The sequence below is a fragment of the Pseudomonas sp. FG86 genome, assembly GCF_057808775.1.
Genome location: NZ_JBMDIS010000031.1, coordinates 1 through 56,959 on the forward strand (window position 1 = coordinate 1; position 56,959 = coordinate 56,959).

Annotated in this window: 50 protein-coding genes and 1 pseudogene (1 of these 51 cut by a window edge); 24 read left to right on the forward strand and 27 right to left on the reverse strand. The window is 61.4% G+C overall.

The window, feature by feature from the left end; genetic code table 11:
* Positions 1-284: 284 nt before the first annotated feature.
* The 4 genes and pseudogenes from ACODSV_RS19680 to ACODSV_RS19695 all read left to right on the forward strand — a co-directional run.
* Positions 285-644, forward strand: coding sequence for a response regulator (locus tag ACODSV_RS19680; RefSeq protein WP_024075189.1), 360 nt, complete (start codon positions 285-287; stop codon positions 642-644).
* Positions 644-1,255 carry a chemotaxis protein CheC gene (locus ACODSV_RS19685; RefSeq protein ID WP_024075190.1) on the forward strand — a complete coding sequence of 204 codons (612 nt, stop codon included), beginning with the start codon at positions 644-646 and terminating at the stop codon, positions 1,253-1,255. The genes ACODSV_RS19680 and ACODSV_RS19685 overlap by 1 nt, the downstream gene beginning before the upstream one ends.
* A gap of 11 nt (positions 1,256-1,266) precedes the next feature.
* Positions 1,267-2,595: an ATP-binding protein gene (locus ACODSV_RS19690; RefSeq protein ID WP_024075191.1), complete on the forward strand. Its 1,329-nt coding sequence runs from the start codon at positions 1,267-1,269 to the stop codon at positions 2,593-2,595.
* 2 nt (positions 2,596-2,597) lie between these two features.
* Positions 2,598-3,014, forward strand: a pseudogene (locus ACODSV_RS19695) (response regulator); the annotation flags it as partial.
* 85 nt (positions 3,015-3,099) lie between these two features.
* Here the strand turns inward: ACODSV_RS19695 and ACODSV_RS19700 are convergent.
* Complete coding sequence (locus ACODSV_RS19700; protein WP_489046161.1) at positions 3,100-4,350, reverse strand: ribonucleotide-diphosphate reductase subunit beta; 1,251 nt, start codon at positions 4,348-4,350, stop codon at positions 3,100-3,102.
* Between the two features lie 298 nt (positions 4,351-4,648).
* Between ACODSV_RS19700 and ACODSV_RS19705 the strand changes: the two genes are divergently transcribed.
* Positions 4,649-5,275, forward strand: coding sequence for a helix-turn-helix transcriptional regulator (locus tag ACODSV_RS19705; protein ID WP_024075194.1), 627 nt, complete (start codon positions 4,649-4,651; stop codon positions 5,273-5,275).
* Here the strand turns inward: ACODSV_RS19705 and ACODSV_RS19710 are convergent.
* Both ACODSV_RS19710 and ACODSV_RS19715 read right to left on the reverse strand, forming a co-directional pair.
* Positions 5,263-5,643 (reverse strand): RidA family protein, encoded by a 381-nt coding sequence (locus tag ACODSV_RS19710; RefSeq protein ID WP_024075195.1) that lies wholly within the window; start codon positions 5,641-5,643, stop codon positions 5,263-5,265. The genes ACODSV_RS19705 and ACODSV_RS19710 overlap by 13 nt on opposite strands.
* On the reverse strand, positions 5,640-6,605 hold the full coding sequence (locus ACODSV_RS19715; RefSeq protein ID WP_150055332.1) for a threo-3-hydroxy-L-aspartate ammonia-lyase: 966 nt from the start codon (positions 6,603-6,605) through the stop codon (positions 5,640-5,642). The genes ACODSV_RS19710 and ACODSV_RS19715 overlap by 4 nt, the downstream gene beginning before the upstream one ends.
* A gap of 266 nt (positions 6,606-6,871) precedes the next feature.
* On the opposite strand from ACODSV_RS19715, the gene ACODSV_RS19720 reads away from it, so the two are divergent.
* Together ACODSV_RS19720 and ACODSV_RS19725 are read left to right on the forward strand one after the other, a co-directional pair.
* Positions 6,872-7,390 (forward strand): sigma-70 family RNA polymerase sigma factor, encoded by a 519-nt coding sequence (locus ACODSV_RS19720; protein WP_102623861.1) that lies wholly within the window; start codon positions 6,872-6,874, stop codon positions 7,388-7,390.
* Entirely contained in the window at positions 7,387-8,304 is a 918-nt protein-coding gene (locus tag ACODSV_RS19725; RefSeq protein WP_150055331.1) for a FecR domain-containing protein, read from the forward strand. Before ACODSV_RS19720 ends, ACODSV_RS19725 begins: the two co-directional genes overlap by 4 nt.
* Here ACODSV_RS19725 and ACODSV_RS19730 read toward each other — a convergent pair.
* From ACODSV_RS19730 to ACODSV_RS19740, 3 genes are read right to left on the reverse strand one after another with little or no spacing between them, the layout of a single operon-like run.
* On the reverse strand, positions 8,301-9,011 hold the full coding sequence (locus tag ACODSV_RS19730) for an ABC transporter ATP-binding protein (protein ID WP_150055330.1): 711 nt from the start codon (positions 9,009-9,011) through the stop codon (positions 8,301-8,303). The genes ACODSV_RS19725 and ACODSV_RS19730 overlap by 4 nt on opposite strands.
* Positions 9,012-9,013: 2 nt before the next feature.
* Entirely contained in the window at positions 9,014-9,841 is an 828-nt protein-coding gene (locus ACODSV_RS19735) for an ABC transporter permease (protein ID WP_150055329.1), read from the reverse strand.
* Positions 9,842-9,851: 10 nt separating this feature from the next.
* Positions 9,852-10,808 carry an aliphatic sulfonate ABC transporter substrate-binding protein gene (locus tag ACODSV_RS19740; RefSeq protein WP_102623858.1) on the reverse strand — a complete coding sequence of 319 codons (957 nt, stop codon included), beginning with the start codon at positions 10,806-10,808 and terminating at the stop codon, positions 9,852-9,854.
* 317 nt (positions 10,809-11,125) lie between these two features.
* On the opposite strand from ACODSV_RS19740, the gene ACODSV_RS19745 reads away from it, so the two are divergent.
* Complete coding sequence (locus ACODSV_RS19745; RefSeq protein ID WP_003173733.1) at positions 11,126-11,341, forward strand: TOBE domain-containing protein; 216 nt, start codon at positions 11,126-11,128, stop codon at positions 11,339-11,341.
* Positions 11,342-11,412: 71 nt separating this feature from the next.
* On the opposite strand, the gene ACODSV_RS19750 is transcribed toward ACODSV_RS19745, so the two are convergent.
* The 7 genes from ACODSV_RS19750 to ACODSV_RS19780 form a co-directional block, all read right to left on the reverse strand.
* On the reverse strand, positions 11,413-15,960 hold the full coding sequence (locus ACODSV_RS19750) for a dermonecrotic toxin domain-containing protein (RefSeq protein WP_150055328.1): 4,548 nt from the start codon (positions 15,958-15,960) through the stop codon (positions 11,413-11,415).
* Between the two features lie 101 nt (positions 15,961-16,061).
* A complete protein-coding gene (locus tag ACODSV_RS19755; RefSeq protein WP_069075928.1) occupies positions 16,062-17,207 on the reverse strand; it encodes a MalY/PatB family protein in 1,146 nt (381 codons plus the stop codon).
* 153 nt (positions 17,208-17,360) lie between these two features.
* Positions 17,361-18,671 carry an MFS transporter gene (locus ACODSV_RS19760; RefSeq protein ID WP_024075204.1) on the reverse strand — a complete coding sequence of 437 codons (1,311 nt, stop codon included), beginning with the start codon at positions 18,669-18,671 and terminating at the stop codon, positions 17,361-17,363.
* A gap of 282 nt (positions 18,672-18,953) precedes the next feature.
* Positions 18,954-19,586: an N-carbamoylsarcosine amidohydrolase gene (locus ACODSV_RS19765; RefSeq protein WP_102623856.1), complete on the reverse strand. Its 633-nt coding sequence runs from the start codon at positions 19,584-19,586 to the stop codon at positions 18,954-18,956.
* Between the two features lie 87 nt (positions 19,587-19,673).
* The gene (locus ACODSV_RS19770) at positions 19,674-20,426 is read right to left on the reverse strand and encodes a maleate cis-trans isomerase family protein (protein WP_024075206.1); all 753 of its coding nucleotides are present in this window, start codon (positions 20,424-20,426) and stop codon (positions 19,674-19,676) included.
* Between the two features lie 10 nt (positions 20,427-20,436).
* On the reverse strand, positions 20,437-21,237 hold the full coding sequence (locus ACODSV_RS19775) for an alpha/beta fold hydrolase (protein WP_150055327.1): 801 nt from the start codon (positions 21,235-21,237) through the stop codon (positions 20,437-20,439).
* The gene (locus ACODSV_RS19780) at positions 21,234-22,367 is read right to left on the reverse strand and encodes an FAD-dependent monooxygenase (RefSeq protein ID WP_024075208.1); all 1,134 of its coding nucleotides are present in this window, start codon (positions 22,365-22,367) and stop codon (positions 21,234-21,236) included. Before ACODSV_RS19780 ends, ACODSV_RS19775 begins: the two co-directional genes overlap by 4 nt.
* A 308-nt stretch (positions 22,368-22,675) precedes the next feature.
* Between ACODSV_RS19780 and ACODSV_RS19785 the strand changes: the two genes are divergently transcribed.
* The 4 genes from ACODSV_RS19785 to ACODSV_RS19800 all read left to right on the forward strand — a co-directional run bounded on the left by ACODSV_RS19785 (position 22,676) and on the right by ACODSV_RS19800 (position 28,835).
* Positions 22,676-23,728, forward strand: a complete 1,053-nt coding sequence (locus ACODSV_RS19785; RefSeq protein WP_024075209.1) for a 2,5-dihydroxypyridine 5,6-dioxygenase — start codon at positions 22,676-22,678, stop codon at positions 23,726-23,728.
* Positions 23,729-23,857: 129 nt separating this feature from the next.
* Positions 23,858-24,292 carry a MarR family winged helix-turn-helix transcriptional regulator gene (locus tag ACODSV_RS19790; RefSeq protein WP_081329278.1) on the forward strand — a complete coding sequence of 145 codons (435 nt, stop codon included), beginning with the start codon at positions 23,858-23,860 and terminating at the stop codon, positions 24,290-24,292.
* 533 nt (positions 24,293-24,825) lie between these two features.
* The gene (locus tag ACODSV_RS19795; RefSeq protein WP_024075211.1) at positions 24,826-25,311 is read left to right on the forward strand and encodes a (2Fe-2S)-binding protein; all 486 of its coding nucleotides are present in this window, start codon (positions 24,826-24,828) and stop codon (positions 25,309-25,311) included.
* Positions 25,312-25,313: 2 nt separating this feature from the next.
* Positions 25,314-28,835: a molybdopterin cofactor-binding domain-containing protein gene (locus ACODSV_RS19800; RefSeq protein WP_150056293.1), complete on the forward strand. Its 3,522-nt coding sequence runs from the start codon at positions 25,314-25,316 to the stop codon at positions 28,833-28,835.
* A gap of 45 nt (positions 28,836-28,880) precedes the next feature.
* Here ACODSV_RS19800 and ACODSV_RS19805 read toward each other — a convergent pair whose 3' ends face one another.
* On the reverse strand, positions 28,881-29,528 hold the full coding sequence (locus tag ACODSV_RS19805; protein WP_069075925.1) for a TetR/AcrR family transcriptional regulator: 648 nt from the start codon (positions 29,526-29,528) through the stop codon (positions 28,881-28,883).
* Positions 29,529-29,688: 160 nt separating this feature from the next.
* On the opposite strand from ACODSV_RS19805, the gene ggt reads away from it, so the two are divergent.
* Positions 29,689-31,413 carry a gamma-glutamyltransferase gene (ggt, locus tag ACODSV_RS19810; protein ID WP_150056292.1) on the forward strand — a complete coding sequence of 575 codons (1,725 nt, stop codon included), beginning with the start codon at positions 29,689-29,691 and terminating at the stop codon, positions 31,411-31,413.
* 37 nt (positions 31,414-31,450) lie between these two features.
* Here ggt and ACODSV_RS19815 read toward each other — a convergent pair whose 3' ends face one another.
* From ACODSV_RS19815 to ACODSV_RS19825, 3 genes are all read right to left on the reverse strand, one after another.
* Entirely contained in the window at positions 31,451-31,969 is a 519-nt protein-coding gene (locus ACODSV_RS19815) for an AAA family ATPase (protein ID WP_069075924.1), read from the reverse strand.
* On the reverse strand, positions 31,966-32,529 hold the full coding sequence (gene pnuC, locus ACODSV_RS19820; protein ID WP_024075216.1) for a nicotinamide riboside transporter PnuC: 564 nt from the start codon (positions 32,527-32,529) through the stop codon (positions 31,966-31,968). The genes ACODSV_RS19815 and pnuC overlap by 4 nt, the downstream gene beginning before the upstream one ends.
* A gap of 132 nt (positions 32,530-32,661) precedes the next feature.
* The gene (locus ACODSV_RS19825; RefSeq protein WP_024075217.1) at positions 32,662-34,296 is read right to left on the reverse strand and encodes a methyl-accepting chemotaxis protein; all 1,635 of its coding nucleotides are present in this window, start codon (positions 34,294-34,296) and stop codon (positions 32,662-32,664) included.
* Between the two features lie 230 nt (positions 34,297-34,526).
* Here ACODSV_RS19825 and ACODSV_RS19830 point away from each other — a divergent pair, with 230 nt between their 5' ends.
* Positions 34,527-35,357, forward strand: coding sequence for an undecaprenyl-diphosphate phosphatase (locus ACODSV_RS19830; protein ID WP_150056038.1), 831 nt, complete (start codon positions 34,527-34,529; stop codon positions 35,355-35,357).
* Positions 35,354-35,737, forward strand: a complete 384-nt coding sequence (locus tag ACODSV_RS19835) for a DUF1294 domain-containing protein (protein ID WP_150056037.1) — start codon at positions 35,354-35,356, stop codon at positions 35,735-35,737. The genes ACODSV_RS19830 and ACODSV_RS19835 overlap by 4 nt, the downstream gene beginning before the upstream one ends.
* Here ACODSV_RS19835 and ACODSV_RS19840 read toward each other — a convergent pair.
* Both ACODSV_RS19840 and ACODSV_RS19845 read right to left on the reverse strand, forming a co-directional pair.
* Positions 35,726-36,082, reverse strand: a complete 357-nt coding sequence (locus ACODSV_RS19840) for an MmcQ/YjbR family DNA-binding protein (protein WP_150056036.1) — start codon at positions 36,080-36,082, stop codon at positions 35,726-35,728. The two genes, ACODSV_RS19835 and ACODSV_RS19840, sit on opposite strands and share 12 nt — an antisense overlap.
* Positions 36,079-36,987, reverse strand: a complete 909-nt coding sequence (locus ACODSV_RS19845; protein ID WP_150056035.1) for a LysR substrate-binding domain-containing protein — start codon at positions 36,985-36,987, stop codon at positions 36,079-36,081. Before ACODSV_RS19845 ends, ACODSV_RS19840 begins: the two co-directional genes overlap by 4 nt.
* 124 nt (positions 36,988-37,111) lie before the next feature.
* Between ACODSV_RS19845 and ACODSV_RS19850 the strand changes: the two genes are divergently transcribed.
* Positions 37,112-37,723: an FMN-dependent NADH-azoreductase gene (locus ACODSV_RS19850; RefSeq protein ID WP_150056034.1), complete on the forward strand. Its 612-nt coding sequence runs from the start codon at positions 37,112-37,114 to the stop codon at positions 37,721-37,723.
* Between the two features lie 241 nt (positions 37,724-37,964).
* Positions 37,965-39,002: an alpha/beta hydrolase family protein gene (locus ACODSV_RS19855; protein ID WP_150056033.1), complete on the forward strand. Its 1,038-nt coding sequence runs from the start codon at positions 37,965-37,967 to the stop codon at positions 39,000-39,002.
* Here the strand turns inward: ACODSV_RS19855 and ACODSV_RS19860 are convergent.
* The 3 genes from ACODSV_RS19860 to ACODSV_RS19870 form a co-directional block, all read right to left on the reverse strand.
* Positions 38,996-40,171, reverse strand: coding sequence for an MFS transporter (locus ACODSV_RS19860; RefSeq protein ID WP_069075923.1), 1,176 nt, complete (start codon positions 40,169-40,171; stop codon positions 38,996-38,998). The genes ACODSV_RS19855 and ACODSV_RS19860 overlap by 7 nt on opposite strands.
* 355 nt (positions 40,172-40,526) lie before the next feature.
* Positions 40,527-42,113, reverse strand: a complete 1,587-nt coding sequence (locus tag ACODSV_RS19865) for an ABC-F family ATPase (protein ID WP_024075225.1) — start codon at positions 42,111-42,113, stop codon at positions 40,527-40,529.
* Between the two features lie 142 nt (positions 42,114-42,255).
* Positions 42,256-43,494, reverse strand: a complete 1,239-nt coding sequence (locus tag ACODSV_RS19870; RefSeq protein ID WP_150055544.1) for an MFS transporter — start codon at positions 43,492-43,494, stop codon at positions 42,256-42,258.
* A 155-nt stretch (positions 43,495-43,649) separates the two neighbouring features.
* Here ACODSV_RS19870 and ACODSV_RS19875 point away from each other — a divergent pair, with 155 nt between their 5' ends.
* Positions 43,650-44,462, forward strand: coding sequence for a class I SAM-dependent methyltransferase (locus ACODSV_RS19875; RefSeq protein WP_024075298.1), 813 nt, complete (start codon positions 43,650-43,652; stop codon positions 44,460-44,462).
* 138 nt (positions 44,463-44,600) lie between these two features.
* Here ACODSV_RS19875 and ACODSV_RS19880 read toward each other — a convergent pair whose 3' ends face one another.
* Positions 44,601-44,987, reverse strand: a complete 387-nt coding sequence (locus tag ACODSV_RS19880; protein WP_150055543.1) for a TIGR03067 domain-containing protein — start codon at positions 44,985-44,987, stop codon at positions 44,601-44,603.
* 377 nt (positions 44,988-45,364) lie between these two features.
* On the opposite strand from ACODSV_RS19880, the gene ACODSV_RS19885 reads away from it, so the two are divergent.
* On the forward strand, positions 45,365-46,693 hold the full coding sequence (locus ACODSV_RS19885; protein WP_150055542.1) for a Wzz/FepE/Etk N-terminal domain-containing protein: 1,329 nt from the start codon (positions 45,365-45,367) through the stop codon (positions 46,691-46,693).
* Between the two features lie 196 nt (positions 46,694-46,889).
* On the forward strand, positions 46,890-47,789 hold the full coding sequence (gene lpxO, locus ACODSV_RS19890; protein ID WP_024075301.1) for a lipid A hydroxylase LpxO: 900 nt from the start codon (positions 46,890-46,892) through the stop codon (positions 47,787-47,789).
* A 17-nt stretch (positions 47,790-47,806) separates the two neighbouring features.
* On the opposite strand, the gene ligD is transcribed toward lpxO, so the two are convergent.
* Together ligD and ku are read right to left on the reverse strand one after the other, a co-directional pair.
* Positions 47,807-50,311, reverse strand: a complete 2,505-nt coding sequence (gene ligD / locus ACODSV_RS19895; protein ID WP_150055541.1) for a DNA ligase D — start codon at positions 50,309-50,311, stop codon at positions 47,807-47,809.
* A gap of 26 nt (positions 50,312-50,337) precedes the next feature.
* Positions 50,338-51,189: a non-homologous end joining protein Ku gene (ku, locus tag ACODSV_RS19900; RefSeq protein WP_024075303.1), complete on the reverse strand. Its 852-nt coding sequence runs from the start codon at positions 51,187-51,189 to the stop codon at positions 50,338-50,340.
* Positions 51,190-51,372: 183 nt separating this feature from the next.
* Here ku and ACODSV_RS19905 point away from each other — a divergent pair, with 183 nt between their 5' ends.
* Positions 51,373-51,690, forward strand: a complete 318-nt coding sequence (locus ACODSV_RS19905) for a hypothetical protein (RefSeq protein WP_024075304.1) — start codon at positions 51,373-51,375, stop codon at positions 51,688-51,690.
* 22 nt (positions 51,691-51,712) lie between these two features.
* A complete protein-coding gene (locus ACODSV_RS19910) occupies positions 51,713-52,870 on the forward strand; it encodes a PQQ-dependent sugar dehydrogenase (protein WP_150055540.1) in 1,158 nt (385 codons plus the stop codon).
* Between the two features lie 201 nt (positions 52,871-53,071).
* On the opposite strand, the gene ACODSV_RS19915 is transcribed toward ACODSV_RS19910, so the two are convergent.
* Together ACODSV_RS19915 and ACODSV_RS19920 are read right to left on the reverse strand one after the other, a co-directional pair.
* On the reverse strand, positions 53,072-53,551 hold the full coding sequence (locus tag ACODSV_RS19915; protein ID WP_150055539.1) for a nuclear transport factor 2 family protein: 480 nt from the start codon (positions 53,549-53,551) through the stop codon (positions 53,072-53,074).
* 42 nt (positions 53,552-53,593) lie between these two features.
* Entirely contained in the window at positions 53,594-54,157 is a 564-nt protein-coding gene (locus ACODSV_RS19920; RefSeq protein ID WP_024075307.1) for a TetR/AcrR family transcriptional regulator, read from the reverse strand.
* Positions 54,158-54,281: 124 nt separating this feature from the next.
* On the opposite strand from ACODSV_RS19920, the gene pssA reads away from it, so the two are divergent.
* Both pssA and ACODSV_RS19930 read left to right on the forward strand, forming a co-directional pair.
* A complete protein-coding gene (pssA, locus tag ACODSV_RS19925; protein WP_150055538.1) occupies positions 54,282-55,625 on the forward strand; it encodes a CDP-diacylglycerol--serine O-phosphatidyltransferase in 1,344 nt (447 codons plus the stop codon).
* A gap of 96 nt (positions 55,626-55,721) precedes the next feature.
* Positions 55,722-56,959 carry the beginning of a hypothetical protein gene (locus ACODSV_RS19930; RefSeq protein WP_150055537.1) on the forward strand. The gene runs 2,155 nt beyond the window's last position, so only the first 1,238 of its 3,393 coding nucleotides appear in the window; its start codon is at positions 55,722-55,724; its stop codon lies beyond the right edge, outside the window.

Here is a 56,959-nt window from a genome sequence, read left to right on the forward strand (position 1 = left end):
GCGGCCCCATTACAGGCGATGTGTTTTTAACTGACACACCGCAGTGCCCTGGTTTTGGGGGCCGCTGCGCAGCCCAACGCGGGGCAAGCCCGCTCGCCACTATAAGGTGGACGTCCCAGATCACTGATCGCCGACGCTATATCGCAAAACACTCACGCAATATCAGGATTTCCTGATGGCTCTTTGCTATTTGTCACGCTAGAGTGCTTGAAAGAATAAAAGAAATCGTAGTTTCTTCGGCCGCGACTGAAGCCGTAGGACACTTCATAAATGTGGAGTGCACCATGAAAGTTCTAATCGCCGATGACTCATCCATGTCCCGCAAGTTGGTCTTGCGTGCCCTGCCAGAATCACTGACCGAAGATGTCCGCCAAGCCTGTAACGGCTCCGAGGTGATGGAGGCCTATCACGCGGGCTTGGTCGATTTGCTTTTTCTCGACCTCACCATGCCCGTCATGGACGGTTTCCAGACCCTGGAGGCGCTCAAGCGCGAAGACGCCAATGTGGTGGTCGTCGTGATCAGCGCAGACATCCAGCCCCGGGCCAGGCAACTCGTATTCAACCTGGGCGCTGCTGCCTTCGTGGCCAAGCCTGTTACGGCTGAAGCTCTACTCGAAGCTTTACACCTCATAGGAGTGCTTTGATGGAAACCTTGGCCGAGCTCACCGAAGACCAACGCGATGCCCTGCAGGAACTGATGAATATCGCCATGGGGCAGGCGGCCGAGCGACTGGCCCTGCTGACCAATACCATGGTCACGCTTTCGGTTCCTTTTATTCACCCGCTGATCCGGGAACAGAATAACCTGGCGATTCCGGAGCATCTGCGCCGAAGCTTCATGATCGTCACCCGCCAGTCTTTCCTCGGGGAGTTACGCGGAGAAGTGTTCGTGTGCTTTGGCTGCATGGGGGCAGATGAACTGGCCGAACTGCTGGGCTACAAGGGCGGCGGTCTGGACCAGCAGGACGAGCTGATGCTCGATGTCACCAACATTCTGACCGGCGCCTGCATCAGTGGCCTGGCAAAACAGGTGGCGACTCAAGTGAGCTATGACGCGCCATCCATTCTCGTCCACAGGGATCAGGAAGCGAACGCACTGGATGAGTTGAACCTGAATGAACACCTTGCGATGGTGTTGGAAATCCGCTTCGAGGTTGAGGCTCATCAATTCTCCTGCGACTTGCTGATCTGCATCACTGAACGTACAGCAGGCGTTGTCGTTCGGGCCATTGATCGTTTGCTGGACGAGCTTTGAAGGGACCTCTCATGACAGACAGCAAGGCAATCTCCCGGGAAACCCTTGAGTCGATGCTCACGGCCATCAACATGGGTGTGCTGCTCGTCGATAAGGACTGCAAAGTGCTGTTCTCGAACCACTTCATGTCCATCAACAGCGGCCGCAGCGCCGAAGAACTTGTTGGCCGTACGCTGTTCGAAGCCTTTCCTGAGCTCCCGGAGGTCTGGACCCGGCAGAAGATCAACAGCGTCCTCACTCTGCAAAACTTTGCTTTCACTTCGTGGCAGCAACGGCCGCACCTGTTCAATTTCGAAAGCACCCGGCCCATCAGTGGACTGGTTCGGCACATGTACCAGAATTGCACTTTCTTCCCGGTGCAAGACGCCGATGGCAGCAGCCTGGGCGTGGGCTTAGCCATCAGTGATACGACCGACACCGCTGCCCGTCAACTCGAGCTGACGCACCTGAACAAGCTGCTGGAAGAGGAAAAGGGCGCCCAGGCGCTGCTGATCGCGCGGCTCGAAGATGCGCAGGCGCAGTTGCTGCAGTCCGAGAAGATGGCGGCGATAGGGCAACTGGCTGCGGGGGTGGCCCACGAGATCAATAACCCGATCGGCTTTGTCTGCTCCAACGTCAACAGCCTGCGTCGTTACCTCGTGGACATTTTCGCGCTGCTCGAGGCTTATGAGCAGGCGAGTGACGAAAGCCATGCCGATGCTCATCCCGAGCTGGCGGCGATGCGTGACAAGGTGGATTACGACTTCATGCGTCAGGACATCGACGAGCTGCTTGTGGAATCGGTCGACGGTCTCGACCGGGTCACTCGCATCGTCAAGGACCTGCGCGAGTTCTCCCATGTCGACAGTTATGAATGGCAGTTGGCCGATCTGCACAAAGGGCTCGATAGCACCCTTAACGTTATCTGGAACGAGATCAAGTTCAAGGCCCAGGTGATCAAGTGCTACGGCGATATCGAGCCTATTGAATGCATGGGCTCACAGATCAATCAGGTCTTTCTGAACTTGCTCATCAACGCAAGCCATGCTGTGGGTGCCGACGGCCAAATCACCATCAGGAGTGGCAGGGAGGACGGCGGTGTGTTCGTTGAGATCGCCGACAACGGCCATGGTATCCCCCTTGAGATCCAGAACCGGATATTCGAACCGTTCTTCACCACCAAGCCGGTGGGCATGGGCTCGGGCCTGGGCCTGTCGTTGTCGTATAGCATCATCGTCAAGCACCATGGACGGCTCACCGTCGAGAGTGAGCCGGGTAGGGGAAGTTGCTTCCGGGCGTGGTTACCATTACGCCAGCCCCAGGTGCAGGCCCTCGCTACTTCTGCCGCCGAAGGACGCTGATCATGAACGCCCCCACTTCCTGTGTAAAACGCTACACCGTCATGCTGGTGGATGATGAAGAAAGTATCCTCAACAGCCTCCGGCGCCTGTTGCGTGGCAAACCTTATGACTTGCTGTTGGCGACTAATGGCGCGCAGGCACTGAGTCTTTTCGAACAGCACTCTATCGACTTGATCGTTTGCGATGCGCGCATGCCGTTGATGGACGGTCCGACGCTGCTCCGCGAGGTGTATAGGCGCAATCCAGAATGCGTGAATATCCTGCTGACCGGCTATGCCGACATGAGCATGATTACTCAGGCAATCAGCGATGGGTACGTTTACCGCTATATCAGCAAACCCTGGAATGATGACGAGCTGCAGCGCACGCTCGACCAGGCTCTCGAGATGCAGAATGCGCTTCGTAACCGCGACAGCCTGGCGTGAAATGTCGCACCACTGGAGTACGACATTTCACGGTTCTTGACAGCGTTTCCGTCAAGTTGAACATGGCCCAGGGTAGGGCTTAGTCCCAGCTCAGCGCGCCGCCGGTCTGGTACTCGATTACCCGGGTCTCAAAGAAATTCTTCTCTTTCTTCAAGTCCATGATCTCGCTCATCCACGGGAACGGATTGGTCGTGCCTGGATACTCTTCCTTCAAGCCAATCTGCGACAGGCGACGGTTAGCGATGAACTTGAGGTAATCCTCCATCATCGCCGCGTTCATACCCAGCACACCGCGCGGCATGGTATCGCGCGCATATTCGATCTCCAGCTGCGTCCCTTGCAGGATCATCTGGGTCGCTTCTTCCTTCATCTCGGCATCCCACAAATGTGGGTTTTCGATTTTGATCTGGTTGATCACATCGATACCGAAGTTCAGGTGCATCGACTCGTCGCGCAGGATGTATTGGAACTGTTCGGCGACGCCGGTCATTTTGTTGCGGCGGCCCATGGACAGGATCTGGGTGAAGCCGCAGTAGAAGAAGATGCCTTCCAGCACGCAGTAGTAGGCGACCAGGTTGCGCAGCAGTTCCTTGTCGGTGTCGACGGTGCCGGTTTCGAACTTCGGATCGGAGATCGAACGGGTGTACTTCAGGCCCCAGGCGGCTTTTTTCGCCACCGATGGGATCTCGTGGTACATGTTGAAGATCTCGCCTTCATCCATGGCCAACGATTCGATGCAGTACTGGTAGGCGTGGGTGTGGATCGCTTCTTCGAAGGCCTGGCGCAGGATGTACTGGCGGCACTCCGGGTTGGTGATCAGGCGGTACACGGCCAGGACCAGGTTGTTGGCAACCAGGGAGTCGGCGGTGGAGAAGAAGCCCAGGTTGCGCATGACGATGCGGCGCTCGTCGTCGGTCAGGCCTTCGGGGTTTTTCCACAGGGCGATGTCGGCGGTCATGTTGACCTCTTGCGGCATCCAGTGGTTGGCGCAGCCGTCGAGGTACTTCTGCCAGGCCCAATCGTACTTGAAGGGCACGAGTTGGTTGAGGTCGGCGCGGCAGTTGATCATGCGTTTTTCGTCAACGGCGACGCGGGCGGAGGCGCCTTCGAGTTCGGCGAGGCCTTCGGCGATGTCGAGTTTGTCCAGGGCCGCCTTGGCGCGCACGATGGCGGCGGAGTCACTGGCGGTGACGGCGCGGGCTTCGATGGCGGCAGCGGCGCCGGCACCGTCGAGGCGGTCCATGTTGGCTTCGGTGGCGTGGCCGGCGTTGGCGCCCTTGATCACCGCTGCACCGGTGTCCTCGTTGTCGACTTCATCCCAACTCAGCATCGAAATACTCCTTCCTGGTCTGTTCTGACGGCATGTGAACCCGTCCAAAAATAGGTGATTTGCAGGCTACTAGGCATTGAAATACTGCGCGTAGTGTGGTCGATAAATACCGATGCTGCACACTATGTAGTGGTCTGTTTTGTTTGTGGGCACACTATATGGGGTGTGGTCCCAGTGGTCAACGGACAAGATGTGCGGTTTTCGGTCGCTGCCCGGTGCCCATTGGATGTCGCGGGCTGTGAAGTGAAGGGCAGGGTGCAAATTGACGCCCTGTCCAGGACTGGATATGTTGTCTTGCATGAAAAAGACCTCTCTCCAAGACACCACCCTGATCAGCCAGCTCGAACAGATTGCCGAAGGCTTGAGCAAAACCTTCAGCCCGTTCTGCGAAGTGGTGCTGCACGACTTGCGCGACCCGCAGCACGCGATCCTGGCCATTCATAACAACCTCTCCGGGCGTGCCCCCGGTGACCCGGCCACCGAGTTGGGGTTGGCACGTATCGCCGACCCGGACTACCCGCAGGTCATTGCCAATTACCAGAACCAGTTCGCCGATGGGCGCCAGGTCAAAAGCACGTCGATCGGCATCAAGGACGCTCGCGGCCAGTACGTCGCCGCCCTGTGCCTGAATGTTGACCTCACGTTGTTTCGTGGTTTGCAGGGCCTGCTGGAGCAGTTCGGTTCGGTCAGTGGCGACAAGCTCGGCGAGTCTCTCGATCCCTCCGGCGCCGATGCGATCCGTGCACGCATCGACCAGTTCGCCGCCCGCCTGGCAACCACGCCGCGCGCGTTGAAGACCGCAGATCGACGCGTGTTGATGCAGGAGTTGAAAGACTCGGGTTGCCTCGACATTCGCCGTGCCATGGAAACCGTGGCCTCGCACCTGGGTGTGTCGCGCGCGGCGGTCTATACCTACGCCAAGTAGCGCGCCAACGCTTCGATCTCGACCTGATAGCCGTGGTGCAATTGAGGTACCGGCACCACGGCGCGGGCAGGGCGGTGCTCGCCCAATGCGGCGGCGTAGAGCTGGTCGAATTCAGCCCAGTGCTGAACCCCGACCACATATACCGTGACTTTCACCAGGTCCTGTGGCGAGCCGCCCGCTGCCTTCAAGATGGCCAACAGGTTCTCCAGCGCCACCTGGGCCTGTGCGGCGAACGACGCCTCGGGGTGATGGCGCCCATCGGCGCTCACCGGCAGTTGCCCGGAGATATACAGGGTGCCGGCGTGACCGATCGCCTGGGCGTAATGGCCGGCCGGTTTGGCCGCACTCGATGTCTGGATGATCTTCATGGCGCCTCGCGGAGCAGGGCGGCGTATCGCTCGATATCCACGTTGCCGCCGGTGACGATAATGCCCACGCGCTGGCCCTTGAACCGCTTGCCCAGTTGGCGCAACGCCGCCAGGCCCAGGCAGCCGGTGGGCTCCACCACCATCTTCATGCGCTGCATGAAGAACTTCATTTCTGCCACCAGTTGCGTGTCGGTGACGGTAAGAATGTCGTCCACCTTGTCGCGGATGATTGGGAAGGTGCAGTTGCCCAGGTGCTGGGTCTGGGCACCGTCGGCGATGGTCGCGGGGGTGTCGATATGCACGATGCTGCCGCTGCGAAACGAGCGTTGGCCGTCATTCCCGGTCTCGGGCTCGACACCGTAGAGCAGGCAATCGGGTGCCAGGGCGCGGGTACTCAGGGCGGTGCCCGAGAGCATGCCGCCACCGCCCAGGCCCACGAACAACGCATCCAGCGGGCCGGTGAATTCCAGCAACTCCTTGGCCGCGGTGCCTTGGCCTGCGAGTACATCAGGATGGTCATAGGGCGGGATCAGGGTCAGGCCGTGCTCTGCGGCCAGGGTGCGGCCGATCTGCTCGCGGTCCTCGCTGAAACGGTCATACAGCACCACACTGGCGCCATAGCCCCGAGTGGCCGCGACCTTGGCGGCGGGCGCATCGGTAGGCATCACGAGGGTCGCTGGTATGCCGAGCAGGCCTGCCGCCAAGGCAATGCCCTGGGCATGGTTACCCGAAGAAAACGCCACCACCCCGGCCTTGCGCTGCTGCGGGTCAAACTGCGAAAGGGCATTGAACGCGCCGCGAAACTTGAACGAGCCACCCCGTTGCAGGTTCTCGCACTTGATGAAGACCTGGGCGCCGGTCTCGGCGTCGAGGGTGCGTGAGGTGAATACCGGGGTGCGATGGGCGAAGCCTTCCAGGCGTTCAGCGGCGGCGATGACGTCTTGGTAAGTGGACGTGAGCATGAGACGGGCCTTGTTGGAGTGTCTGGATAAAATATCCATAACAAGACAAAGAGTAAAGTTTCGATTGTGCGCACCGGCGTGTTCGCGCTCGGGCTTCCCTGATCTTTAGAGGGGCGGCATGGCGCACAGGGCGCCAAAACGTGACTTGCCGCGCCAGAACGCTGTAACGCTCTAAACCCAATGTTGAAAAGATCATGGTGTCACGGCAGGATATTAAATAGAATGAATCTCATTTGAGACTCAATCGCGCCGTGCAGGTGGTTGCCATGAATGATGCTGTTGTCCCGACGCACGCCCCCGAACTGACCCTGTCGAGCCTGTACCGTGACCATCGCGGCTGGCTGGAAAGCTGGCTGCGGCGGCGCTTGGGCAATGCCTGGGATGCAGCGGACCTGAGTCAGGACACCTTTTTGCGGGTGCTCGCCAGTGCCCAGCCGATTGCGCAGATGCAGGAGCCACGGGCGTATCTGGTGACGGTGGGCAAGCGCCTGCTGGTCAATTTTCATCAGCGGCGCAGCCTGGAACAGGCTTACCTGAACGCCCTGGCGAACCTGCCCGAAGCCTGTGTGCCGTCGCCCGAGCAGCGCTGGCTGGTGCTGGAAACCTTGCAAGCCCTGGATGAACTGCTCGACGGCTTGCCGGTGCTGGTGCGCCGCGCGTTTCTCTGGAGTCAGCTCGAAGGCTTGGGGTATCGCGAGATCGCCGAGCGGCTGGAGGTGTCGGAGCGCACGGTGAAGCGCTACATGGCGCAGGCGTATGAGCATTGCCTGTTGGTGGACCTGTGAGCCGAGATATTGCGCGCGCCGCTGCCCAGTGGCTGGCGCTGCTGGAATCTGGCGCCGCCACCGAGCGCGATCACGTCGCGCTGCAGCACTGGCGTGACAGCCACCCGCAGCATGAACAGACCTGGCAAAAAGCCCAATCCCTGCGCCAGCGCTTCAGTGAGTTGCCCCAGGCATTGGCGATGGCCAGCCTCGACCGCCCGCAACCGGGGCGGCGCGCGTTGCTCAAGCGTGCGTTGGGCGTGGCGGCGCTGCTGCCGACCGCCTGGTTGATCAGCCGCCAGTTGCCTATCGAGGTCTGGCGTGCCGACCTGCACACCGCCACCGGCGAGCGCAAGCGCCTGTCCCTGGCCGACGGCGCCAGCCTGCAGCTCAATACCGCCACCGCGGTGGACGTGGACCTGGCGCAACGGCGTATCACCTTGGTGGAAGGGGAACTGGCCTTGAACGTGCCCGGCGCGGCCGCCCTCACGCTGGATACAGGCTACGGGCAACTGCGGGTCAGCCAGGCCGAGGTGTGTGTGCGGCAACTGACCGCTGGCTGCCGGGTGTCGGTCCTGAAGGGCGCGGTGCAGGTGCGCGACTTGAGCGGCAGGTTGGCGACGTTGCCGGGTGGCCAGCAGGCGCCGTTGAACGCTGGCGGACTGGGTGCATGGGCGCCGTTTGACGTGCTGCAATTGGGATGGCGCGACGGTGTACTGACCGCCCAGAACCAGGCGCTGGGGGACTTTTTGCGCGAACTGGCACGTTATCGGCCAGGTGTGTTGCGCTGGGATCCGAGCCTGGAGGCGTTGCGGGTCACGGGGAGTTTTCGCCTGGATGACACCGACCGCGTCCTCAACCTGCTGGCCTCGACCCTGGGGCTTGAGGTGCAGGCGCGGACACGGTATTGGGTAATGTTGCGCAAGAACGCCTAGATCACATGAGCGCGCTGCAGGTGCGTCAGCGACAACGCCTTGAGCTGCGCCAACAACGGATCACGCCGGTCCCTTGGGTGCGGCAAGTCCACCGCCAGTTCCTGGCGAATGCTGCTCGGCCGGTTGTCCATCACCAATACCCGATCACTCAGGTAGAGCGCTTCATCCACATCATGGGTCACCAGCAACAAAGCAATGGCATGGTGCGCAGCCAGTTGCAGCAACAGGTCTTGCAGCTTCATGCGGGTAAACGCATCCACCGCGCTGAACGGCTCATCCAGCAAGAGCACCTGCGGTCGCGAATACAAGCCGCGTGCGATCGCCACCCGTTGCGCCATGCCCCCGGACAGTGCCTTGGGCAGCGCCTGGGCAAAGCCCGTGAGGCCGACTTCCTCGATCAACTGCGTCACCCAGGCCCGGTCGTAGTGCTGGTCGTCGCGCAAGCCGATGTTCTGTTCCACCGTGAGCCAGGGCATCAGCCGGGGTTCCTGGAACACAAACGCCACTTCACCTTCAGGGCTGCGCAACTCGCCCTGGAAGTCGGTTTCCAGCCCGGCGACGATGCGCAGCAAGGTACTTTTGCCGCAACCGCTGGGGCCGAGCAGGCTCACGGCTTCACGCGGCTGCAGGGCCAGGTGCACATCTCTCAAGACCGTGGTGCTGGCGAAGTTTTTACGCGCCACGCGAATATCCAATAAAGGTTGCATGCCTATCGCTCCGTGCCTTGGCCGTTGAAGGTGTCACGCCAGGCCAGGCAGCGTTTCTCCAGGGTGGCGAGCAAGCCATCGCTGACCTTGCCCAACAGCGCCAATACGATGATCGCTGCGAGCACGATGTCTGGCCGTGAGGTTTCCCGCCCATCGCTGAGCAGGTAACCCAGGCCCTTGGTGGCTGCGATCAACTCGGCTGCCACCAGGAACATCCACGCCAGGCTCAAGCCGCTGCGCAACCCGGTGAACAGACCGGGCAGGGCGGCAGGCAACAGGATGCGACGTACCAGGCGCCGTCGGCTGAACCCATACATTTGCCCGACCTCCACCAGCTTGCGGTCGATATCGCGTATTGCCGCGACGCCATTGAGGTACACCGGGAAAAACGCGCCGATCGCGATCAGCACGATTTTCGAGGTTTCATCGATGCCCAGCCACAGCAGCAACAGCGGCACCCAGGCCAGGCTGGGGATCGAGCGCAAGCCGGCGAAGGTCGGTTCCAGATAGGCTTCGGCCTCACGGCTCAACCCGACCCAGGCGGCGAATACCAGCGCCAGGCTGGCGCCGATGGCAAACCCGAGCAACACCCGGCCGAGGCTGGCGCTGATGTGTTTCCACAGTGCGCCTTCGGCCAGGTCCGTCAGGGTCACGGCAATCTCGCTGGGCGCCGGCATCTGGTAGGACGGCAGCCAACCCACGCGTACCACCGCCTCCAGCACCAGTAGGATCAGCGCCGGCAACACCAGGCCCTTGAGCCGCCTTGGCCAGGCACTGCGGTTGATCGCCACGGGCGTGGCCAGGGGGAGTGCTTGGGTTTTGCTGGTCATCACGGGTTCCTCAGTGGCCGAACGAGGTGTCGATCAACTGGTCGATCACCTCGTCCACATTCACGCCTTTGCGCACCAACGCTTCGGACACCAGGATCGGTGCGGCAGCCTTGGACGACAGCACATCCTTGCTGCTCAAGAACGGCGTGCTCAGATCCGTACGCGACAGTTGCAGCTTGGCCACTTCCAACGGCAGGCCGGACTCGTCGGCGAGCAGCTTGGCGAACTCCTCCGGGTGCTTCACCGCCCAATCCCGGGCCTTTTCATAAGCGCCGAGCACTTTGGTGATGGTCTGCGGATGCTCCTTGGCGAACTTCTCGGTCACGCTGACGACGCCGTAACTGTTGAACGCCTTGTTGCGGTACAGCAGGCGCGAACCGGCCTGGATTTCGCTGGCGGCCATGTGCGGGTCGAGACCGGCCCAGGCGTCCACGTCACCTTTCTCCAGGGCCGTGCGGCCGTCGGGGTGCTGCAGGTGCACCAGCTCCACATCGTCCTTCTTCAACCCGGCTTGTTGCAGGCTGCGCAGCGTGAACAGGTAAGGGTCGGTGCCTTTGGTGGCGGCGATTTTCTTGCCCTTGAGGTCGGTGACGCTCTTGAATGGCGAGTCCTTGCGCACCACCAGGGCGGTCCATTCGGCGCGACTGTAGACGTACACCGATTTGATCGGGCTGCCGTTGGCCCGGCTCAATACCGCCGACAGGCTGGCGGAGGAGGCAAAGTCCACGCCGCCGCTGTTGAGGTATTCCAGGGACCGGTTGCTGCCCTGGCTCAATACCCAGCCCACCTTGGAGTGCGGCAAGGCTTGTTCCAGCCAGCCGAAATGCTTGAGCACCAGGCTGACGGGCGAATAGTAGGCATAGTCCAGGTTGACTTCGACAGGGTCGGCTTCGGCGGCCTGGGCCAGGGGTTGCAGGCACAGAACCAGCGCGCAGGCGCCGAGTAAGCGTTGAGTGAAGGGTTTCATGGAACAGCTCCGGCAAGGCGTTGAGAGAAGGCTTTTCTTATATTCATAAAAATGAAATGGCATGTTCCATCATGCTTTTCAGGAATATGCAGTCTCTGTGCCATCTCGTTTGCACGCGTATTTACGGGGCTTCGAAGGGCCAAGGCTGTTGTGAGAGGGGCAAACTGTTGATCAAGTGTCGGTGGTGCAACAGCTTGAATATATCCAAATAGAATAAATAAAGAGTTATATATTCCTTTTAATGTCTTTGCGGTTGGCGCATTTTGAGGGTCTGCGCATTCGTGCGGATTGACCCAACAGCCAAAAGGAAAGCCGACATGACCATTAAAGCGATCAACGTGCGCAACCAGTTCAAGGGCGTAATCAAGGAAATTCTGCTCGGGGAGGTGGTCTCTGAAATTGACGTGCAAACCGCGTCCGGGATTGTCACCTCAGTCATCACCACTCGCTCGGTGCGGGACCTGGAATTGAAGGTCGGCAGTGAAGTGATCGCGTTTGTGAAGTCGACCGAAGTGTCCATCGCCAAGCTTTGAGCGACTGCACCGGTGACGGTAGCCGGCGGTGCTGGCCACCATCGCCGGTGAAAGGCGTGTGGCTGAACCTTTCAATCGATGCGGTCGAAGATGGCGCGCAGCTCTTCGGGGGGCAGTACCCCCTTGCCGGTGCCTTCGATCAGCTCGAAGGTGCCATCGGCGTTGACAGTAATACCCGCTGAGCTGGCAATCGTCACCGTGACCCCCGGCCGCTCCTTGAGCAACGCGTTGAGCGGCTGCTGCCCATTGAGCGTTTGTCCGATAACCGTGGCCAACCCCTGAGTGGATTGGGTGTTGACCCCGCCGACCAGTATCACGCGCCCCCCCTTGTTCAATGACGCCAACAGGTTGTCCAGCAGTTGCTGGGCGTTGCCATCGCGCAGGCCCAGTTCCAGGTTGCTGCCGGTCAGGTGCATCAGCGTACGGGTCTGGTAGGTGCTGCCATTCCAGTCGCTGAGTACCGCCAGCGCCGAGCAGTCGCTCAGGCTGCGGGTCGACAGGGGGGCGTGGTTATTGCTGAGGGTGGTCGATTCGCCCATGGCCACGTGGACAGGGGCGGCCGATTGCAATGATGGCGGGCGTACTGCCGGGACCTTCGCGTTCCGGGGGCGCGACAGCTCGTAAGGGCGCTTCGGTTGCTTGACCAGGGTGTCGATCCAGTCCGGGTCGAGGGGGCTCATATTGGCTTGGCCGCCTTGACGAATCTTCAAGCCGGCGGCGTCCCATTTGGCCATGGTGGCCTGCAGTTGCTGCGTGTACTCAGACGCAGGGCAGGCGATGTCCGCCCAGGGGTCGACGACCCAGGCATCGGCCCAGGCTGGTCCGGCGAAGTCGGTTGTCGCGCTGACCGGGCCGGGTGGGCCGCCGATCACGGTGAACGCGTGCGCGTCGCCCGCGCGCCATTCTGCCGCCTTGCCGCCACTCTTGCCGATGATGTCCCTGGACAGCAGCGCCATTTCGCCGCAGTTGCCGGCACCGGTCTTCATGATCAGGTCGGGGCCGTTCGGTGCGCGCAAGTCGGCGGTACGGCGCAGCCAGTTGAGCGTCATGTCAGCCGCATCCGCCCGGGCCAGGTCATTCGCCGAACGCAGCTGGTTGCCAGGGCCGAGCCCGGTGGCCTTGAGCGCTTGCTGGACCTGGGCCTTGGCGTTCTCGGCGTAAAACCGGTTCTGCCGGGCGGCGGGCCAGCGGGCAAAGTCCGCCGGTTTTTCCAGCGCTGAAACCTGCTGTGGCCGCAGTGCAACGTCAGGCGGGGTGATGGCTTTGGCCCGCTGCAGCTGGTAGACCACTTCCCGCTGCTGCTCATCGGTCAACGCTTTGCACAGCTGTTTGAGTTCATCCACATCGGCTTTTGCATAGCCCGCCGCTTCGAGCTGCGGGTACACGCCCTTGAGCTTGGGCAGTGCGATGAAATCGGCATCCAGGGCCTGGGGGCTGTGGTTCAAGCCCAGGAACTGTCGGTAGCCTTGCACCAGGTCCAATTCGGTGGGGCTGCACTTTTTGAACGTGATATCGCCGGTCTGTTTTTTGTCCAGCGGGGCATAGTAGAACTCGGCGGTGTCCGCTTCCACGACCAGGTAGGGCTGGGTACCGCTGGTGACGACCACGGCCCTCAGTTGACGCTGGTCGTCAACGGCTTCGCTGATCTTGTTCAGCTTGACCACCCGCGTCTGTTCCGCGAGTGGCCCCAAGGTGTTGCCTGGATAGAACCCAAAGCCCGGGTCGGCCACGAGCTTGCCGCGGACCTGGCGTTTATAGGTGATGCGCTTGGCGTCGTTGACCGGCACCAGTTGTGAGCCGATGTCGGTTTCAAGCATTTTATGCAGGCGTTTTTCGTGGATCACCCAGCGGTCCTTGCTGAACAAACTGGGCTTGGAGGGGAACAGCCGCACATGCTCCAGGGCCTGCAGCTGTGCCTTGGGCTCGGGCAGGTCGTTAAGGATTTTGGCGAAGCATTCGTCGTTGGCGCCGCGCCGGACACGCCGCCCCGCCGCGGGGGCCGGGCAAATCGCCTCGAAATCGTCCAGGGGCTGGGCAGGCTCCTGCGCTTGGAGGTCGGTCAGCTCCCCAGGCCGGGAGTCTCGATAGCGATAGATCCTGTCACCGTCGACCAGGTCGTAGCCGTTGGTTCGGGGCAGGGTGTAGGCATTCGGCGTCAGGGCGTGGTCAATCACCTGGGCGCGCTGGCCGTCTGAAAACACTTCGTTGCGCAGCGGGAGGACGGCGGGGCGTTCGCGCTGCAGCTCAAACGGGTCGCTGGCCACCGGGGCCGTGCCGCCCGCGACAGCGAACAGCGTATTGAGCACACCGTCCAGCGCCGCGGATGCGCCCTGCCTGCGTTCCGCCTGGGTATCGCCGGAATAGGCTTTCTCTGCGCCCAACGCCGTTTCTGCAAGACCGGTGGCGGCGGCGATGCCCACGACCACCGGCTCGCCAATCACCGCCAGCTTGGTCACCAGGCCCGCCGCTGCGGTCACATCGTTCAGCCAGGTATCACGGGTCACCTCGCTGTTGGATTTGATCGCGATGTCCGTATCGCTGGTCATGCGTTTGCGGGCCGCGTCCGTCATGGCGCTGAATACATCGCCCTGAATGCGCACATTGGCTTGATCGATCACGGTGCCTTCGAGATTGTCCCAGTACCCGCTGCCCAGGTACTTCAAGGCGCGGTCCACGCCTTTGTTCGATTGATCGTCGCCGGTGAAAAACGTCTTCAAGCCTGTCCAGAAACCGTTGTCGTTGTCCTGCCGATCCCTGAGCGAAAAATGTGATGCCAGCGCCTTGAGCTTATCGGGATCCTTGCCTTGCTCGGCGACCCATTGGTCCATTTTTTCCAGGGAATCGAAGCGAAGAAAGGCCGGTTGATGGCCTGGAATGTAGAGGATCTGCACGCCGTCGCGACGGTCGCGAACCGATCGATACGCCTCGTCGTGGCCGGTAAAGCGCAGGATATCGCTGGATTGAAAGCCGTTGATATCAAACACGTGGGTCGACACCTTGACCGGAGCCGTCGCCTTCAGCTGTTCGACGGTCAGGGGCCGATGCTCCTTCAGTGGCAGGTTGGACGCGGCTCCCATCACCCACTGATAGTCGTCATGGGTAAACCGCTGCTCAGGCGGCATTTTCTCACGTTCGGCCGGCGAAGCCTTTTCGTACGCCATGCGTTGCTGGCGCGCCTGGGCGACAAAATTGCCCTTCAAGGCCATGCGGTAGTCGTCGCCATGGTCTTTCCAGAAGCGCGCCTGCCGGGTCGCCGTGAGTTCCTGAAAGTCGGTTTTCCAACTCTCATGCATCAGCCTTGAAGGGGTGAGCGGGAACTGATTATGCACGCCATAACCGCGTTTTTTGCTCTCGCCGGTACCCACCGTATAGAGCCCGGCATCCTGGTCGAGCACGCCCGGCGTCCAATCCTGCTCGCCGAAGTTGCTCAGCAGCGCGTCCGGCAGGCGCTGGGAGCGTAACGGCTCTGTGCCCAGGTGTTCCCAGCCGGTGACGGTGGGCGCCGAATCCGCGTTGTAGAAGCGATTGAGGAACACGGTGTCAGCATCGACCTTGCGCCCAGTCAAGGTGAAGATGATCTCTTCGGCCCACTTCTTCGCCTCGTTGCGCACGTTGGGGAGCGCGTTCTGCATGGACTGCAAGCGCTGCGCGTAGCGGGATTTTTCGCGCAGGTCCACAGGGTTTGGCGGCCCGGCTGCTTTCAGGTCGCGTAGCAGGCGCTTCAACTGACCGGATGTTTTGGGTGGGCGCCTGCCCGACGCCTGGAGCACCTGTGCCAGGCTGGCGCGAGCGGCCATGCCGTTGTGGTGCTCCTGGCTGTAGGAGGAGCCTGGATGCACGCTGATCTGGCTGCTGTTCAGGCTTCGCGCCAAGGCCAGCAGGGTTTCTGGCGGCGCGGGCAGGCCAGCCAGCAGTCGGGCCAGGCCGGCGATCAGGTGATGTCGGTCATGGCTGTCACCGACCACGCGCTGTTGTGCGGCCAGGGCGGCCGCGCCGCGCAGGGGGGCAGTGTCGGTGATGGGCGCAAACGTCTGTTTGCGGGCCGTGGTGTTCAGCGCATTCGAGTCAGCTTGGCTGATGCCATAGAAGCGCAGCACATCCTGGGCGCTGGCCACGTCGTACGGCTTGGACGGGTAGTCGAGCAGTCGTCCGCTGGAGGGCGGCCAGAAACCCAGGGCTTGTACCGCCTGGATCAGCGGCCCGGCCACTGCCGCAAAGCCGGAGTGATCGTCCAGGCTGAAGGTCTTGGGTTGGCCATCGACGGTGACTTCCAGGGTATTGGGCCCGGGGTGGAACTGTACGTTTGACGTTGAAATGTTATTGGCCTTCATCCACTGCTTGAAATCTGGCGTACGCAGGGCATCGTCCAATTGCTTCAACCAGAGCCCCAGGGTGGAATGGGGCGGGACGTTGAACAGTGAGTCCGGGCCCGAAAGCGGATGGTCGAACGGCGCGGGGCCGAGGCTTTGCACCAGTTGGCTGTCGCCCTGGTGCCTGAGCGTTTCGCGGCTCGACGGCGGCGAAATGGTGTAGGCCGGTTGATTGCGGGGAGCCTCCCCTGTGTAGGAGTTAAGGACGAGCACAGGGGGCTGGGCGGTGTTCTGGATTGATTGCGTCATGGGATGGCTGGCTCCGCGAACGTTTCTACAACTGGACTGGCCCCGCCAAGGCGTGGACCTGATCTGTGTGGGAAACGTCGGTGTTGCGGTTCCAGCCGATTTCAGCGGTTTTGTAAGCTGCGCTCCAGGCGTTGAATACCCTCTTCGAGCATCGCTCGGGGGCAGCCGAAGTTCAGGCGCACGAACTGCTGGCTGTCATCGCCGAATTCGATACCGGCGCTCAGACCGACCTTGGCCTGTTCGAGGAAGAACTGCTGCGGGTCGTCCAGCCCCAGGGCGCTGCAATCCAGCCAGGCCAGGAAGGTGCCTTGCGGTGCATGCATCACCACGCCGGGCAAGCGGGTTCGCACCGCCTCAAGCAAGTAGTCGCGGTTGCCTTGCAGGTAGTGCACCAGCGCCGCCAGCCAGTCGCTGCATTGGCTGTAGGCCGCGCGGGTGGCTTCCAGGCCCAGGGGGCTGACACTATCGACCATGCCGCAACGCGCGTGGTTGAAGCGTTCGCGAATCTCGGCGTTCTGCACCACGGCAAAACAGGTCTTCAGGCCGGCCACGTTGTAGGCCTTGCTCGCCGACATCAGGGTGATCGTGCGCTGCGCGATCTCCGGGCTGAGGCTGGCGGTGGGGATATGGCGACGCCCATCGAAACACAGCTCGGCGTGGATCTCGTCGCTGATGATCAGTGCGCCCTGTTCCAGGCACGCGGTGGCCACGGCCAGCAGTTCTGCGCGGGGGAAAACCTTGCCCACGGGGTTGTGCGGGTTGCTCAGCAGCAGTGCTCCAGCGCCGCTCAGCGCCTGGCGCAAGGCGGGCAGGGGCGTGAGGTATTCGCCGTCGATGCAGTCGAACGGCACTTCGATACGGGGCAGGTTCCAGTGCCCGGGGGCCAGGCGAATCGGCCGATAGTTGGGGGTTTGCAGCACCACCGGTTGGCCGGGTTGCACGAAGGCGTGCAGGGCCATGTTGAACCCCGGTTCGACGCCGGGCAGGAACAGCAGCTCTTCGGGTTGCACGCGCCACGCGTACTTGGCCCACAGGTCGTCGACAATCGCCTCGCGCACATCCGGGCCGGCCACGCTGTAGCCGAGGATCTGCTGGTCGAGACGCTCGTGCAGGGCTTGCAACACCGCCGGCGGCGCGGCGATGTCCATGTCGGCGATCCACATTGGCAAGACATCTGGCGGGTAACGGTTCCACTTGGTGCTGCCGGTGCCGAGGCGGGGGTGGATCGTGTCGAAATCAAAACTCATGGGGGGCTCGTGTCGGAAAAGGCGGGGGCAAGAATGGCGCTGATTCTAGCGCCATTCATTTGCCGATGCGCAACTTGCCGCAGGTGTTCAGTCGGTCAGTCCCCAGCGTTTCAGAAAACCTTGCAGGGTGATTCATCCGAGAAAGTTGGGGTATCAGCGATTCACCAGTTTCGCCGGCAAGGCGATGACCAGGAAGCTGCTGAGGATCAGGCAACCGGCGAAGAACCACAACGCACCCGCGCTGCTGCCGGTGACGTCGATCGCCACGCCCATCAAGGAGTTGCTCACCAGGCCCGCGATGTTCGCCACCGAGCAGGCCAGGGCGAAGCCGGTGGCCGCCGCGGTGCCTTTGAGAAAGGTCGCCGGCAGGCTGAAGAACACCGGCACCGCGCCGATGATCGCCGCCGAGGCAATCGCGAACAGCACCACGGTGGCAGCCACGTTATGGGTGAAGAAGGTGCTGGTGGCCATCGCGGCTGCGCCAATGAAAAACGGCACGATGATGTGCCAGCGGCGTTCGCGGTGCTTGTCCGAGCTGGCGCCAATCAGCAGCATGCCCAGCAGCGCGGCGACACTCGGCAGCGCGGTGAGGATGCCGATATGGAAGGTGTCGGTGACCCCGGCGTTGCGGATAAACGTTGGCATCCAGAACCCCATGGCGTAGGCGCTGAGCAGGATCGAAAAGTCGATCCCGCCGAGCATCCACACCTTGAGGTTGAAGAACCCGTCACGGAAGCTGTGCTTGCTGCCGGCACCGTCGGCGTCATCCTTGCGCAGCTCGCGTTCGAGCAGGGTCTTTTCCTCGATCGACAGCCATTTGGCTTGTTGGTAGCTGTTGGGCAACGCCCAGAACGTCAGGACGCCGAGCAGCACGCTGGGCACTGCTTCGATCAGGAACAGCCACTGCCAGCCACGCAGGCCCGCCATATGGTCGAAGTGCCCCATGATCCAGCCGGACAGCGGGCCGCCGATCACGCTGGACAGCGGCAGGCCGATCATGAACAACGCAATGATGCGTCCGCGCCGGTGCGTGGGAAACCAGGTGGTCAGGTAGTACAGCACCCCAGGCAAAAAGCCGGCTTCGGCGGCACCGAGCAAAAAGCGCAGGATGTAGAACTGGGTGGTCGAGGTGACCAGCATGGTGCAGGCCGAGAGCAGGCCCCAGGTGATCATGATGCGCGCGATCCAGATTTTTGCGCCGACCCGCTCCAGCACCAGGTTACTCGGTACTTCAAAGATGATGTAGCCCACGAAGAACAGGCCGGCCCCGAGGCCGAACGCGGTTTCGCTGAACTGCAACTGGTCGAGCATCTGCAGTTTGGCGAAGCCGATGTTGATCCGGTCGAGGTACGCGGCCAGATAGCAGAAGCACAGGAACGGGATCAGCTTCCAGGTGATCTTGTGGTAGAGCGTGTTGACGGGATCGGCGACCGTGGTCGCGGGTGCTGCATTCGCAATGGGCATTGGGGTGTCTCCTGGCGGTGACTTATGGTTTTTATGCTGCCGCTTTGTTCCAGCACTTCGGCGTGCTGTACAAGCGACGTCCAAAGGCAGTGTCAGAAGACTGAGGGGGTCGGGTTGGCCTTTACCGGTGGCGAGGGAGCCTGCTCCCGTCGAGCAGCCCCAGAGTGCTGGGAGCGCTGCGCACTCCAACGCGAGCAAGCTCGCTCGCCACCGGTAAGGTGCCTGGCTTCAGGCCTCAGTTTTTTCAAGACCGCGCTCTACGGCGCAGTTCTTAGTAACGTCTTATTGCTCCCTGAATTTGCTCATCGCCTCCTGCTTGCTCACCACGTCGCCGTACTTGCTGTCGATATCGAACAAGTTGGCTTCATGGGGCGCCGGGTGTCGATCGCCGACGCACTCGCGCACGACGATGGTGCGAAACCCGTGTTGCACCGCGTCCACCGCCGTTGCACGAATGCAGCCACTGGTGGAGCAGCCGGCCAGTACCACTGTGTCGATGCCCTGGGCGTGCAGCATCGGGGCCAGGCTGCTGCCGAAAAACGCGCTGGCGTATTGTTTGGTGATCACCACTTCATCGGCCTGGGGCACGACCTCGGCGCAGAACGCGGCGAGGGGGTTGCCTTCGACCATGTCCTTCATCACTGGGGCCTTTTTTACCCAGATACCGCCATCGACGAAATGGCCGGGATGGTAGCGGATATTGGTGTGCACCACCGCAATCCCGTGCTTGCGCGCGGTGGCCAGCAGCTCGACGCTCTCAGCCACGGCAGTCACCACGCCCGGCGCGAACAACGGTGCGCCTTCGGTGGTGTAGCCCTGCATGAAGTCGATCATCAGCAGGGCGGCTTTTTTACCGAAGCCGATGCGGTTGCCCCAGACGCCTTGGTAGTTGGCGTCGGCGGATTGTTCGCTCATCGTTTCAATCCCTCATATTTGGACAATGCACTTACCCTGTGGTGATGGAGTTTGTTGGGGTGAGCTCGCCACTTCTCCATCCGCGCTTCAGTACGCGCCGGAGAGCAGGGCGCCGGCGCCGGGAACGATGGGTTCCAGGTCCAGGGCCTTGAGCATGGCGTAGGTGGTGGCGATGGCGGCGGTGAGCACGGGCTTGCCGGTTTGTGCTTCGACCTTGGCCACCACCGGCAGCGACTGCATCTGCACGCAGGCCGACAGCACGATCACATCGACGCCTTGCAGGTTCATGCCCGCGACAATAGCTGGCAGGTTGGCCGGATCGTGGCGGGCCACGTCGAGGTTGTCGGGGATCTCCAGGGCGCGCCAGTCCACCACCTCGAAGCCTTCTTCGCGGATGTAGTTCACTACCAGTTCGGTCAGCGGCTTCATATAGGGCGCGACAATCGCGATGCGCTTGGCGCCCATGACTTTCAAGCCTTCGATCAGCGCCCCGGCACTGGTGATCACGGGGGCGTTGGCGTCGTTATCGGCAGTGGCCTTGCGCAGGCGCTGTTCGGAGTTGCGGTGATAGCCCAGGCCCATGGCCATGATCGCCACCAGGCACGCATAGCCCAGCACGTCGACCTTGGCGTCGGACAGTTCGACGGCGCAACGATCGGATTCGCCGTCCATCGCCGCCAGTTCTTCCTTGCGCACTTGCTTCATGCGCATGCGGCTGGAGTGAAAGGTAAAGCGCTCGGGGCGGATCGCCTGGCGCGCGGTGAGCATCGCCGGGATCTCGGTTTCCATGGTGGTGTTGGAGCTCGGCACAATCTGGCCAATGCGGTAAAGCTTCTGCATGGTGGTGTCCTTATTGTTGTAGGAGGAAGTCGCCGAGGGCGTGGAAGAAGCCTTCGAGGTCGTCCCACGGAATCATGTGCCCGGCATTCGGCACGCGGGCGACCTGGATGCTCGGTTGCAGGGCCTGGATTTCCGCGATGTCGTCATCCAGGATCACGCCACCACGCCCGGCCACCATCAACAGGGCCGGGGCCTTGAGGTGCGGCAGGTCTTGGTGGAAGTCCACCGTGTGGAAGTCATTGAAGGCACGCACGATGGCCGGTTCAAAGCAGGTGTGCAGCCACTCGGCGCGCAGTTGCAGTTGCGCGTCGGTCCAGGTGGCGCAGAAGGCGCGCATGGCCTCTGCGTCCATGCCGATCAGGGATTGGCGGATCGAGTCGACGTACCACGGCAGTTTGCTCGGGTATTCACGCCGGCCGGGGCCGGACACTGGTGGGTCGATCAGCACCACACGGTTGACGCCCCTGGGGTGCTTGACCGCGCTGCGTACGGCAAAGCGCGCGCCCATGGAATGGCCGACCAAGTGGTAGCTGTCCAGATGAAGTGCGTCGGCAAAGGCGCCAATGTCCTCGGCGCAGGTGTCTGCGCTGTAGTCCAGCCCAGGTCCGGTGGAGGACAGCCCACGCCCGCGCACGTCCAGCACGTAGGTGTCGAAGTGTTCGCCCAGGCGTTCGGCGACGAACCCCCAGGTGATTGCAGGGCTGGTGATGCCCGGGATCAGGATCAGCGCCGGCCCTTTGCCGCCGTAGCGCAGGTAATGCTGGCGAATGCTATTGGCCTGCACGTTGCCGCCATAGAGGAAGGTGCTCACGCGGCCACCCCCGATTTCAGCTCCTGGGCGTACAGGTCATAGCCGTAGACCCAGGCCGGATCTTCCTGGGTGCGCAGCCAGGTGTTGGCGTTGGACACGGCCTGCACGCGGGACGCACGTTCCTTGCGGTTGGCTTCGTAGAGCTGGAAGGCGGTGCGGTAGTCGCTGATCCCGGTTTCCTGCAGGCAGCGGGTGAGCATGGCGGCGTCTTCGATGGCCATGCCCGCGCCTTGGGCCATGTGTGGTTTCATCGGGTGGCAGGCATCGCCCAACAGCACCAGGCGGCCGCGGCTCCACAGCGGCAACGGGTTGCGGTTGCGCAGCGGCCATTTGGTCACGCTTTCGGTGGATTCGATCAGCGCCTGCACGGTGGGGTGGTAACCCTTGAACGCCTCGAACATCTCTTCGCGGCTGCTGTCGACGAAGGCACCCTGGAAGTCCCATTCGGCATGGGGCACACCGGTCACGTAGTAGTACTCGTCGCGCTTGCCGGTGGTGTAGTAGACCATCATGTGACGGTCTTCGGTCCACCACTTGATGCAGTCCTCGAACGTGAGGTCGTACTTGGCCAGCTGGTCGCCACGGATCAGCGCGCGGTGCGCGACCCAGCCGCTGTACAGCGGTTTTTCCACGCCGAGCAGTTCTTCGCGGATCTTTGAGTTGATGCCGTCGGCGCCGATCACGATATCGGCGTAGGTCACTTCGCCGTCGGCAAAGGTCAGGCGCACCTGGGTATCGGTTTCTTCAAGGGTTTCCAGGCGCTTGTTGAAGTGCAGGGTGCCGGGCTTGAGGGTGGACATCTGCAAGGCGTGCAGGTCGCCGCGGTGCACGGTGATATAGGAAGCACCGTAGCCGGTGAGGGGGATGCGCGAGAGGTAGTCGCCGGTTTCGCCGCAACGGCTGAACCAGTGCTCGGGGTGCGAGCCCATCAAGTCCAACTGCTTCTCGATGCCCATGCGGCGGAAGATTTTCATGATGTTGGGGCCCATGTGGATGCCCGCGCCCAACCGGGAAAATTCCGGTGCCTGCTCAAAAACGTCCACGTCGAAGCCAGCTTGTTGCAACAGGGTGGCTGCCGCCGCGCCACCCAGGCCGGCACCGACGATGGCGATTTTTTGTGTGCTTCCCATGGGGCGTGTTCCTCTCTCTTTTTGATTTTTCGGCGGTATCTTTCCGCAAGGTTTTTAAAGTGTATACGCTCATTTTTTGAAATGGGAAGTCCATCGTTGAAAATTTATTTTTGGGCGTCAATCGGCCTGTGTAACGCTTGGTAGCCATTAAATATTAGGTTTGTGTGGGTTGGTAACGGTTTGGCGCGGCGCTTGCAGTCGACCTGCAATTCAGGTCTTATCGTTATTAAATGGCGTATACGCTATAAAAGTGCACTAGAGTGAAGCGCAATGCCTGAACTTGGTGCAACCCAACAGGAGACAGGAAAATGCCGGTAAGCGATTGCGAACTGACCCAGATGTTTGAACATGTGCTGCGGTTGTCGAAGGTCGATGCGACCCAGAGCGTGGCCGTGCTCAAGAGCCATTATTCCGACGCGCGTACCGTGCGTGCCGCAATGGACGCGGCGCAGCGCTTGGGCGCCAAGGTGTACGCAGTGGAATTGCCGTCGTTCAACCATCCACGGGCGATGGGCAATGACATGACCGCCTACTGCGGTGACACCGCACTCACCGGCAATATCGCCGCCCAGCGTGCGCTCGAAGCCGCCGACCTGATCGTCGATACCATGATGCTGCTGCACTCGCCGGAGCAGGAGCAGATCCTCAAGACCGGCACGCGCATCCTGCTGGCTGTGGAGCCGCCGGAAGTGCTGGCGCGCATGCTGCCCAGCGAAGACGACAAGGTGCGCGTACTGGCGGCCGAACAGATGTTGAAGAAAGCGCGTTCGATCCACGTCAAATCCCGCGCCGGCAGCGATTTCCGCGCCGCCTTGGGGCAGTACCCGTCAGTGACTGAATACGGTTTTGCCGATGAACCTGGGCGCTGGGACCACTGGCCGAGTGGTTTTCTGTTCTCATGGCCCAACGAAGAAACCGCCGAGGGCGTGCTGGTGCTGGACATTGGCGACATCCTCCTGCCGTTCAAGACCTACACCCGCGAGAAGATCACCCTGGAGATCGAGAAGGGCTTTATCACCGGGATTCATGGTGGTTTCGAGGCCGAATACCTGCGCGACTACATGAAGTACTTCAACGACCCTGAGGTGTACGGCATCTCCCATATCGGCTGGGGCTTGCAGCCGCGGGCGCAATGGACCGCCATGGGCCTGCATGACAAGAACGACGGCATGTGCATGGATGCGCGGGCGTTCTATGGCAACTTCCTGTTTTCCACCGGGCCGAATACCGAGGTGGGCGGCACGCGCAAGACGCCGTGCCATATGGATATTCCGCTGCGCAATTGCGACGTGTACCTGGATGATGAGGCGGTGGTGATTGCGGGGGATGTGGTGGCCCCCGCAGCGTCCTTGGCTCGCTGAAGATCCCGTGTGGGCAGGGGGCAAGTCCCCTCCCGCATTTTTGAGTGCTTTCAGGCGATGAGTGCCTTGAGTCATTTCGGCATCCCCGCCATCATGCCTTCCCATCGCCAACCACCCACCGAGTCCGCCGTGCCTGATTCCTACGTCTTTTCTGAACAAGTTGGCCACCTGTTGCGCAAGGCCTACCAGCGCCACCTGGCGATCTTTCAGCAGAATGTCGGCGATTCGCAGCTCACTGCTGTGCAGTTCGTCACCCTGTGTGCGCTGCGCGATCACGGTGCAAGTTCCCTGACTGAGCTGGTCAAGGCCACGGCTGTGGACCAGGCGACCATTCGCGGGATTGTCGAACGGCTCAAGGCGAAGGAACTGATTACCCTGGAGCCCGACCCGCAAGACAAGCGCAAGGTGGTGGTCAACCTGTCTGGCGCGGGCGCCGAACTGGTCGCACATACTACGCCGCGCGCGGCACAGATCAGCGAGTTGACCATGAGCAACCTCAACCCCGCCGAACGGGTGGCGGTGCTGTTCCTGCTGCGCAAGATGATCGACGATCCCCAGGACTGATAGCGGCCTGGAGCCGGGCTTGGTTTGGTTAGCGGGCCCGTAGTGGCAAGGGGACCTTGTTGTGGCAAGTGGGCCTGTTGTGGCAAGGGGACTTGTTATGGCAAGGGGACCTGTTGTGGCGAGCCGGCTTGTTGTGGCGAGCGGGCTTGCCCCGCGTTGGGTGGCGAAGCCGCCCCAATAAAGTCGCCGAGTTCTTTCTGAAAAACCGTGGCGCCTGGGGTTAGGGCCGCTTCGCGCCCCAACGCGGGGCAAGCCCGCTCGCCACAACAAGCCCACTCGCCACAACAAGCCCACTCGCCACAACAAACCTGCTCACCACAACAGGTCCCCTTGCCACAACAAGTCCCCTTGTCACAGCACAACCAGCCCACTTGCCACAGAGGATGCGTCCACCCCCTTGGCATCGTTTTTGCTCTGAATTGATGTAGCAGCCACTTCATGAGTCAAGTGTGTCGCGAGGCCCCAGGTCCGTGACGCTTTTTTTTGACTGTTTCATGTAGTGACTACTTCATCAATGGAGACAGGCGAAGCGAATGATCAGCCCCCACATCACGGTAGCGCTTGAGGTCAACGGCCAACCCAGCGAAGTCAGCGCCATGGCGGACACCTCGCTGCTACTGGTGTTGCGCAATGACCTGCAACTCAACGGCCCCAAGTACGGCTGCGGTTTGGGGGAGTGCGGCGCATGTACCGTGATCATCGATGGCGTGGCCGCGCGCTCCTGTGTATTCCCGCTGTCGGGGGCGGCAGGGCGCAAGATCGTCACCCTTGAAGGCCTCGGCACGCGCCAGGCGCCGCACCCGGTGCAGCAGGCCTTTATTGATGAGCAGGCCGCCCAATGCGGTTACTGCCTCAACGGCATGATCATGACCACCAAGGCTTTGCTTGACCGCAATCCCAACCCCAGCGAAGCCGAGGTGCGCAATGAGTTGTCGGGCAACCTCTGCCGCTGTGGCACCCATCTCGAAATCCTCCGCGCGGTGCTGCGTGCCGCCCGCCTTATGACCGTGGATCGATGACCATGACCGATACTCCGCTTTCCCGTGACCAGTGGCTGGCCAAGGCCGGCGTGCTGCTGATCGTCGATGATGTGCTACCGCCTTCCGGTCCGGTGGCCAAGGGCGGGACGCCCACCGTGAAGCCCAAGGAACTGGGATTGTTTATCGCCGTGAACGATGACGGTCTGGTGTACGCCTTCAACGGCCATGTGGACCTGGGCACCGGTATCCGCACCGCGCTGGCGCAGATCGTCGCCGAAGAGCTCGATCTGGACCTGGACCAGGTGAGGATGGTGCTCGGCGACACGGAGCGCGTGCCAAATCAGGGCGCGACGATTGCCAGCGCGACCTTGCAGATTTCCGCAGTGCCGCTGCGTAACGCGGCGGCCGAAGCGCGGCGCTTTCTGCTGGCGCGGGCCGCCGGGCGTTGGGGCGTCAGTACGGCGAGCCTCAAGGTGGAAGCGGGCGTGATTCATGCGTCAGACGGGCGAACCCTCACCTATGGCGAGCTGGTCTGCGGCCAGCGCGATCAGTTGCGCGTCAGCGGTGATGCCCCCTTGAAGGCCCTTGAGGATTATCACCTGGTGGGCAAGGGCGCCGAACGGGTAGACATCCCCGGCAAGGCCACTGGCGAGTTGACCTATGTCCATGACATGCGTGTGCCCGGCATGCTCCATGGTCGGGTGGTGCGCCCGCCGTATGCAGGGCTGGATTGCGGCGACTTTGTCGGCAACAGCCTGTTGAGCGTGGATGAGTCCTCCATCGCGCATATCCCCGGCATCGTCGCGGTGGTGGTGATCCGTGATTTTGTCGGGGTGGTGGCGCTGCGCGAGGAGCAGGCGATCAAGGCCGCCGAGGCGCTGCAGGTGCACTGGAAACCGTGGAACAATGGGTTGCCGGATATGAGCGATGTTGAGCAGGCCATCCGCGACAATCCTCGCGTTCGCCGCACGGTGCTCGACCAGGGCAATGTCGACGAAGCGCTCGCCAATGCCAGCCAGCGCATGCCGCGCAGTTACCTGTGGCCATACCAGATGCACGGCTCCATCGGCCCATCCTGCGGCGTGGCGGATTACACGCCGGCCGGCAGCCGCGTATGGTCCGGCAGCCAGAACCCGCACCTGCTGCGCGCTGACCTCGCTTGGTTGTTGGCCTGCGATGAAGCGCTGATCGAGGTGATCCGCATGGAGGCCGCCGGCTGTTACGGGCGCAATTGTGCCGACGATGTGTGTGCCGACGCGCTGCTGCTGTCGCGCGCGGTGGGCAAGCCGGTGCGCGTGCAACTGAGCCGTGAACAGGAACACCTGTGGGAGCCCAAGGGCACCGCGCAGCTGATGGAAGTGGATGGCGGCCTCAACGCCGACGGCAGCATTGCCGCCTACGATTTTGAAACCAGCTACCCCTCGAATGGCGCGCCGACCCTGGCGCTGTTGTTGACCGGTCGTGTCGAGCCGGTGGCGGCGATGTTCGAGATGGGCGACCGCACCTCGATTCCACCCTATGACATCGAGTCCATGCGCGTGACCATCAACGACATGGCACCCATCGTGCGGGCTTCGTGGATGCGTGGCGTATCGGCCTTGCCCAACACCTTCGCCCACGAATCCTATATCGACGAACTGGCGTTCGCTGCCGGCGTGGACCCGGTGGAATACCGCCTGCGTTATCTCAAGGATGAGCGCGCCATCGATCTGGTCAAATCCACCGCTGAACGCGCCAACTGGTCGCCGCGCACTGCGCCGATGCAGACCGCCAGCGAAGACCACCTGCTGCGCGGCCGCGGCTTTGCCTACGCGCGCTACATCCATAGCAAATTCCCAGGTTTCGGTGCGGCCTGGGCGGCGTGGGTGGCGGACGTGGCGATCGACAAGCAGACCGGCGATGTGTCGGTGACGCGGGTAGTGATCGGCCATGACGCAGGGATGATGATCAACCCGGCGGGCGTGCAACATCAGATCCACGGCAATGTGATCCAGTCCACCAGCCGCGTACTCAAAGAGCGCGTGACGTTTGAAGAGTCGACGGTGGCGAGCAAGGAGTGGGGCGGTTACCCGATCCTGACCTTTCCCGAAGTGCCGCAGATCGATGTGATGATGATGCCGCGCCAGGATCAACCGCCCATGGGCGCCGGTGAGTCGGCGTCGGTGCCCAGCGCGGCGGCGATTGCCAATGCGATCTACGACGCCACCGGGATTCGCTTTCGCGAGTTGCCGATCACCCCGGAACGTGTGCTGGCGGCGTTGAATGCCGGCACCTTGGGGGAGCCCGCCAAGTCGCCGGAAAAACGCCGCAAGTGGTGGTTCGGTGCGCTGTTCGCCACCCTGGGCGCGGTGCTGGCCACGGCCTGGCCGTTTCACAGCGAGATTGCACCCATAGCGCCGCCCAGCGCCGGCACCTGGTCCAAGGCCACGCTGGAACGCGGGCGTTTGCTGGCGGCGGCAGGGGATTGCGCGGTGTGCCATACGGCGCCTGGTGGAGCGGCCAATGCTGGTGGCCTGGCGATGCAGACGCCGTTCGGCACGCTGTACAGCAGCAATATCACCCCGGATGTCGAGACCGGCATTGGCGCCTGGTCATACCCCGCGTTCGAGCGGGCGATGCGCGATGGGATTGGCCGTGACGGACGCAACCTGTACCCGGCGTTTCCCTATACGGCGTTTCGCAACATCAACGATGCCGACATGCAGGCGCTGTACGCCTACCTGATGGCCCAGGCGCCGGTTAGCCAGGCGCCGACGCCGAATGCCATGAGGTTTCCGTTCAATCTACGGCCCCTGATGGCGGGGTGGAATGCACTCAATCTGCGTCGCGGTGAAATCACCCCGCAGCCTGAACGCAGTGAGCAATGGAATCGCGGCAATTATCTGGTGAACGGCTTGGGGCACTGCGCGGCGTGCCATTCGCCGCGCAATCTGATGGGGGCAGAGAAGGGCGGCAAGGCGTTCCTGGCCGGTGGCATCGTGGACGGCTGGGAGGCCCCGGCGCTGACGGGGCTGTCGAAGGCGCCGACGCCGTGGACCGAAGATCAGTTGTTCACGTATTTGAGTACCGGTTATGCCGATGCCCATGGCGTGGCGGCAGGCCCGATGGGGCCGGTGGTCAGTGAGTTGTCGAAATTGCCCAAGGCGGATATCCGTGCGATGGCGGTGTACCTGGCGTCGCTGAAGGCCGAGGCCGTTGCTGACGTGCAGGTGGCGACCCCGGTGCCAAATCCCAATGGCCGGCGTGTGTTCGAGGGCGCGTGCAAAGCCTGCCATGCCGATGGCCTGGGGCCGAAATTGTTTGGGGTCAGCCCGTCACTGGCGACCAATACCAATGTGCACAGCGATCGGCCGGACAATTTGATCAAGGTGATCCTGCAAGGCATCAACAACCCGGCCACACAGGATCTGGGCTATATGCCGGGCTTCAAGGACAGCCTGTCGAACACTCAGGTGGCGGATCTGGTGGCCTATCTGCGCGGGCGATTTGCGCCGAATGCGCCAGGCTGGGAAGGGCTGGAACAGAAGGTCGCCCACCTACGCGCCAACCCTGGTACGCACTGACACTATTATGGCGAGCGGGCTTGCGCCCACAGGTGGGTCCGGTTTCTACAAGGGGGGCGGTGTGACGCCCCGGACCACCAGGTCACTGATAAATCCCAGCCAATCCTGCTGCGGCCCCTTGTTCGACAAATCCTCCCCCAGGAACGAGCTGAGGGTATGGCGGTTGGAGTTATAGAAGTAGCACAGCGAGGCGATCATCAAGTACACGTGCTTGAGGTCGACATCCTCGCGGAATACGCCCTGGGCCTGGCCGGCTTCGATAATCGGCCGCAATACGCCAACCGCTTCGCCTGACAGCCGTCGCATCTCACCCGACTGCCGGGCGTGCTTGCCTTGGTGCAGGTTCTCGATGCTCAGGATCGCCACGAACTCCGGGTGCTTGACGTAGTAGTTCCAGATAAACCCCACCAGGTCGCGCAGGGCCTGCACGGGTGTGTCGAGGTTCAGCTTGAGTTTGCCTTCGGCTTGGTTGAATTGCTCGTAGGTGTGTTCCAGCACGCAGACGAACAGGTGTTCCTTGCTGCCGAAATAGTAATAGAGCATGCGGTCGTTGGAGTCGGCCTCCTTGGAGATGGTATCGACGCGGCCGCCGGAATAGCCGTCGCGGGTGAACACCTTGACCGCCGCCTGGAGGATGCGTGCGCGGGTCTGGTCGGCCTGTTGTGCCCGAATGCCGGTCTTCTTGATCACCATGTCAAAGTGCCTCGCACGACAGTTTGGGCGCGGAATATAGCATGGGGATTTTCCGCTCCGTTCTGTGACCGACAAGTTCTGTAATAAAAACGCCATTGCGCTGGGGATTCAATCCGCGCCGGGCTATTTTGGTGCATCTCAATAATTAGAGTAGCCATGGATGAAATACCAACCCTTCAGCCGCACATTAATTGCCACTGCGCTGGTGTTGACGGTCAGCGGCGTGCACGCCGCCTCCCAGGCCCCGGTGGCCGGTGAAAATGGCATGGTGGTGACCGCCCAGCATTTGGCCACTCATGTGGGCGTGGATGTACTCAAGGCTGGCGGCAATGCGGTGGATGCGGCCGTAGCCGTCGGCTACGCGTTGGCGGTGGTGTATCCGGCGGCGGGTAACCTCGGCGGCGGCGGCTTTATGACCGTGCAACTGGCCGACGGGCGCAAGACCTTCCTCGACTTCCGCGAAAAAGCCCCCTTGGCGGCCACCGCCGACATGTACCTGGACAAGGACGGCAATGTCGTTGACGGCCTCAGCGCCAAGGGCCATCTGGCGGTCGGCGTTCCCGGCACGGTGTCGGGCATGGAGCTGGCCTTGAGCAAATACGGCACCCTCAAGCGCGCCCAGGTGATTGCCCCGGCGATCAAGCTGGCGGAAAACGGCTTTGAACTGGAACAGGGCGATATCGACCTGCTGCACACCGCCACTGGCGAGTTCGAAAAAGACAAGGACCTGCGCGCGATCTTCCTGCACAACGGCCAACCGATGCAGGTGGGCCAGAAGCTGGTCCAGAAAGACCTGGCCAAGACGTTGAAAGAAATCTCTGCCAAGGGCAGCGACGGTTTCTATAAAGGCTGGGTGGCCAAGGCGTTGGTGGATTCCAGCCAGGCCGGCAAAGGCATCATCACCCAGGCTGACCTCGACAAGTACAAGACCCGCGAACTGGCGCCTATCGAGTGCGACTATCGCGGCTACCACGTGGTCTCGGCGCCGCCACCGAGCTCCGGGGGCGTGGTGATCTGCCAGATCATGAACATCCTCGAAGGCTACCCGATGGCCGACCTGGGCTATCACTCGGCCCAGGGCCTGCACTACCAGATCGAAGCGATGCGCCATGCCTATGTGGACCGCAACAGCTACCTCGGCGATCCGGACTTCGTGAAGAACCCGATCGAGCATCTGCTCGACAAAAACTACGCCACGAAACTGCGTGACGCGATCGAGCCGAACAAGGCCGGCGACTCCCAGGCGATCAAGCCCGGCGTATCGCCCCATGAAGGCAACAACACCACTCACTACTCCATCGTCGACAAGTGGGGCAACGCGGTGTCGGTGACCTACACCCTCAACGACTGGTTCGGTGCCGGCGTGATGGCGAGCAAGACCGGGGTGATCCTCAACGATGAAATGGACGACTTTACCGTCAAGGTCGGCGTGCCGAACATGTATGGGCTGGTGCAGGGTGAAGCCAACGCCATCGCACCGGGCAAGGCGCCGTTGTCGTCGATGAGCCCGACCATCGTGACCAAGGACGGCAAGGCCGTGATGGTCGTCGGTACGCCGGGTGGCAGCCGCATCATCACCGCCACCTTGCTGACCATCCTCAATGTCATCGACTACAAGATGAACATTCAGGAAGCCGTCGACGCGCCGCGTTTCCACCAACAGTGGACGCCAGACACCACCAACCTCGAAACCTTTGCGGTGAGCCCCGACACCCAGAAGATCCTCGAAAGTTGGGGCCACAAGTTTGCCGGGCCTCAGGATGCCAACCACCTGGCCGCGATCCTGGTGGGCGCACCGTCGCTGGAGGGCAAGCCAGTGGGGAATAACCGCTTCTATGGGGCCAATGACCCGCGTCGTAATACGGGGCTGTCGCTGGGCTACTAACTGCTGCAATGCGCTGTAGGAGCGAGCATGCTCGCTCCTACAGTATCTGTTTGACTGCCGCGAAGGCCTTGGCGCGGCGCGCTTCCCAATCCCCTCGAATCACCACCACCGCCTGTCGATGCTGCTGCATCCACTCCAGGCCATCCTGGAAAAACGCCTGGCGGTCGGCCAATTGCGGTTGGCAGCGCTGGCCATCCGCAGTCCATTCCACATCCTCCGGGGATAGCAGCAGGTGCAGGTCGTAGTGCCGGGCCAGCAGTTCGTCGTCGAGCCACGCCGGGTAGTCGCCGAACAGGGTCTGGCTCCACAGTTTGTTGGTCAGCAGGTGCGTGTCGAGGATCAGCAGGTGCGGTTGTTCGGCGCGGGCGGCGTCTTCCCAGGCCAGTTGGCCACGAGCGATGGCCGGAATGTCGGCCAGGCGGGTGTCACGCTGATGCTGGTCGATGAAATAGCGCACGTATTCCCCCACCATCAGCCCGCCGAAATGGGCTTGCAGTTCGCTCGCCAGCCAGCTTTTACCGCTGGATTCGGGGCCGGCCAGTACCACTACTTTCATGCGTGCAACGCCGGGTCGGCGCGCCATTCACGCCAGCCTTGCACGGCGATCACCGTGAACAAGGCGTAAAGCGCGGCGGTGAGGTAGAGGCCTTTGTAGAGAAACAGCCCGACGAAGATCACATCGAGGGCGACCCACAGCGGCCAGCACTGCACGCGCTTCTGCGCCATCCACATCTGCGCCACCAGGCTGAAGCCAGTCAGGGCGGCATCGAGCCAGGGTTGGGCGGCGTCGGTCCAGTGGGCCATGGCAGCGCCGAGCAGCAGGCTGCCGACCGCACCGATGGCCAGGCTGGTCATGATTGCAGGCCAGCCCAGGCGGGTGACCTGGCGGCCTTGCCTGACCTCGCCGGCGCGGGTCCACTGCCACCAGCCGTACACCTGCAAGGCGGCGTAGACCACCTGTAGCAGCATGTCGGAGTAGAGTTTCACGTCATAGAACACCCAAGTGTAGAGCAGCACCATCACCAGTCCGATGGGCCAGCACCAGGGGTTTTGCTTGACTGTCAGCCAGACAGCGATCACCCCCAGGGCGGCGGCGAACAGTTCAAGCCCGGACATGGTGGTTCCTTGGGAGAGTGGGAGAGGGCCGGGATTGTAACCAGAGGCAGGCAATCTTCAAAACACCGGAGGGCAAATGTGGGAGGGGCGGTGCGACGATTCGACTTGCCCCCTCCCACAGGTTGAACGGCGCTAGACCTTGAATTGGCGCAGCAAGCCTTCGAGTTGCTCGCTCAGGCTACGCAGGTGCGCACTGGCCACGCTGGACTGTTCTGCCGCCAGCGCCGTGCTGTGGGACAGCCCGGCGGCCTGGGTCACGTTCTGGTTGATGTCTTCCACTACGTGCGCCTGTTGCAGGGTGGCGCTGGCAATCGAGGCGTTGAGGCCGTTGAGGTTTTGCAGCGCCTGACCGATGGCGGTGAGGCTGGCACCGGCCTGGCCGGCCTGTTCGATGGTCAGTTGCGAGGCGCTGTGGCTATCGCTGATGACCTTGACCGCGGCTTCCGAGTGACCTTGCAGGCGCTCGATCATCGCCTGGATTTCAGCCGTGGATTTTTGCGTGCGCTGGGCCAGCAGGCGCACTTCATCCGCGACCACGGCAAACCCGCGCCCTTGCTCGCCGGCCCGCGCGGCTTCGATCGCGGCGTTCAAGGCGAGCAGGTTGGTCTGGTCGGCGATCGAGCGGATCACTTCGAGCACGCCGCCGATCTGGGTGCTTTCACTGGACAGGGTACGGATCACTTCCACGGCCTGGCTGATGGTGGTGGACAGTTGGTCGATCTGTTGCAGGCTGCTGTCGATATTGACCTGGCCCTGCTGTGCCTGGGCCTGGGCGTCGCGCATTTCACTGGCGGCGTGCTCGGCGTTTTTCGCCACGTCCTGCACGCCGTAGGTGACTTCATTGATCGCGGTGGCCACCAGCTCCATCTGCTGCGACTGTTGCTGGCTGCGGTCATGGGCCTGGGAGGCGTTGTTGCCCAGCTCGGTGGACGACTGTCCCAGGGCATTGGCGCAGACCTGCAATTGGCTGACGACCTGGCGCAGCTTGGCGGTAAAACTGTTGAAATGCTGGGACAACTGGGTGACTTCGTCCCGGCCGTGGGTGTCGAGGCTGCGGGTCAGGTCGCTTTCGCCGCTGGCGATATTGCCCATGGCGTTCACGGCTTCCTGCAATGGCCGCACGATGCTGCGCACGATCAGCGAGACCAGCAGGGCCATGACCACGGCGATGGCCAGGCCGATCCCCGACGCTTTCCACACCTGCACATTGAACTCGGCCTGGACATCATCCACATACACGCCGGAGCCGATGATCCAGCCCCAGGGCTCGAACAGTTGGATATACGAGGTCTTCTCAACCGGTGCGTCGGACCCCGGCTTCGGCCAACGGTAGCTGATGATCCCGGCGCCCTTGGTCTTGGCCAGGCTGACGAACTCGTTGAACACGGCAAAGCCGTCCGGGTCGCGGATCGCCGAGAGGTTCTGGCCATCGAGCTTGGGGTTGGCCGGGTGCATGATCATCACCGGCGTCAGGTCGTTGATCCAGAAATAATCGTCATGGCCATAGCGCAAACCGCGCACCGCGCTCAGGGCTTGTTTTTGCGCAGCTTCGCGGGTCATGACGCCGGTGGTTTCGAGGCTGTGATAAAAAGTCAGGATTCCGCTGGCGGTCTGTACCACGTTCTGGGTCTGTTGGCGCTTGGCCTGATAAAGGTCGCCATGGATCTGCTTGAGCATCAGCAAACCCAGGGTCAGCAGCATCAGCACGGCGACTATCAGGATCAGCCAGAGGCGCCGGCTGATCGACATATTGCGCAAACTGTTCATCGTCCTGTCACTCCGTGCTTTTTATAATTGTGGCCGTCGCATCGACATTTCCGGCTTGTCTGATAGGCTTTCGGCCTGAAATTGGAAAACCTGAGTACTGCCTGATTTTTCACAGAATTTTTGCAGACCGGCGTTGAATCTCAACACCGGGCACTTTAGTGCGCTCGTTGTCAGTGAACCATTAAAAAGACTAGCGAGGCTTGCCGTAGCGCAAGACCTTTGGGGGAAGTATGGATTTGTGGACCGCCGCACAGGCATTGATACTCGGCGTGGTGGAGGGGCTGACGGAGTTCCTGCCCATCTCCAGCACCGGTCACCAGATTATCGTCGCCGACTTGCTCGACTTCGGCGGTGAACGCGCCATGGCGTTCAACATCATCATCCAGCTCGGCGCGATCCTCGCGGTGGTCTGGGAGTTTCGGCGCAAGATTCTCGATGTGGTCACTGGCCTGCCGACCCAGCGCAATGCCCAGCGATTCACGCTCAACCTGTTGATCGCGTTCCTGCCGGCGGTGGTGCTGGGGGTGATTTTCGCCAACCTGATCCACCATTACCTGTTCAACCCGATCACTGTGGCCACGGCGCTGGTAGTGGGCGGCATCATCATGTTGTGGGCCGAGCGCCGCCAACACGAAGTGCATGCCGAGACCGTCGATGACATCACCTGGAAAGACGCGCTGAAGGTGGGCTTTGCCCAGTGCCTGGCAATGATCCCCGGCACCTCGCGTTCCGGCTCGACCATTATCGGTGGCCTGCTGTTTGGCCTGTCGCGCAAGGCCGCCACCGAGTTCTCGTTCTTCCTGGCCATGCCGACCATGGTCGGTGCGGCGGTGTATTCGGGCTACAAGTACCGTGACCTGTTCCAGCCGGCCGACCTGCCGGTGTTCGCCGTCGGCTTTGTCACCTCGTTCATCTTCGCGATGATCGCGGTCAAGGGCCTGCTCAAGTTCATCGCCAGCCACAGCTATGCGGCGTTTGCCTGGTATCGAATTGCCTTCGGCTTGCTGATCCTGGCGACCTGGCAGTTCGGTTGGATCGACTGGGCAGCGGCCAAGGCATGACGATTCAACACCCGCGCCTGAAGGCGCTGATCTTCGCACTGTTGTGCGCCGCGCCGCTGTTGGGGTCGGTGCTGGTGTGGCGGCGCGGTGAAACCGTGATCCCGTTGGTGGCCTATGGCGTGGTCAGCGTGGTGGCGTTCTTTTTGTACTGGAATGACAAGCGCAAGGCGCGCGCCGACAGCAGGCGCACCCCGGAAAACATCCTGCACGCCGTTGAGCTGGCGGGTGGCTGGCCGGGGGCGTTGATTGCCCAGCAGGTGTTCCGCCACAAGACGCGCAAGGTGTCTTACCAGGTGCTGTTCTGGGCAATCGTGCTGTTGCACCAGGTGTTCTGGCTGGATCAGTTATTCCTGGGCGGCACCTTGGGTTCAATCCTCTAGCAACAACCCGATCTGCGTGCGCTTGGGCAGCTTGCTCACCACCAGCTGGTGGGAGCGCTGCAACAAACCGCGCAACTCCTCGGCGCCCAACGGGTAGGGCGTGTTCATGATGATCCACTGCGCGCGTGCCAGGTAGGGCGCCGGGTGGATGCCTGGGCGATCCACGTGGCCGAGGAACAGCTCTTTGTCGACCTTGAACGCCAACGAGTCACCGCGCAGGTGCTGCACGGCGAACATCTTGTTGCCGGCGATCGAGAACACCCGTACGCCGCCCCATTTGTAGTCTTCCCGAGCGCCCGGCAGGCTCAGGCAGAAGTGTGCGACTTGTGCTTCGGTCATGTTCATAGCAAGCGGTCTCCACAGTCTTTGAAGCCTTCTTCCAGGTAGTCGATCCAGGCACGAATGGCCGGCAGTACGCCGCGCCGATGCGGGTATACGGCCTGCAGCCAGCCGCCCGGCAGCGACCACTGCGGCAACAGTTGTACCAATCGGCCGCTGGCCAATTCCTCTTCGCAATACATCATCGGCAGTACAGTAAAGCCGAGCCCCATGATCGCGCTGGCCTTGCGCACGATAAAGTCGTCGATGCCCAGCCGCGCCTCCATCACCAGGTCCTGGGGATTGCCCTGGGGGTCGAGAACGCGCAGGTGCACCATGCGGTCGGCTTCCAGTGCGCCGAGTACCGGCAGTTGCTTGAGGTCATCAAGGTCGTTGACCTGCCGGTGGCGCATGAACTCGGGGCTGGCAACCAGCACGGTCTGGGCCTGGCGCAGGCGCTTGGTTACCAGCAGCGGGTCTTCATCGCCCAGCTCGCGCACGCGCAGGGCCACGTCAATGCCTTCGGCTACCAGGTCCACGCGACGGTTGACCAGGGTCATTTCCAGTTGCACCAACGGGTGGGCGGCGAGAAACCCGGCGACCAGTTCCGGCAGGATGTGTTGGGCCATGCCCACCGGGCAGCTGACACGCAGACGCCCGCGGGGTTCGCTGGACATGCTGGCCACGGCCTCATCGGCCATTTCCGCTTCCAGCAACATTGCCTGGCAATGGCGCAGGTAGCGCTCGCCGACGGCGGTGAGGGTCAATTGCCGGGTGGTGCGTTGCAACAGGCGCGCGCCCAAGCGTTCTTCCAGCTCGGCAATGCGCCGCGACAGGCGCGATTTAGGAATTCCCAGCAGGCGTCCGGCCGCCGCAAAGCCGCCGGATTCGACGACTTTGGCGAAATAGTAGAGGTCATTGAGGTCTTGCATGATGGGCCTATTGTCCTGTCAGTGGGACGAACTATCGCATTTCAACCACCTTATCGGCTATTGGTTTCATGCGTAGGCTTAACACCATCTAATCCTTACCGCTGACCTTATTTGGAGCTTTCCCATGAAACTGTTGCATATCGATTCCAGCATCCTCGGTGACAACTCGGCTTCCCGTCAGCTCAGTGCCGGCGTGGTCAAAGCCTGGCAAGCGGCTGAGCCGGGTGTGGAAGTCACCTATCGCGACCTGGCCAACGAAGGTATCAGCCACTTCTCCGGCGCGACCCTGGGGGCCCTGGGGACTGCCGCGGACCTGCGTGATGCTGCGCAAAAACACGAGGCTGACCTGAGCGCATCGACCCTGGCTGAATTCCTCGCCGCCGATGCTGTTGTGATCGGTGCGCCGATGTACAACTTCACCATTCCGACCCAGCTCAAGGCCTGGATCGACCGCATCGCGGTTGCCGGCCAGACCTTCCGTTACACCGAAGCCGGCCCGGAAGGCCTGTGCGGCAACAAGAAAGTCATCATCGTCTCCACGTCCGGTGGCTTGCATGTTGGCCAGGCAACGGGTGTGGCCCATGAGGAGTACCTCAAAGTCATGCTGGGCTTCCTCGGTATCACCGACATCGAATTCGTCCGTGCCCACGGCCTGGCGTACGGCGACGACGCTCGCAGCAAAGCCCTGAACGACGCCAACGTACTCATCAACGAACAATTGTTCGCCGCCGCGTAAGGCTTGTGTAAATTTCGCCGTTGACCGGTTTCAATCCGAAGCCGGGCGCCTAAACTCTGTATTCTGATCGCCTGAAAAGTGATCGGAGTACGGAGTTTTTTCGTTTGCGCGCAGTCTTTACTTTGGCCCAGGTTATGCAGCATGGGTATATCACTCGGTGCGAGTACCTTGAACCATGGACTTTTCAATCAGACATGCCGCGGGTGTTGAGCGTGGTTGCACAGCAAAGGTGGACATCCTCATGATGCGTCTTTGTGCTGTTTTGGTTCTTTCCCTGCTCGGCGGCCTGGTTTCAGTGCACGCCGCACCCGCACCGCACCCGCATTGGAGCGTGGGCTTCCATCGCATGACATTTCTCGATCCGCTGGATCTGCAGCCGATGAAAGCCGTTGCGTTCTACCCATCCACCGACGACGAGCACAGCACGCAGCTGGGGCCCTATCACGTCGCCGCTACCGAAGATTCCAAGATTGCCATCGGCCGCTTCCCGATGTTGATGCTGTCCCATGGCAACACCGGCACGCCGCTGGCCCTGCATGACCTGGCCACCTCGCTGGCGCGCAAGGGCTTTGTGGTGGTGGCGGTGTTGCACCCCGGCGACAACTACAAGGATCACAGTCGCCTGGGCACGGTCAGCAACCTGTATGGGCGGCCGATCCAGATTTCCGAAGCGATCACCGCGACCCTGGCGGACCCCATGCTGTCACCGTTCGTCAACGTCGATCAGGTGGGGGTCATTGGTTACTCGGCCGGTGGCGAAACCGCTTTGATCCTGGCGGGCGCCAAGCCTGATTTCGACCGCCTGCGCCGCTATTGCCAGGAGCGCCCGGAAGACCGCGATGCCTGCACCACCAAGGGTGAACTGGTGGTAGACCGCGATGACCTGCAGCCGCAATCCGATCCGCGTATCCATGCCTTGATGTTGATGGCGCCGCTGAGCTTGATGTTCGGCCGCCACACCCTGGCCGATGTGCATGTGCCGGTGCTGCTCTACAGCGGCGACGGCGACAAGCTGGTGGCGGTGGACAAGAATGCCGCCGCCCTGGCGCGCAAGTTGCCGGAACCGCCGGACTTCAAACTGCTGGCCGGGGCAGGGCACTTCGTATTCATGGCGCCGTGCGACAGCGATCAACTGGCGTTGATGCCGGCGATCTGCACCGACGCCGATGGGGTCGACCGCGAAGGCATTCACCGCGACCTGATCTCCGAGGCCGGGCGCTTTTTCAGTCATACCCTGGGGCAGTCCACCCGCGCCGGTTTGCAGACGGCCGATCAGTAAGCGCGGCGCTTGAGCAGCAGGGTCACGCCCAGCGCCGTGACTGACAACAGCGCCGCGCAGAAGAAGATCCAGCCGTAACCCAGGTTCAGCGCCACGGCGCCCATCAACGGCCCGGCAATCGCCAGGGCCAGGTCGAAAAACACCGCATAGGCACTCAGCCCCGCGCCCCGGCTGCTGTTGGGCACCTGCTTGATGGCTTCCACACCCAGCGCGGGGTACACCAGCGACAGACCGAAGCCGGTCAGCCCCGCACCGATCAGTGCCACGCCAGTGGACGGCGCAAGCCACAGCAGGGTCAGGCCCAGGGTCTCGATGATCATGCAGGCGATCGCTGCCCTGAAACCGCCAAACCGGCTGATGGCCGAGATAAACACCAGGCGCGAGACAATAAAGCACACACCGAATACCGTCAGGCAGTAGGCCGCGCCTTGCCAGCCGCGATTGAGGTAATACAGGGTGATAAAAGTGGTCAGGGTGCCGTAGCCGATCGAGGCCAGGCACAGGCTGGCGCCAAACGGTGCGATACGCCCGAATACTGCCCAGAACGGCAGGCGCTCGCCACGTACCACCGGCACCGAAGGTTTGTTGCGGATCAGCACCAGGCCCAGGGCTGCCAGCGCCGCCAGCGCGACCCCCAGGCTGGTATAGCCGTACTCGGCAACCATCACCACGCCCAGCGGCGCACCGATGGCAATGGCGCCATAGGAGGCGATGCCATTCCAGGAAATCGAGCGTGCGGTGTGCTCGGCGCCAACCTGGCCCATGCACCAACTGATGGTGCCCACGCCGATCAGGCCCTGGGCCACGCCGAGCAACAAGCGCCCGGCAATCAGGATGCCCAGGCTCAGCGCCGGCAGACTTTCCATCAGTGTCGCGACAAACGTCAGCACGCCACTGACCAGGATACCGGCCAAGCCCAGCACGATCGCACGCTTGGTGCCCACGGTGTCGGACATGCGCCCAGCCATGGGGCGGCTGAGCAGGGTGGCCAGGTACTGCGAGCCGATGGTGACCCCGGCCACCACGGCACTGAAGCCCAATTGCTCGTGCACATAGCCTGGAATCACCGCAATCGGCAGGCCGATGCAGATAAAGGCAATGAAGGTGTAGAAGACGATGGAGACGATCTGCAGGGTGATCGACAATGAGCTGGGGGTGGCGGCAGGCATGGGTGCTCGTTCGCGGGCGGGCGGTGAGCGCATCATGGCAAGGGCTTGGGGGAAAAGGAAGCAGCCTAACTAATTTGGCTGATGAATAGGCTTGCCGGGGGCAGCGTGAGTTTGCTGTGTCGAGCGGGCTTGCTGTAGTGAGACGGTTCGCTGTGGCGAGCGGGCTTGTTGTGGCGAGCGGGCTTGCCCCGCGTTGGGCTGCGAAGCAGCCCCAATAAAAAAACACCGCGTTCTGCCAGGCAAAACACGGTGTTTGGTTTTAGGGCCGCTTCGCCGCCCAACGCGGGGCAAGCCCGCTCGCCACAGCCAACCCTCTCACTACAGCAAGCCCGCTCGCCACTTCAGGTCGCTGCTTTTAGAACACCACGCCTTGGCTGCGCAGGTAGTCGTCATAGGTGCCGCTGAAGTCGATCACGCCGTTGGCGCTCAACTCGATGATGCGGGTGGCCAGGGACGATACGAACTCACGGTCGTGGCTGACGAAGATCAACGTGCCGGGGTAGTTTTCCAGGGCCAGGTTCAGCGCCTCGATGGATTCCATGTCCAAGTGGTTGGTCGGTTCATCCATGATCAGCACGTTCGGCTTTTGCAGGATCAGCTTGCCGAACAGCATGCGGCCTTGCTCACCACCGGAGATGACCTTGACCGACTTGAGGATCTCATCGTTGGAGAACAGCATGCGGCCCAGGGTGCCACGGATCACTTGCTCGCCTTGGGTCCACTGGCCCATCCAGTCGAACAGGCTCATGTCGTTTTCGAAGTCACTTGCGTGATCCTGGGCGTAGTAGCCCAGTTCTGCGGCGTCGGTCCACTTGACGCTACCGGCATCCGGGGTCAGTTCGTTGACCAGGGTACGCAGCAGGGTGGTCTTGCCGATACCGTTCGGGCCGATGATCGCCACGCGCTCGCCGGCTTCGACCTGGAAGCTGAAGTCCTTGAACAGCGGCTTGCCGTCGAAGCCTTTGGCCATGCGATCGACGATGACTGCCTGGCGGTGCAGCTTTTTGGTCTGTTCGAAACGGATAAACGGGCTCACGCGGCTCGAAGGCTTGACCTCGGCCAGCTGGATCTTGTCGATCGCCTTGGCACGGGAAGTCGCCTGCTTGGCTTTCGAGGCGTTGGCCGAGAAGCGGCTGACGAAGGATTGCAGTTCGGAGATCTGCGCTTTCTTCTTGGCGTTGTCCGACAGCAATTGCTCGCGGGACTGGGTCGCCACGGTCATGTACTCGTCGTAGTTGCCCGGGAACAGGCGCAGCTCGCCGTAGTCCAGGTCAGCCATGTGGGTGCACACGCTGTTCAGGAAGTGACGGTCGTGAGAGATGATGATCATCAGGCTGGAGCGCTGGGTCAGGATGTTTTCCAACCAGCGGATGGTGTTGATGTCCAAGTGGTTGGTCGGTTCGTCGAGCAACAGCACTTCAGGATCGGAGAACAGCGCCTGGGCCAGCAATACGCGCAGTTTCCAGCCAGGGGACACTTCGCTCATCGGGCCGAAATGCTGTTCCAGGGGAATGCCCAGGCCCAGCAGCAGCTCACCGGCACGGGATTCGGCGGTGTAGCCGTCCATCTCGGCGAATTCGGTTTCCAGCTCGGCCACGGCCATGCCGTCGTCTTCGCTCATTTCCGGCAGCGAGTAGATGCGGTCGCGCTCGGCCTTGACCTTCCACAGCTCCTCGTGGCCCATGATCACGGTGTCGAGCACGGTGAATTCTTCGTAGGCGAACTGGTCCTGGCGCAGTTTACCCAGGCGAACATTTGGTTCCAGCATGACCTGGCCGCCGGACGGATCGAGATCGCCGCCTAGGATTTTCATGAAGGTCGACTTGCCGCAACCGTTGGCACCGATCAGACCATACCGGTTGCCGGCGCCGAACTTGACCGAGACGTTCTCGAAGAGCGGCTTGGCGCCGAACTGCATGGTGATGTTAGCTGTGGAGATCAATTACTTTACCTATCAATGGGTTGCGAGCGTGGCGGCGTGAGCCTCCAGGCATGCGTCAACAGCGACATCAAGGCGCGAAACCCGGTCGCTGAGCAAAAAATGGGGGATGTGTGTTGGAATTTGGCGCGCATTGTCGCATATGTCAGGCGACAGTTGTATGGCACGCGAAAGATGGTTTTTCCAGCGTCTCCGGCATGGCCAGCCACAACAGCGCCAAGGCCAAGGCCGCAACACCGGCCAGGGTCAGGAACGCGGCGTTATAGCCGGCTTGTTGCACCACGAAACCGGCCAGGCTGTTGCTCAATGCCGCCCCCAGGCCAAACACAGTGGACAGCGCGCCCAGGCTGACGTTGAAACGCCCGGTGCCCTGGGTCAGGTCCTTGACGATGACCGGGAACAGCGCGCCGAAAATGCCCGCGCCGATGCCGTCGAGCATCTGTACCGCGACCAGCCAATAGGGATCGTTGGACAAGGTATACAGCACGCCCCGCAACGGCAGAATCATGAAGCCGATCAGCAGCAGCGGTTTGCGCCCCCACAGGTCGGCCTTGGCGCCCACCAGCCAGGCCATCGGCACCATTACCAGTTGTGCGGCGACGATGCAGGCCGAGGTCAGTGGCGTGGCCATGTGCAAGTTGATCTGCGACAGCTTCTGGCTGACCAGTGGCAGCATGGCCGCATTGGCCAAGTGAAACAGCGCGCAGCAGATCGCGAACAGCAGCAACGGCCGGTTGGCCAGCAAAACGGCCACGCCGGATGGCTGCTCATGCGCGGTGTGATGGGCAGGATCGAAGCCCCGGGCGACCTCATGGTCGATCGTCTTGGCCGACACGCAACTGACCGCGACGATACTGGCGACCGCCATAAACGCCATCAGGTAGAACACCACCACCGGCCCGAACAGATAGGCGAGGCCACCGGCCAGCAGCGCAGCCACGGCATTGCCGGCGTGGTTGAAGGTTTCATTACGTCCGGTGCGGCGGGTAAAGGCCCGTGGCCCGGTGATGCCGAGGGAAATCGCGGAGATCGCCGGGGCAAACACCGAGGCTGCAACGGCGCTGGCGGCCTGGGTCAGCGCCACCAGGCTGAACGAACTGACAAAGGGCAGCATCAGGCAACTGGCGGTGACCAATAGCCCCGCAACCGCGATCACCGCGCGTTTGCTGCGAGTGCGATCGATCAGCGCGCCTGCCGGGCCTTGGGTGATCAAGGCGGCGATTCCGGCCAGGGTCATGACCACGCCAATGCTAGCCGGGTCCCATTGGTGCACGGCCAACAAGTAAATCGCCAGGTACGGTCCCAGGCCGTCACGCACATCGGCCAGGAAGAAATTCAGGCTGTCCAGGGACAAGGTGGTGCGCAGGTCGTTGTGATGGGCCACGGTGCGATCTTCGAGGAGCGGTGTTCAAGGACTGGACACCCGTTGGCTTAATGACCTTCGGGCTTGCCGGGAAGTTTCCCCTGCGCAGAGGGTTTTATCTGACAGGCAATTGGCCTATTTTCCCAAGCTTGCCGCACTGATTCTTAGGAGATGCAATGGACATGCCCTCGGCTCAACAAGCAATTGCCAGCAATAAGGACGCCTGGGATGCATCCGCCAGGCTGCACAAAGACACGCCAACCTGGAAAGCGTTGTTGGGCGCGGTGGTCAACCCGAGGTTTTCGTGCCTGGACCCGACCATCACCGCGCTGCTGCAAGCGGTCGGCGTAGAGGGCAAGGATGTGGTGCAACTGTGTTGTAACAACGGCCGCGAAAGCCTGTCGCTGTTCGGCCTGGGCGCGCGCTCGGTCGTCGGGGTCGATCAATCCCGGGCCTTCCTGCAACAGGCCGAAGAGCTGGCCGCCGTGTCGCCCCATTGCCCCGAATTCATCGAAACCGATATCCATCAACTACCCGAGCGCTTGCACGAACGCTTCGATGTCGCCTTAGTGACGATCGGTGTACTGGGCTGGATGCCCGATGTGGCGTTGTTCATGCGGCACGTTGCCAGTACCTTGAAACCGGGTGGCACCCTGGTGATGTATGAAACCCATCCGTTCCTCGAGGTGTTCGACCCGCGGGCGAGCGACCCGCTGCGGCCCGCCAGCGCCTATTTTCAGCGTGAGCCCTTTGTGCTGCAGGAATCCATCGTGTACGAAGGGCTGGCTGAAACCACCGGTCCAACCTCCTATTGGTTCGTGCATACCCTGGGCAGCCTGGTCAACGGAGCGATTGCGGCGGGCCTGCAGATCGGCCACTTGCAGGAATACCCGCATTGCAATCGTGAGGAACTCTACGATCAGTACGAGGATCAGCCGGCGCAATTGCCCTTGTGCTTTACCCTGACAGCGACCAAGCGCTGCGTATAACGACCTTTTCGGCACGCAAAAAAAGCCCGCACGTAGAGGCGGGCTAAGGGATTCACTGGAGTAGGTAAGTTTCACTCTATAGACCGCGAAGTGAACGCTTCGTGAAAATGCGGTCGCAAGTTTGCGCGGTGTATACGCTTACCGCCGGCGTACAAAGGTCCTCATTGTCTGACCTGGGCCAGTAGTGAAGACGGTTGGCCTGGGCATGCCTTCATCTGCGGCAATGAACACAAAATCATCCCCTTCGAGGCGGTAGCTCGCAGGCAGTTGCTTACCCGCATCTTCGCCCATGGCGTCCGCCCAGGTAATGCGCTTGGGCACTGCGCTGCTGTCCAGGAAGAATCGGCCAGCCAGTAATATTGCTCCAGTGGTGGTAGTCACGGTGAACTGGTCGCCTGTAATGGTGGTCATAGCACCAGGCGCGCTATGGGCATCCACCGGGTTAAGCACGCCACTGTCTTCGAGCGAAGTTTGCTCCCAGGCACCTTGGAGGGCTTGGTAATCCGGGTCTGAAATGGATGACATACAAATTCCTTTTTGTTGAAGGGCTAATTGCAGGTGGTCTTGGGGACGGCGTTAACTTACCTGAGACGCTATCAGATGTAGGATGGATCTGTTTTTATGCTTTTTTTATGTTTTTCACTATATAGCCAAGCAATTAGCGTTATTTTATTTGGCAGCGGGCAACATCTCGTAAAGGACCGACTGGGCTTTTTAACCTGTCACGGCTTCTACGTAACCGGAATGAAATCTTCTTTGGCTTATGTAGGCTTTTTCAGCCAAGTGGTCCGAATCGATAGAGAGCTCCTTGAGTGTCCCGGACGTCGCCCCCCTGTTATCCAGCTTTTATTCAGGTCTATGTTGTTGGGCGCTGGATATAACCTCTCCAGGGTGTATGAACTTTGAACAACGCTCCCCAGCTCCACCGCCACTTGTCTTCGGATGAAATCGATCTTTTTGAGTTGTTCCACGCCATCTGGAAGCGAAAAAAATGGCTCATTGGTTGCACGCTTTTTGCGGGCCTTCTGGGAGTAGGCTACGCATATCTTGCGCCACAGGTTTACCAGGTCAGTAGTGTTCTCAGGCCCGCGGCGATCAATGAGCTGGATGCACTGAATCGCTCTGAAGTCTACAAATTACCGCCGGTCGATGCGCTGGCCAAAGTGGGCGCACGACTGGAGTCCTACGAGGCCCGTTTGGGCTTTTTCAGAGCCAATCCTGCGCTGTTCGAGGCGTTTCAGCGTCCGGGGGAGAGCCTTGAGCAGAGCTTCGAAGCATTCAATAAGAACGCCATTAACCTTACACTCCCGGATCCGAAGAACGTCGACGCCCTCAACGGTGCAATTCGTCTGGAAATGCAGTACCCCCAGGGTGTCGACGGCGTGGCGATTCTCAACGGCTTCGTCGATTATGCGATCAAACTGGAGCGCGAGCAGGTGAGCGCGGACCTCAAGGTGATCGTCAATAACCGGCTCAATGAAATCAAGGGCAAGATCGACGCTGCGCGGGCCAATTACGAGACTGACAAACAGTCGAAAATTGCCAGGCTGCTGGAGGCCGATAAACTCAAGCGTGCGCAGTTGGAAGATGAGCTGAGCGCTCTGCGCCTGCAGATGAAGGTTGAGCGGAGCAACCGCCTGGTGGAATTGGCCGAAGCCATCTCCATCGCTAAATCCATTGGAATCAAGAGCCCCACCACACCTTCGGCGATGGGGGCGGCGGCGTCGCGTGGCTCAAGCCAGGTGATGCGTACGGAAGTCAATAACCAGAAAATCCCTTTGTACTTCATGGGCACCGACGTGCTTGAGGCGGAACGTACAGCCTTGGAGCAACGTACCAACGATGACTTTACCGATGGTCGCGTCGCGGAAATTGGCAAGAAGTTGCGCATGCTCGACGTGAATCGTGAGGTCGAGGTGCTGAAAAGCCGCTCGAAAGAAGATATTTTCCTGCGGGACGTCGAGCCCTTGTGGGCAGAAGAGGCACGGCTGCGGGGGCTCGATATCGATATGAGCAGACTGAAACTGGTGACTGTCGACCGGCTGGCTCAGACCCCGCTGAGCCCGATCAAACCTTTCAAAGCGATCATCATCGGGCTTAGCCTGGTGGCCGGGCTGATGTTGGGGGCGTTGATTGCACTGATAGGGCATTTTGTCCAGGCTCGTCGGGAGAACGGTCCTTTTCCCATGCCCGACCGTCATCTTCCACACCCTCAAAAGCACACTCACTAGACAGCTTTTCACAAATCTTAGTTAACTTTTGGTTACAAGATGTGGCTAAATAACGGCCAATGCGCATGACCGGTCTGTCACCCGGCCGGTCATGCTGCGTCTATGTGAATTGTGATTTCAGGTGCTGCTATCCAATCCTCGGCCGTCGTGGGCACGCAGGAGCAGCCTGTCTTCTTCTGACTTGTGACGAAATCTCTTGAAACTCATCATTGTTGCTCTCTACGTTGCCTCTATTGCGTATGTCCACCTGCGTGGCCGGGTGCGGCATAAGTTGGGCCGCCAGCTCAGCGATCACTCGACTTTCCTGGCGCCGGTCAACTGCTTTCTCTACCTGTTCTCCAAGCTGCCCAGCCGGCCCTTCCTGTCGCCCAGCGACTTTCCGGACCTGAGCCCGTTACAGGAGCATTGGCAGGAAATCCGCGAGGAAGGCGAGAACCTGATGCGGGAAGGGGCGATCAAGCGCTCGGATCAGTACAACGATGTGGGTTTCAACTCGTTCTTCAAGTCAGGTTGGAAGCGCTTCTATTTGAAATGGTACGGCGACAGTCATCCTTCGGCGATGAAGCTGTGCCCGCGTACCACTGAGCTGGTGCAGAGCATCGGTTCGATCAAGGCGGCCATGTTTGCCGAGCTGCCACCAGGTTCCCGGTTGGTGCGGCACCGCGACCCCTATGCCGGTTCCTACCGCTATCACTTGGGTCTGGACACCCCTAACGATCCGGGCTGCTACATCAATGTGGATGGCGAAAGCTATTCCTGGCGCGATGGCGAGCCGGTGATGTTCGACGAGACCTATATTCACTACGCGGAAAACACCACCGCGCAGAACCGTCTTATCTTGTTCTGTGACATCGAGCGACCGATGAAATACCGCTGGGCGGCGGCGTTCAACCGCTGGTTCAGCCGCACGGTCATGGCGGCAGCCGGCTCGCCCAATGATGACGGCGACAAAACCGGTGGCCTGAACCGCGCCTTTAACCGCCTGTACAAGATTCGCCTGCGTGGCAAAGAGCTGAAAAAGCGCAATCGCACGCGCTACTACCTGGAGAAGTGGGCGATTTTCGCAGTGCTGGCGTTGATCTTCATCCTGATCTGAGCCTGGGCCGGCGCGACTCACTCAGGTGGAGTCGCGCCCAGCTTGTCCCACATCTTCTTGCTGATCTTCTGTCGATTGGCATAACCCGCCCACGGGTTGTCCTTCAAACCCTGCAAGCGTTCGTGCAGGTTGGCCACCGTCCACTGCTGGGCACCGCGCAACCCTTTCAATTCGTCACGGCTGACCGGCACCGATACCGGCAGGCCGGGTCGTGCCCGAACCGAGTAGGCCGCGACCGTGCTGGCGCCACGGGCATTACGCAGGTAATCGATGAAAATCTTGCCGACGCGGTTGTTCGGCCCTGACGTGGCGGTAAAGCGCTCCGGCAGTTGCTGGGTCATGAACTGGGCGATGGCCTTGGCGAAGGCTTTCACGGTGTCCCAATCGTCGCGGCGTGCCAACGGGACAACCAGGTGCAAGCCCTTGCCGCCACTGGTCTTGATAAAGGCTTGCAGCCCCAATTCATCCAGCACCGATAAGGTCAGTTGCGCCGCTTCCAGCATGGTTTTCCACGGCAGTGCGGGGTCCGGGTCGAGATCGAGCACAAACAGGTCTGGGGTCTCGATCTTGTCCGAGGTGGCGCCCCAGGTGTGCAGCTCCACGGTGCCCATCTGCACCGCGCCCACCAGGGCGGCGGTGCTGTCGATTTCCATCAGGCGGGCATGACCGGGGTCCAACGCCGGGTCCAGTTGCTGGAGATGCGGGATCGCCAGGCGCTCTGTGTGCTTCTGGAAGAACTGCTCGCCCCCCACACCTTCCGGGGCACGGAGCAATGCCACAGGGCGATGGCGCAGGAAGGGCAGGATCCATCGGCTGATGCTGTCGTAGAACTGCGCCAGTTGCAGTTTTTGCGTGCCGCTGTGCTGATCGATGATCCGCTCCGGGTGGGTAATCTTCACCCCGGCGACGGTGCTGGGCGCGCCGGACTTCCTGGCCGTTGGCGCTTGCAGCGATTTGGCCGCGCGCGGCTGCTCATGAATGATCTGTTCCACCGGTTTATCAGAGCGCAGCGCGACAAACGCGGCCTGGCGTACCACGCCTTCCCGGGTCCACTCGGCAAATCGCACCTCGCCGACCAATTGCGGCTCCACCCAATGCACGCCGCGGGCCTGGGCGCGGGTCAGTGGCTTGTCCAGGGGTGAAGTCTTGCGCTGCAGCGGCGTAAGCCGGGCGTAGATGTCCTGCAGCGCGGCCCGATCAAACCCGGTGCCGACACGCCCGGCATAGACCAGCCCGGCATCGCCGTTGACCGCCAGTAACAGCGCGCCAAACCCGCTGCGCGAACCCTGGGGGCGGGTGTACCCGACAATCACGAACTCCTGGCGCAGGCGGCATTTGAGCTTGATCCAGTCGGTGTTGCGACTGGATACATAGGGGCTACCCGCACGCTTGCCGATCACGCCTTCCAATGCCAGGTCGCGGGCGCTTTCGAAGATATCGTGTTGGTTGGCGGCAAACGCCTCGGAGAAACGCAACAGTTTGCTCTTGCTACGGGCCAAGGCCGCCTTGAGCGCAGCGCGGCGTTTTTCCAGCGGGTCTTGCCGTTGATCGCGGCCTTCCAGAAACGGCGCGTCGAACAGGTAATAGACAATGTCCAGGCTGCGTCCGATATCGAAGGCGTTTTGCAGGGCCTGGAAATCCGGCAAGCCATCGCCATTGAGGCTGACCACTTCGCCGTCGAGCCAGCTGTCCTTGAGTTTCAGGGCTTGCAGGGCCTTGGCCTGGCGCGGCAAGCGGTCAGTCCAATCATGGCCGTTGCGCGTGAACAGGCGCACTTCGCCGTCACGAATACGCGCCAACATGCGGTAGCCGTCGAACTTGATTTCGTAGAGCCAGTTACCCTCCGGTGCATGGTCGACCAAGGTGGCCAGTTGAGGCGCGAATTGATCGGGCAGGGCGAGCGTTTTCTTGCGTGAGGCTTTTTTCGCGGAGGGTTTGGCGGCGGTCGTCGGCGTGCCCACCGATGCATCACTGAGCACGCTCCGGGGCTGTGCCTGGACGATATCGTAGTCGCTGCTCGGGCGTGCCTGCTGATCCTGTTCCTTGATCAGCAGCCATTGTTGCTTATCGCCGCTGCCTTTGAGGCGGGTACGCACCAGGGTCCAGTCGCCGGCGAGTTTCTCCCCGACCAGGGTGAATTTCAGCTTGCCGGCGGCGTAGGCTTTTTGCGGATCGTCATGGGGTTGCCAGACGCCGCGATCCCATACGATCACATCGCCGGCGCCATATTGGCCCGCCGGGATGCTGCCCTCGAAACTGCCGTAGCTCAAGGGGTGATCCTCGACATGCACGGCCAGGCGTTTCTGGCTGGGGTCCAGGCTGGGGCCCTTGGGTATTGCCCAGCTCTTGAGTACCCCGTCGAGTTCCAGGCGAAAGTCGTAATGCAGGCTGCGCGCATCGTGCTTTTGAATCACGAACGCCAACGCCGATGCCTGGCGCTTGCTGGGTTTCGAGTCGCCCGCAGGTTCGCCAGTGATCTCGAAATCGCGCTTTCGGTGGTATTCGCTCAAGGGTTTTGCCATGTCGTTTTCTCCCTTCTATGGCGGACTCAAGAGGCCTTTTTGCTGGTTTTTTTCGCGGCTGGTTTTTTCGCCGGGCGCTTGGCGGCGGATTTGCCGGCCAGACTGCGCTTGAGCAGTTCGGTGAGGTCGATCACGTCAGCCGACTTGCGTTCTTCGCTGCCGGCCTGGCTTTCCACGTCCTCGATCTTGCCGGCCTTGGCCTTCTTCGCCACCAACGCCATGATCTTCTCCTGAAAACTGTCACGGTAGGCATCGGGCTGCCAGTCGGCGCTCATGTCTTCCACCAGGCGCCTGGCCATGTCCAGCTCGCCCTTGGCCAGGCTGGGCCGGGTCACATCGCTGCCCAGCTCCAGTTCATCGAGGCTGCGCACTTCAGCGGGCCAACGCAGCATCACCAGCACCAGGGCCGACTCCAGCGGCATCAGCGCAGCCAGGTGCTGCTTGGTGTGCAACACCACATTGGCCAGGGCGACCTTGTTGGTTTTCTTCAGGGTTTCGCGCAGTAATGCATACACCTTGCCGCCGCGTTTGTCCGGGGCCAGGAAGTAGGGCGTATCGATGTTTTGCAGGGGGATCTGGTCGCTGGCCACGAAGGCGATAATCTCGATGGTCTGGGTCGACTTGGGGTGGGCCGAGCGGATTTCCTCTTCGCTGAGCACCACGTAGCGGCCTTTCTTGAACGCCACGCCCTTGACGATGTTGTCCTTGGTGACTTCCTTGCCGCTGGTCTTGTTGATGCGCTTGTAGCCCACCGGGTCCATGCTGCGTTTATCCAACCAGTCGAAGTCGACCCCCTGGGAAGCCGTGGCCGAAACCAGCGACACCGGGATATGGACCAAGCCAAAACTGATGGCACCTTTCCAGATTGCCCTAGGCATGCGTGCAGTTCCTTGAGAAGAGGCTATGTGCGGCTGACTCGTGGGCGTTGGCAAAAGTTTCGATCAGCGGATGCGCGGACAGGTCGTGTTACACCTGATGAGAAACTATTTAGTGTCGAAATTCGAACCCAGCGCGTAGCGTGTTATCGAAAGCACGTACTCCTCGCCCAGAGAGGCTTTGTCATGAACATCTGTGTGCGTCATCTTGCAGCGTTGGCATTGGGCTTGGCGCTGGCCACCGCTGCCCAGGCGCAAAACCTGCCTGGCAGCAACAACTCGGACAATGGCCCGATCCACCGGGCCAACCCCAACAGCATGCAGGGCACCCAGCCCAATCCGTCGCTGATACGCGGCATCCAGACCGCTCCGACCCCGCGTACACCCACCCTGGAAAACGGCGGCATCGGCAATCGTTATCCGCAGCGCGACGCAGCACCCAGCCGCCCCGCGACCGAAACCAAAGCCCCCACTGTTGATGCCAACGGCAATCGCCGGCCTTGAGCGCCGGTAAGGACCCCGCCTTATGTTTCTACGCAAAACGTTTCTTGCCGCCTTTTGTGCCACGACCTTGCTGCCGCCGACGGCGGTTTACGCAGCCGATGTGCAGCAATTCCCAAGTGAGCAGGGCAGCATCACCGTCACCCCGATCGCCAAGGGCCTGGACCACCCATGGGCGGTGGCTTTTTTGCCCGACAGGCAGGGCTTCCTGGTGACCGAGCGGCCTGGGCACCTGCGCTTTGTCAGCCCGGACGGCAAGCTGTCGGCGCCGCTGAGCGGTGTGCCTGAGGTCTGGGCCAAGGGGCAGGGCGGCTTGCTTGACGTGGTGCTCTCACCCGACTTCAAGCAGGACCGCATGGTGTACCTGTCGTACGCTGAGGGCGGTGGCCAGGGCGGTACGGCCGGTACGGTGGTAGGGCGCGGGCGTTTGTCGGACGACTTGAGTGGCTTGAAGGACTTCAAGGTGATCCTGCGCCAGGAACCCAAGCTGTCCACCGGTAATCACTTTGGCTCACGCCTGGCCTTCGACCGTGATGGCTACCTGTTCGTGACGTTGGGCGAAAACAACGACCGGTCCACGGCCCAGGACCTGGACAAGTTGCAAGGCAAGGTGGTGCGGATTTACCCCGATGGTCGCATCCCCGATGACAACCCGTTCGTGGGGCAGCCAGGCGTACGTCCGGAAATCTGGTCCTATGGCCAGCGCAACCCCCAGGGCCTGGCACTGAACCCCTGGAGCGGCACGATCTGGGAAAACGAGCATGGGCCGCGTGGCGGCGATGAAGTCAACATCATCGAGCGTGGCAAGAACTATGGCTGGCCGCTGGCGACCCATGGCATCAACTACTCCCTGACGCCGATTCCCGAAGCCCAGGGCAAGACGGTGGAAGGCACAGTCGCGCCGCACCATGTGTGGGAGAAGTCTCCAGCTATCAGCGGCATGGCGTTCTACGACGCCGACCGCTTCAAGGCCTGGCAGCACAACCTGTTCATTGGGGCGCTGTCCAGTCAGGAGTTGATTCGCCTGCAGTTCGATGGCGACAAGGTGATCCATGAGGAACGCTTGCTGGGGGGCTTGAAAGCGCGGATTCGTGACGTGCGCCAGGGGCCGGATGGGTTTCTGTACGTGCTGACGGATGAAGACGATGGGGTGTTGTATCGCGTCGGTCTGAATCAGGACTGACACTTACGGGTTTCCAAACGGTGGGATAGCCCGCTGACTCTGCAACTTAGCGCTGCCGCACAGCAAACTGGAACCCCTGTGGTGAGGGAGCAAGCGCCCTCACCACAAAGTGCAGTCGTTTAAGCCGGCATTAAATCTTGGATAATCAATAAATTATCTTATAGGTGCCGGGGGCTCCCGCCTTCTGGAAGCGTGCAAGCCCTAAAGGCCGAGTTCGGACAGCCCCGGGTGATCATCCGGGCGCCGGCCCAGGGGCCAGTGGAACTTGCGTTCACTTTCCTTGATCGGCAAATCGTTGATGCAGGCAAAGCGGTTGGCCATCAGGCCATTCTCGTCAAACTCCCAGTTCTCGTTGCCGTAGGAACGAAACCAGTTACCGGAATCGTCGCGCCACTCATAGGCATAGCGCACGGCAATACGGTTATCGGTGAACGCCCACAGCTCCTTGATCAGCCGATAGTCCAGCTCCCTGGCCCATTTGCGGCTCAGGAAACCCTTGGCTTCCTCGCGGTTGTAGGCGAATTCGGCGCGGTTACGCCACTTGGTATCCAAGGTGTAGGCCAGGGACACCCGTTGCGGGTCGCGGGAGTTCCAGCCGTCTTCGGCCAGGCGGACTTTTTCGATCGCCGATTCACGGGTGAAGGGCGGCAGCGGTGGACGGATTTGCGAGGTGGATGGCATGTCATGGCTCCTGGGCTAAAGAAAGTTGCGCGGGTGATGCGTTCAAAGCCCCAATAACGTTCGCGCCATGCATTGCGCATTATCAGCAGCGGTTGAATCGCCCATCACCAGGGCAACGGTAATGGCGCCATCGATCAGGATCAGCAGTTGCGCGGCCTGCCGTTCGGGGTCGGGGGTGCCATGTGCTTGACACAGTTGGCGTGTGTATTCGAACAGTTTCTGTTTGTGCGCCTTGGCCAGCAGGCGCACGGGGTCTTGAGGGTTGCCGGTTTCACCGCTGGTGTTGATGAAGGCGCAACCGCGAAAGTCCGCCGAGCCGAACCAGGCCTTGAGTGCGCTGAACAGCGCAAGCAAGCGTTCGCCGCTATCGTCGACGCGCTCCACTTCGTCGCGCAGCCACTGCATCCAACGCTCATCACGGCGTTGCAGGGCGGCGACCACCAACTCGTCCTTGTTGGCGAAGTAACGGTAAATGCTTTTGCGCGAGACCCCGGCGGTTTTCACCAGGAAGTCCATGCCGGTGGCGGCGATGCCATGGCGATAGATCAACTTTTCGGTGACGTCGAGGATGATGTCGCGAGTTTCATTGTGGGTCATGTCGTTCATGCTGCATAAAGTAGAACGATCGTTCTTCTTGGTCAATAGGCTTTTTCCATGCCGGGCAGCGAGACCTGAGCAACCCCATGGTGTAAGCTCGGGGCCTCTTCGGATTCGACCCATTGCGAGCCTTATGCCGTCGTTCTTCAAACGCTCCCTGTTGCCCAAACTGCGCGGTTTTCCTCTGACTACCGATGCCATCGATGTGTTGTCCGGCGCCGATGCGTTTCGTCGCTGCCTGCTGGAACAAATCCACAAGGCCACGCGACGCATCTACATCGTCGCGCTGTACTTGCAGCAGGACGAAGCGGGGCAGGAGATCTACGACGCCTTGCACGCGGCCAAGGCCGCGCGACCGGAATTGGACATCGTCGTGGTGGTCGACTGGCTGCGCGCCCAGCGCGGGTTGATCGGCGCCGGCAAGCAGCCGGGCAACAGCGCCTGGTACCAGGCCATGACCCAGAGCCATGCCAGTGAAGTGCCGGTGTATGGCGTGCCGGTGCAAACCCGCGAACTGTTCGGCGTGTTGCACCTCAAGGGGTTTGTGATCGACGACACTGTGCTCTACAGCGGTGCCAGCCTGAACAACGTGTACCTGCACAAGTTCGACAAATACCGCTTCGACCGTTACCACCTGATTCACAGCCAAGCGCTGGCCGATTCGATGCAACATCTGGTGGAGCACGGGTTGGTGGCCTCCAAGGCGGTGCATCGACTCGACTTGCCGAACCCGCCGACGACACGCAGCCTGCGCAATGACATTGGTGACCTGCGCAGCCGCCTCAAGCATGCGGCCTACGACACCACGGCGGGCCAGTTGCCCACTGGCAGCCTCTCGGTCAGCCCGTTGCTTGGTGTGGGCAAGAACAACCCACTGAGCCGGGTCATCCTGGAGCTGATCGCCAGCGCCCAGCATCAGTTGACCATCTGCACGCCGTATTTCAACTTGCCGCTGCCGGTGACCCGCGAGATCAACCGCGCCCTGGCGCGCGGGGTGAACATCGACATCATCGTCGGCGACAAGACCGCCAACGATTTCTTCATCCCGCCCAGCGAGCCGTTCAAGGTCATTGCGGCGCTGCCGTATTTATATGAAATCAGCCTGCGCCGCTTTGCCAAGCGTCATCAGCCGATGATCGACAGCGGCCAACTGAACCTGCACCTATGGCGCGACGGCGATAACACTTACCACCTCAAGGGCATGTGGATCGACCAGCGCTACACGTTGCTGACCGGTAACAACCTCAACCCGCGGGCATTCCGCCTCGACCTCGAAAACGCCTTGCTGATCGATGATCCCAAGCATGAGTGGCTGGAGCCGAGGGGGGCCGAACTGGCGCAGATCTTCCAGCACACCACACGCATCGAACGCTATCAGGATTTGCAGAGCCTGGTGGACTACCCGCAAGCGGTCGGCAAATTCTTGCGTCGCGTCAGCCGGGTGCGGATCGAGCGGTTGTTGTATCGGATTCTCTGAATGTGGCCTTGCCACGACATTTCTCATCGCTGACTGTGAACCGATGACGGGCCTGGGACCACTTCTCTGACGGAATAACCTCAAGAGAACGTGCCCATGTCAATGTCCTTGCAAAACCGCCAGCGATTTATCACGCATACCCCGATCCCTGTCGGGCTCACTGTGCTTACTCCCGAGCATCCACTCGGGCCGGTTGAGCACTCATGGCCGGTATCACGGGTGCGCCGCGCCGACGAGGGGCAGGGTGATCAGCGCCCCGCGGCCGATGTGATGCTGGGGCAACGGCTGGGCGCAGCGATGGAGAGCGGTTACTCCATCGTCGAGGTCCCCGTGAACAGCAGCCTGGCGCCGGCGCTGGCGATCTACCGCCGGCTTTGGAGCCAGCCGGCCCTGCAGGACTGGCTGACCAGCAAGGGCCTGGAGACGGGTACCCTGACACTGCACAAAGATTTTATCCAAGGCTACGTCGTCCGCGATGGCGTGCGCACGCCTGTGAGGTTCTCCACCAGCGATGCCTCGGGATGGTGGCAAGCGTCCGCGCCGTTGCGTGCTCTTCGCGAGGTTCTGGACCCACGGGACCGAGGTGTCACCTACCTGGCAGACGGTGAACAGTGGGTGCCCCGGCACCTGGTTCTACAGGCTTTTGGCATTGAGCTTCCGATGGACATGGAGGAGGCCAATCAGTTGGAACAGCAATTGCGCACCCAGGGCCTGTCGATGCCGCCTGCGCGGGCCCGATCAATGGCCGCCGATCTGGCCCAGGTGCAGCTGACCATTGGCGAACTTGAAGAGCGTCCCCGCTTGGCGGATCAGCTTGAGCGACTCATCACGGATTTGCCGGACACTACGCCCTGGGACGGGGCGCAGCCAGCAGACGGTTCCCATACGCTACGCCAGATGATTGAGCAAAAGGGCCTGGGTACCCCACACACCGTTGGAGACGTGCGTAACGTCATCCAATGGCTGCGCACCACCTTGCCTCCCGCGCCGCCCTTGGGCAATTACGCCGGTTTCATGGATTGGACGTGGGCTCCGAGCCAGTTATCTGCGCCAGACAAAGTCACGCTGGCGGCATTGGCCAACGCACAATTGGGTGGTGCGCCCGCCGAGGCCTTTGACTACCTGAAGGACCACGGCATAGAGGACCTGCAAGCGGATCCGGGCGGGCATCTGCAGCGCCTGCTCGACAGCCCCGAGGCATTGGATCTGGGTGAGCGCTGGGCCCGCAGTGTGAATTGGTACGGTACGGGCGATATCGGTACGACAGTGCCAAAGTCGGTGTGCCAACAGATGGTCATTGCGGCAATCAAACTGCACGCCGATCCACTGGCACC

Coding starts and splice junctions, on each gene's coding strand:
- ACODSV_RS19765 (WP_102623856.1), bottom strand. CDS start 19,586: ATGAGCGAACAATCCGCCGACGCCAACTACCAAGGCGTCTGGGGCAAC.
- ACODSV_RS19770 (WP_024075206.1), bottom strand. CDS start 20,426: ATGCAGAAGCTTTACCGCATTGGCCAGATTGTGCCGAGCTCCAACACC.
- ACODSV_RS19745 (WP_003173733.1), top strand. CDS start 11,126: ATGACCATTAAAGCGATCAACGTGCGCAACCAGTTCAAGGGCGTAATC.
- ligD (WP_150055541.1), bottom strand. CDS start 50,311: ATGGCAAAACCCTTGAGCGAATACCACCGAAAGCGCGATTTCGAGATC.
- ACODSV_RS19800 (WP_150056293.1), top strand. CDS start 25,314: ATGACCGATACTCCGCTTTCCCGTGACCAGTGGCTGGCCAAGGCCGGC.
- ACODSV_RS19840 (WP_150056036.1), bottom strand. CDS start 36,082: ATGAACATGACCGAAGCACAAGTCGCACACTTCTGCCTGAGCCTGCCG.
- ACODSV_RS19780 (WP_024075208.1), bottom strand. CDS start 22,367: ATGGGAAGCACACAAAAAATCGCCATCGTCGGTGCCGGCCTGGGTGGC.
- ACODSV_RS19740 (WP_102623858.1), bottom strand. CDS start 10,808: ATGAAACCCTTCACTCAACGCTTACTCGGCGCCTGCGCGCTGGTTCTG.
- ACODSV_RS19750 (WP_150055328.1), bottom strand. CDS start 15,960: ATGACGCAATCAATCCAGAACACCGCCCAGCCCCCTGTGCTCGTCCTT.
- ku (WP_024075303.1), bottom strand. CDS start 51,189: ATGCCTAGGGCAATCTGGAAAGGTGCCATCAGTTTTGGCTTGGTCCAT.
- ACODSV_RS19795 (WP_024075211.1), top strand. CDS start 24,826: ATGATCAGCCCCCACATCACGGTAGCGCTTGAGGTCAACGGCCAACCC.
- ACODSV_RS19805 (WP_069075925.1), bottom strand. CDS start 29,528: ATGGTGATCAAGAAGACCGGCATTCGGGCACAACAGGCCGACCAGACC.
- ACODSV_RS19920 (WP_024075307.1), bottom strand. CDS start 54,157: ATGAACGACATGACCCACAATGAAACTCGCGACATCATCCTCGACGTC.
- ACODSV_RS19715 (WP_150055332.1), bottom strand. CDS start 6,605: ATGCTCACGTCCACTTACCAAGACGTCATCGCCGCCGCTGAACGCCTG.
- ACODSV_RS19700 (WP_489046161.1), bottom strand. CDS start 4,350: ATGCTGAGTTGGGATGAAGTCGACAACGAGGACACCGGTGCAGCGGTG.
- ACODSV_RS19830 (WP_150056038.1), top strand. CDS start 34,527: ATGGATTTGTGGACCGCCGCACAGGCATTGATACTCGGCGTGGTGGAG.
- ACODSV_RS19855 (WP_150056033.1), top strand. CDS start 37,965: ATGATGCGTCTTTGTGCTGTTTTGGTTCTTTCCCTGCTCGGCGGCCTG.
- ACODSV_RS19755 (WP_069075928.1), bottom strand. CDS start 17,207: ATGAGTTTTGATTTCGACACGATCCACCCCCGCCTCGGCACCGGCAGC.
- ACODSV_RS19825 (WP_024075217.1), bottom strand. CDS start 34,296: ATGAACAGTTTGCGCAATATGTCGATCAGCCGGCGCCTCTGGCTGATC.
- ACODSV_RS19910 (WP_150055540.1), top strand. CDS start 51,713: ATGTTTCTACGCAAAACGTTTCTTGCCGCCTTTTGTGCCACGACCTTG.
- ACODSV_RS19690 (WP_024075191.1), top strand. CDS start 1,267: ATGACAGACAGCAAGGCAATCTCCCGGGAAACCCTTGAGTCGATGCTC.
- ACODSV_RS19760 (WP_024075204.1), bottom strand. CDS start 18,671: ATGCCCATTGCGAATGCAGCACCCGCGACCACGGTCGCCGATCCCGTC.
- ggt (WP_150056292.1), top strand. CDS start 29,689: ATGAAATACCAACCCTTCAGCCGCACATTAATTGCCACTGCGCTGGTG.
- ACODSV_RS19850 (WP_150056034.1), top strand. CDS start 37,112: ATGAAACTGTTGCATATCGATTCCAGCATCCTCGGTGACAACTCGGCT.
- ACODSV_RS19730 (WP_150055330.1), bottom strand. CDS start 9,011: ATGCAACCTTTATTGGATATTCGCGTGGCGCGTAAAAACTTCGCCAGC.
- ACODSV_RS19710 (WP_024075195.1), bottom strand. CDS start 5,643: ATGAAGATCATCCAGACATCGAGTGCGGCCAAACCGGCCGGCCATTAC.
- ACODSV_RS19720 (WP_102623861.1), top strand. CDS start 6,872: ATGAATGATGCTGTTGTCCCGACGCACGCCCCCGAACTGACCCTGTCG.
- ACODSV_RS19705 (WP_024075194.1), top strand. CDS start 4,649: ATGAAAAAGACCTCTCTCCAAGACACCACCCTGATCAGCCAGCTCGAA.
- ACODSV_RS19815 (WP_069075924.1), bottom strand. CDS start 31,969: ATGAAAGTAGTGGTACTGGCCGGCCCCGAATCCAGCGGTAAAAGCTGG.
- ACODSV_RS19860 (WP_069075923.1), bottom strand. CDS start 40,171: ATGCCTGCCGCCACCCCCAGCTCATTGTCGATCACCCTGCAGATCGTC.
- ACODSV_RS19685 (WP_024075190.1), top strand. CDS start 644: ATGGAAACCTTGGCCGAGCTCACCGAAGACCAACGCGATGCCCTGCAG.
- ACODSV_RS19875 (WP_024075298.1), top strand. CDS start 43,650: ATGGACATGCCCTCGGCTCAACAAGCAATTGCCAGCAATAAGGACGCC.
- ACODSV_RS19735 (WP_150055329.1), bottom strand. CDS start 9,841: ATGACCAGCAAAACCCAAGCACTCCCCCTGGCCACGCCCGTGGCGATC.
- pnuC (WP_024075216.1), bottom strand. CDS start 32,529: ATGTCCGGGCTTGAACTGTTCGCCGCCGCCCTGGGGGTGATCGCTGTC.
- ACODSV_RS19880 (WP_150055543.1), bottom strand. CDS start 44,987: ATGTCATCCATTTCAGACCCGGATTACCAAGCCCTCCAAGGTGCCTGG.
- ACODSV_RS19845 (WP_150056035.1), bottom strand. CDS start 36,987: ATGCAAGACCTCAATGACCTCTACTATTTCGCCAAAGTCGTCGAATCC.
- ACODSV_RS19905 (WP_024075304.1), top strand. CDS start 51,373: ATGAACATCTGTGTGCGTCATCTTGCAGCGTTGGCATTGGGCTTGGCG.
- ACODSV_RS19915 (WP_150055539.1), bottom strand. CDS start 53,551: ATGCCATCCACCTCGCAAATCCGTCCACCGCTGCCGCCCTTCACCCGT.
- ACODSV_RS19680 (WP_024075189.1), top strand. CDS start 285: ATGAAAGTTCTAATCGCCGATGACTCATCCATGTCCCGCAAGTTGGTC.
- ACODSV_RS19835 (WP_150056037.1), top strand. CDS start 35,354: ATGACGATTCAACACCCGCGCCTGAAGGCGCTGATCTTCGCACTGTTG.
- pssA (WP_150055538.1), top strand. CDS start 54,282: ATGCCGTCGTTCTTCAAACGCTCCCTGTTGCCCAAACTGCGCGGTTTT.
- ACODSV_RS19785 (WP_024075209.1), top strand. CDS start 22,676: ATGCCGGTAAGCGATTGCGAACTGACCCAGATGTTTGAACATGTGCTG.